General features: G+C 44.6%; 34 protein-coding genes. 15 read left to right on the forward strand and 19 right to left on the reverse strand.

Translation table 11 applies throughout. The features are described from left to right. The first annotated feature begins 205 nt into the window (after positions 1-205). Genes AACR75_RS05490 through AACR75_RS05500 form a run of 3 tightly spaced genes read left to right on the forward strand, consistent with a single transcriptional unit; the run spans position 206 to position 5,589 of the window. On the forward strand, positions 206-838 hold the full coding sequence (locus AACR75_RS05490; protein WP_026028849.1) for a DUF2760 domain-containing protein: 633 nt from the start codon (positions 206-208) through the stop codon (positions 836-838). Continuing rightward, positions 838-2,736 carry an Hsp70 family protein gene (locus AACR75_RS05495; RefSeq protein ID WP_047689088.1) on the forward strand — a complete coding sequence of 633 codons (1,899 nt, stop codon included), beginning with the start codon at positions 838-840 and terminating at the stop codon, positions 2,734-2,736. The genes AACR75_RS05490 and AACR75_RS05495 overlap by 1 nt, the downstream gene beginning before the upstream one ends. A 48-nt stretch (positions 2,737-2,784) precedes the next feature. Then, positions 2,785-5,589, forward strand: a complete 2,805-nt coding sequence (locus AACR75_RS05500; RefSeq protein WP_047689090.1) for an Hsp70 family protein — start codon at positions 2,785-2,787, stop codon at positions 5,587-5,589. Positions 5,590-5,657: 68 nt separating this feature from the next. Here the strand turns inward: AACR75_RS05500 and AACR75_RS05505 are convergent, their stop codons facing one another. Beyond that, positions 5,658-6,860 carry an iron-containing alcohol dehydrogenase gene (locus AACR75_RS05505; RefSeq protein ID WP_017042476.1) on the reverse strand — a complete coding sequence of 401 codons (1,203 nt, stop codon included), beginning with the start codon at positions 6,858-6,860 and terminating at the stop codon, positions 5,658-5,660. Between the two features lie 253 nt (positions 6,861-7,113). Between AACR75_RS05505 and AACR75_RS05510 the strand changes: the two genes are divergently transcribed. Next, positions 7,114-7,746 (forward strand): MSHA operon transcriptional regulator, encoded by a 633-nt coding sequence (locus AACR75_RS05510; protein WP_013856799.1) that lies wholly within the window; start codon positions 7,114-7,116, stop codon positions 7,744-7,746. Positions 7,747-7,855: 109 nt separating this feature from the next. Here AACR75_RS05510 and AACR75_RS05515 read toward each other — a convergent pair whose 3' ends face one another. Further along, entirely contained in the window at positions 7,856-8,194 is a 339-nt protein-coding gene (locus AACR75_RS05515; protein WP_026028717.1) for a YggL 50S ribosome-binding family protein, read from the reverse strand. A gap of 330 nt (positions 8,195-8,524) precedes the next feature. Between AACR75_RS05515 and AACR75_RS05520 the strand changes: the two genes are divergently transcribed. Continuing rightward, entirely contained in the window at positions 8,525-10,906 is a 2,382-nt protein-coding gene (locus AACR75_RS05520) for a glycoside hydrolase family 2 protein (RefSeq protein ID WP_047689092.1), read from the forward strand. Between the two features lie 131 nt (positions 10,907-11,037). Here AACR75_RS05520 and AACR75_RS05525 read toward each other — a convergent pair whose 3' ends face one another. The 3 genes from AACR75_RS05525 to AACR75_RS05535 all read right to left on the reverse strand — a co-directional run bounded on the left by AACR75_RS05525 (position 11,038) and on the right by AACR75_RS05535 (position 13,945). Next, on the reverse strand, positions 11,038-11,259 hold the full coding sequence (locus AACR75_RS05525; protein WP_010319365.1) for a hypothetical protein: 222 nt from the start codon (positions 11,257-11,259) through the stop codon (positions 11,038-11,040). Positions 11,260-11,396: 137 nt separating this feature from the next. After that, entirely contained in the window at positions 11,397-12,401 is a 1,005-nt protein-coding gene (locus AACR75_RS05530; protein ID WP_047689094.1) for a LacI family DNA-binding transcriptional regulator, read from the reverse strand. 107 nt (positions 12,402-12,508) lie between these two features. Beyond that, positions 12,509-13,945, reverse strand: a complete 1,437-nt coding sequence (locus tag AACR75_RS05535; RefSeq protein ID WP_026028850.1) for a 6-phospho-beta-glucosidase — start codon at positions 13,943-13,945, stop codon at positions 12,509-12,511. 274 nt (positions 13,946-14,219) lie between these two features. Here AACR75_RS05535 and AACR75_RS05540 point away from each other — a divergent pair, with 274 nt between their 5' ends. Further along, on the forward strand, positions 14,220-15,680 hold the full coding sequence (locus tag AACR75_RS05540) for a DEAD/DEAH box helicase (RefSeq protein ID WP_047689097.1): 1,461 nt from the start codon (positions 14,220-14,222) through the stop codon (positions 15,678-15,680). A 69-nt stretch (positions 15,681-15,749) separates the two neighbouring features. On the opposite strand, the gene AACR75_RS05545 is transcribed toward AACR75_RS05540, so the two are convergent. After that, a complete protein-coding gene (locus tag AACR75_RS05545) occupies positions 15,750-18,197 on the reverse strand; it encodes a molybdopterin guanine dinucleotide-containing S/N-oxide reductase (protein WP_047689099.1) in 2,448 nt (815 codons plus the stop codon). Between the two features lie 22 nt (positions 18,198-18,219). Next, entirely contained in the window at positions 18,220-19,314 is a 1,095-nt protein-coding gene (locus AACR75_RS05550) for a NapC/NirT family cytochrome c (protein WP_047689101.1), read from the reverse strand. Between the two features lie 566 nt (positions 19,315-19,880). On the opposite strand from AACR75_RS05550, the gene cspE reads away from it, so the two are divergent. Beyond that, on the forward strand, positions 19,881-20,093 hold the full coding sequence (gene cspE, locus AACR75_RS05555; RefSeq protein ID WP_010317961.1) for a transcription antiterminator/RNA stability regulator CspE: 213 nt from the start codon (positions 19,881-19,883) through the stop codon (positions 20,091-20,093). A 279-nt stretch (positions 20,094-20,372) separates the two neighbouring features. Next, the gene (locus tag AACR75_RS05560) at positions 20,373-20,582 is read left to right on the forward strand and encodes a hypothetical protein (protein WP_013856790.1); all 210 of its coding nucleotides are present in this window, start codon (positions 20,373-20,375) and stop codon (positions 20,580-20,582) included. A gap of 50 nt (positions 20,583-20,632) precedes the next feature. Here AACR75_RS05560 and AACR75_RS05565 read toward each other — a convergent pair whose 3' ends face one another. From AACR75_RS05565 to AACR75_RS05575, 3 genes are read right to left on the reverse strand one after another with little or no spacing between them, the layout of a single operon-like run. Further along, positions 20,633-21,106 (reverse strand): response regulator, encoded by a 474-nt coding sequence (locus tag AACR75_RS05565; protein ID WP_047689104.1) that lies wholly within the window; start codon positions 21,104-21,106, stop codon positions 20,633-20,635. Beyond that, positions 21,093-22,430: an ATP-binding protein gene (locus tag AACR75_RS05570; RefSeq protein ID WP_047689107.1), complete on the reverse strand. Its 1,338-nt coding sequence runs from the start codon at positions 22,428-22,430 to the stop codon at positions 21,093-21,095. Before AACR75_RS05570 ends, AACR75_RS05565 begins: the two co-directional genes overlap by 14 nt. An 8-nt stretch (positions 22,431-22,438) precedes the next feature. Next, a complete protein-coding gene (locus AACR75_RS05575; RefSeq protein ID WP_026028719.1) occupies positions 22,439-23,857 on the reverse strand; it encodes an SLC13 family permease in 1,419 nt (472 codons plus the stop codon). 426 nt (positions 23,858-24,283) lie between these two features. Here AACR75_RS05575 and AACR75_RS05580 point away from each other — a divergent pair, with 426 nt between their 5' ends. The 3 genes from AACR75_RS05580 (at position 24,284) to AACR75_RS05590 (ending at position 28,169) form a co-directional block, all read left to right on the forward strand. After that, on the forward strand, positions 24,284-25,894 hold the full coding sequence (locus AACR75_RS05580; RefSeq protein WP_047689109.1) for a methyl-accepting chemotaxis protein: 1,611 nt from the start codon (positions 24,284-24,286) through the stop codon (positions 25,892-25,894). A gap of 54 nt (positions 25,895-25,948) precedes the next feature. Next, a complete protein-coding gene (alr, locus tag AACR75_RS05585) occupies positions 25,949-27,172 on the forward strand; it encodes an alanine racemase (protein ID WP_017044758.1) in 1,224 nt (407 codons plus the stop codon). Positions 27,173-27,314: 142 nt separating this feature from the next. Continuing rightward, positions 27,315-28,169, forward strand: a complete 855-nt coding sequence (locus AACR75_RS05590) for an EamA family transporter (RefSeq protein WP_026028721.1) — start codon at positions 27,315-27,317, stop codon at positions 28,167-28,169. A gap of 10 nt (positions 28,170-28,179) precedes the next feature. Here AACR75_RS05590 and AACR75_RS05595 read toward each other — a convergent pair whose 3' ends face one another. The 8 genes from AACR75_RS05595 to AACR75_RS05630 all read right to left on the reverse strand — a co-directional run bounded on the left by AACR75_RS05595 (position 28,180) and on the right by AACR75_RS05630 (position 36,449). After that, positions 28,180-29,166: a GGDEF domain-containing protein gene (locus AACR75_RS05595; protein ID WP_047689111.1), complete on the reverse strand. Its 987-nt coding sequence runs from the start codon at positions 29,164-29,166 to the stop codon at positions 28,180-28,182. A 141-nt stretch (positions 29,167-29,307) separates the two neighbouring features. Continuing rightward, positions 29,308-29,781: a DUF2947 domain-containing protein gene (locus AACR75_RS05600; protein WP_010320690.1), complete on the reverse strand. Its 474-nt coding sequence runs from the start codon at positions 29,779-29,781 to the stop codon at positions 29,308-29,310. Positions 29,782-29,846: 65 nt separating this feature from the next. Continuing rightward, positions 29,847-30,428 (reverse strand): ribosomal protein S5-alanine N-acetyltransferase, encoded by a 582-nt coding sequence (rimJ, locus tag AACR75_RS05605; RefSeq protein ID WP_017043610.1) that lies wholly within the window; start codon positions 30,426-30,428, stop codon positions 29,847-29,849. Next, on the reverse strand, positions 30,425-31,969 hold the full coding sequence (gene tyrR / locus AACR75_RS05610) for a transcriptional regulator TyrR (protein ID WP_017043611.1): 1,545 nt from the start codon (positions 31,967-31,969) through the stop codon (positions 30,425-30,427). The genes rimJ and tyrR overlap by 4 nt, the downstream gene beginning before the upstream one ends. Positions 31,970-32,091: 122 nt before the next feature. Continuing rightward, the gene (locus AACR75_RS05615) at positions 32,092-33,117 is read right to left on the reverse strand and encodes a YcjF family protein (protein ID WP_047689114.1); all 1,026 of its coding nucleotides are present in this window, start codon (positions 33,115-33,117) and stop codon (positions 32,092-32,094) included. After that, complete coding sequence (locus AACR75_RS05620) at positions 33,114-34,493, reverse strand: YcjX family protein (protein WP_047689116.1); 1,380 nt, start codon at positions 34,491-34,493, stop codon at positions 33,114-33,116. The genes AACR75_RS05615 and AACR75_RS05620 overlap by 4 nt, the downstream gene beginning before the upstream one ends. 145 nt (positions 34,494-34,638) lie before the next feature. Further along, positions 34,639-34,824 (reverse strand): hypothetical protein, encoded by a 186-nt coding sequence (locus AACR75_RS05625; protein WP_010320694.1) that lies wholly within the window; start codon positions 34,822-34,824, stop codon positions 34,639-34,641. Between the two features lie 104 nt (positions 34,825-34,928). Further along, positions 34,929-36,449, reverse strand: coding sequence for a fumarate hydratase (locus AACR75_RS05630; protein WP_010320695.1), 1,521 nt, complete (start codon positions 36,447-36,449; stop codon positions 34,929-34,931). Positions 36,450-36,625: 176 nt separating this feature from the next. Between AACR75_RS05630 and pabB the strand changes: the two genes are divergently transcribed. The 4 genes from pabB to AACR75_RS05650 all read left to right on the forward strand — a co-directional run bounded on the left by pabB (position 36,626) and on the right by AACR75_RS05650 (position 41,728). Continuing rightward, on the forward strand, positions 36,626-38,017 hold the full coding sequence (gene pabB / locus AACR75_RS05635; protein ID WP_047689119.1) for an aminodeoxychorismate synthase component I: 1,392 nt from the start codon (positions 36,626-36,628) through the stop codon (positions 38,015-38,017). A 65-nt stretch (positions 38,018-38,082) separates the two neighbouring features. Continuing rightward, entirely contained in the window at positions 38,083-38,712 is a 630-nt protein-coding gene (locus AACR75_RS05640) for a CoA pyrophosphatase (RefSeq protein ID WP_047689121.1), read from the forward strand. A 299-nt stretch (positions 38,713-39,011) separates the two neighbouring features. After that, positions 39,012-40,265: an aromatic amino acid transport family protein gene (locus tag AACR75_RS05645; protein WP_017047579.1), complete on the forward strand. Its 1,254-nt coding sequence runs from the start codon at positions 39,012-39,014 to the stop codon at positions 40,263-40,265. A gap of 101 nt (positions 40,266-40,366) precedes the next feature. After that, complete coding sequence (locus AACR75_RS05650; protein ID WP_013856773.1) at positions 40,367-41,728, forward strand: L-serine ammonia-lyase; 1,362 nt, start codon at positions 40,367-40,369, stop codon at positions 41,726-41,728. A 104-nt stretch (positions 41,729-41,832) separates the two neighbouring features. Here the strand turns inward: AACR75_RS05650 and AACR75_RS05655 are convergent, their stop codons facing one another. Beyond that, the gene (locus AACR75_RS05655; protein ID WP_156117099.1) at positions 41,833-45,576 is read right to left on the reverse strand and encodes a M66 family metalloprotease; all 3,744 of its coding nucleotides are present in this window, start codon (positions 45,574-45,576) and stop codon (positions 41,833-41,835) included. Positions 45,577-46,059 lie beyond the last annotated feature (483 nt).

Genomic DNA, 46,059 nt, shown 5'->3' on the forward strand with positions numbered 1-46,059 from the left:
TTAATCTTAAAGTTGAACCAGAATAGAGAATTAATGATTGATACTGCTCAAAACGCAAGCAATCACTTTAGCTTAAACGTGATGATGCGGACTTTCTATCCTGTATTCGCCTTGAATATGGTAAGCTGCGCCCCTATTTTTAAGTCTATTCACCGTAGGCTCACGAGAATTCCCACGCCTACTTCATTGTGTAAAGAGAATTGTGATGAACTTCGATTTAAATATGATCCCTACCACCTTTGATATGCTGCATGCTGGGCTCAGTGCATCAAGCCTTTTGCTACTTCTCATTGTGGTATCACGCAAATCAAAAGTCGTTGAGAAAGTTGTTGAAAAACCTGTCGAGAAAATTGTCGAAGTCGAAAAGCCGGTTGAAACGATTGTTGAAGTCGAAAAAATCGTAGAAGTAGAAAAAGTGATTGAGCGCGTAGTTGAAGTCGAATCTAAATTAGCGACAGCGCCAACCGATTCCGCCCTACAACTTTTGTCGTTAATGCAGCAAGAAGCTCGTCTGATTGACTTCTTAAATGAAGATGTCACCGCTTTTTCAGATGAGGAAGTTGGAGCCGCGGCGCGCGTGATCCACGCAGGTGGCAAAAAAGTCCTACAAGATTACATTCAGCTCACGCCCATTCGCGGCGAAGATGAAGAAAGCCGAATTACCATTGAAGCCGGTTTCAACCCGCAAGAAGTTCGCTTAACGGGTAATGTAACGGGTTCAGCACCCTTTAATGGCACCTTAGTCCATAAAGGCTGGAAAGCAACAGCTATCACTTTGCCTAAATTGGCTGAACAGTATGATGCTTCAATCATCGCCCCTGCCGAGGTTGAATTGTAATGGAACAGACAGCGCCAAAATTTAGTATTGGTATTGACTTAGGCACAACACATTGCGTGCTCTCTTATGTTGATACTCAGGATGAAAACGCTCGCGTTTCAGTAATGAGCATCCCTCAACTTACCGCGCCCGGTACGGTTGAAAGCCGTCATCAATTAGGCTCGTTTTTATACCAGCCTCATGAACATGAGATGAGCCCTGCCGCACGCGTTTTGCCTTGGTCGGCCGAGCCAAAAGCTTTAGTCGGTGCCATTGCGCGCAACCTTGGCAGTAAGACACCGATTCGTTTAGTCGCCAGTGCCAAATCATGGCTATGTCATGGTGGCATCAATCGACGTGATGCATTTTTACCCGTGGGTAGCAGCGATGAAGTGGAAAAGATCTCGCCATTAAAAGCCACTGAGTACTATCTAGAGCATTTAAAAAGCGCTTGGGATCACGCTCACCCTGACTTCCCCTTAGCTACACAAGATGTCACGTTAACAGTACCCGCTTCATTTGATCCAGCCGCCCGAGATTTAACCGCTGAAGCAGCACGCAACGTTGGTTTTGAGCAATTAACGCTGCTTGAAGAGCCACAAGCGGCTTTATACAGTTGGATAGATAATAGCCACGATGCGTGGCGCGATGAAGTCAAAGTGGGTGACATTGTTCTGGTGGTTGATATTGGTGGGGGAACCACTGATTTATCCTTAGTGGAAGTGACTGAAGACGCTGGTAACTTAACGCTCAATCGGATTGCGGTTGGTGAGCACATCTTACTCGGCGGCGACAACATGGACCTTGCCCTTGCTTACCGTTTAAAAATGAAATTGGCGCAAGAAGGTAAAGAATTAGCACCTTGGCAAGTACAAGCGATGACGCACGCTTGCCGAGATGCCAAAGAGGCGCTTCTTAATGACAGTGCCCTACATTCCGTACCGATTGTGGTACCAAGTCGCGGTTCAAAACTGCTCGGTACAACGCTTAAAACCGAATTGACTCAACAAGAAGTGCAACAAACCTTGGTCGATGGTTTTTTCCCACAAGTGAATATCACTGATCATCCCGTACAAAAAGCACGTGGCGCATTAACGCAAATGGGCCTTCCCTACGCGCAAGACGCTGGAATTACCCGCCATATCGCCGCGTTCTTGGCAAAACAAGCCCATGCAATGGGTGGCGACATATCCGCTCTAGAAACATCCGCTCTGAATGATAACCCATTTGCTGGCATGCCCGGTATGGGCGAAGCTCCGGAGATGGATTTTATCAAACCGACCGCCATCTTACTAAACGGTGGCGTGTTAAAATCCGATTTATTAGCAAACCGTCTTCTCAGCACTATTAATGCTTGGTTGAGCACTGTGGGAGCACCACAGATGAAGCGCTTAACAGGCTTAGACCTTGATTTATCCGTCGCATGTGGCGCAGCGTATTACGGCGCAGTTCGTCGTGGACAAGGTGTGCGTATTCGCGGTGGTATTGCCTCGAGTTATTACGTCGGTATTGAAAGTGCTATGCCTGCCATTCCGGGGATCACACCGCCGATGGAAGCCTTGTGCGTCGCTCCATTTGGCATGGAAGAAGGAAGCAGTGTCCGCGTACCAAGCCAAGAGTTTGGATTGGTCATTGGTGAGCCTGTACATTTTCAATTCTTTGGTTCAACAATACGCCGCGATGACGAAGCTGGCATGCACTTAGATTATTGGGCTCCAGAAGAACTTGTAGAGCTGCCCGAGATCCACGTCACCTTACCTGTTTCTGAAGGACGTCGACAAGGCGAAGTCGTTCCGGTTCACTTAGCCTCAACGATCACAGAACTCGGGACACTTCACTTAGAAGCCATTGCGACCGACAACGGCCAAACATGGCACGTTGAGTTCGATGTGCGTGAAGATCCTCAAGTCACTCAATAATCCCCACACGGCATCTTCGGATGCCGTTTTTGAAATTCAGGAGCCTCCATGTCTTCCCCTCGCTTTCTCGTCGGTATCGATTTAGGCACCACCAATACTGTGGTGGCATTTTGTGAAATCACCGAATCGTTAGAAGACTCACCCGTACATCTTTTTGAGGTCGACCAATTGATTGGCCCCGGTGAAGTGGTTCGAAAACCACTCCTTCCGTCATTTCGTTATCACCCAGCCGACGGGCAGATCGCACCTGATGCCCTATCGCTCCCTTGGCAAATTAAACCGGTTATGGGCGATAGCAAAGAGGTAATTATTGGCCAATGGGCAAGAGATTTAGGTGCAAAAGTAGAAGGGCGACAAGTATCCAGCGCGAAAAGTTGGCTCTCCCACCAAGGGGTTGATCGCAAGCAAGCCATCTTACCGTGGGCAGGCGCTCACGATGTAGCGAAAGTTTCCCCTGTGATTGCCAGCGCCAGTTATCTCAATCACATCCGGCAAGCATGGAACTACCGTCATCCAAGTCATCGACTTGAAGATCAAAACGTCATTATCACCGTACCGGCATCATTTGATGAAACGGCTCGTAAGCTCACCATCGAAGCTGCAACACTGGCTGGCTTAAGCTCAATTGTACTACTTGAAGAGCCACAAGCCGTTTGCTATGACTGGTACGCACGTCACCGCCATTGTGCCTCACAGCAACTGCAATCACTCCCTTTGATCTTGGTTTGTGATGTGGGCGGAGGTACGACAGACCTCAGTTTAATTGAAGCAAAACACAGCGCAGACAACCAACTTTCTCTTGACCGAATTGGCGTGGGCGAGCACTTAATGCTCGGAGGTGACAACCTTGATTTAGCATTAGCTCATCTAGCTGAGCAACGCTTTGACGGTTCGAAAAAATTAACCGCCGCCAGTTTGAGCAAACTAATTCAGCAAACTCGCCAAGTAAAAGAGCAGCTCTTATCAAACCAAGCCCCAGAGCAGCTAAAAATTACGCTCCTTGGCAGTGGTTCAAAGCTATTAGGCGCAGCAAAAAGCATTTCCCTGACGAAACAAGAGGTGCATGACATTGCACTGGAAGGCTTTTTCCCACTTTGCTCGGTACAAGAACGTCCAACTAAACGCCGCAGTGCAGTGGTGGAATTCGGTTTGCCCTACGCAGCCGACCCTGCCGTGAGTAAACATATCGCTGAATTTTTAGCTGAACACCAAGCCGTTTCTCGCCTTGCGCTCAAGCAAGAGTCAAACGCAACGGCCATTCCAGTTGGATTACTACTTAATGGCGGCGTATTTAATAGTGAGCTTATCACAAAGCGCATCACTCAATTATTGACCGATTGGCGAGGTTCGCCGATCACCCTGCTTGATAATCCTCACCCTGATTGGGCAGTCGCACTCGGTGCTGTTGCCTATGGTAAAGCTCGCCAAGGTGCACAGCTTAAAATTGGCGGCGGATCGGCACGCTCTTATTTTTTACACCTGCCTGAAAAAAACAGTGCGGGACATGCTCTGTGTGTCTTGGCTAAAGGCACCGAAGAAGGACAAGAGATACGCTTAACCAGCCGTCGATTTTCACTGACGTTAGGTGAACCAGTACGCTTCAACATCCTGACCTCAACCCACGATATGTTTGCTGATCGCCGCGTTCAAAATGGTCTGTTATTGGCTGTTGAACATGAGCTTTTTACACCACTGCCTCCTTATATAACGGCGTTAAAAGGAAATGATGATGCTCTATTGCATGCTAACCAAAAGCAACGGGTGGAAGTTCAACTGGCTTGTCAATTAACTGAAGTCGGCACGCTCAAGATTGAATGTGTCAGTGTTGAGGACGAAAAAAACCAATGGCAACTTGAGTTTGAAGTTCGCAAGCACAGTGAGTCAGACAGTGAAATCCAACGTCATCCTCGCTTGTCAGAGGCGATTTCGCTCATCACACACCTTTATAGTGGCAATAAAAAAGCCTCTGATAACCAAGCCATAAAAACGCTTGGCAAAGATTTAGATAAGCTTTTAGGGCCACGTGATGAATGGGATTTCACCACGCTACGACCGCTCTTTGATGCATTTTCTCAAGGCCGTAAACGTCGACGTCGCTCAGAGCAACACGAGAAAAACTGGTTGCGTCTGGCTGGGTTTGCCCTGCGACCAGGATTTGGCGACCCAACTGATCCTTGGCGTATGGAACAGATGTGGAATCTGTATCAACAAGGTATTCAATTCCAAAATCATCAAGGCTGGAGCGATTGGTGGGTATTTTGGCGGCGTATTGCTGGCGGACTGAGGCAGGAGCAACAAGAAACGATTCTAGCGGATATCGCTAAGTATCTTCACCCTAGCGCAATCAAAAATCCAAAATCAGCTCAAGAAGCGCACGACAAAGGGTACGAAGCCATGGTGCGGCTTGCCGCTTCGCTGGAACATCTAGAAGTGGAAGATAAAGTATTACTTGCCACGTGGTTTTTGAACAAAGCGATTAATCAAACTCAATGTGAACAAGCACACTGGTGGGCCGTTGGGCGGTTAGCCTCTCGGACGCTACTGTATGGTAGTCAACATTCAGTCATCCCAAGAGCGCAAGTGGAACAATGGTTACCGAAGTTGCTTGATCAAAACTGGCAAAAAGAACCGATGATTGCCTTTGCCGCGGTAATGATGTGTCGCAAGACAGGAGATCGTCTTTTTGATATTAGCAATGATGTTCGTCAGCTCGTTTTAGCCAAGATAAAGCAGAGTAAGGTTCCAGAAACTTGGTTTACTTTGGTTAATGAAGTGCATGACCTGTCTGACACAGAATCCAAACGTGTCTTCGGTGATACTCTGCCAAGTGGGTTGATACTGCTTAAAAAATGAATCGACCTAATTTGACCACTCTCGTTGCTATGATGACGAGAGCGGTCAAAGATAACGCTGAATGTAGATTACAATTTCCTAAAAATCGCTTCGCAATCCGTTTGCTGCATGTATTTTGGCGCAGGATAATTCCAAAACGCTTCACGAAAAGCTTGTTTGGCCAATTCTGGAATATGCTCTGGCATGACCCCCTGTAACTGTTTAGGGATATGCAGTGTGTGATTGAGCTCTTTCACATACCCAATGAAGGCGTCCGCTTTCATTGAATCGGTCAAATGTGGATCGGTTATTTTGAGTACGTCAGCCAGTTTAGCCAGCTTATCTTTCGCCGCCTCTTTGGAGTATTCCAATACATGTGGCAACACAACCGCATTCGCTAAGCCATGCGGGAAATGGTATTTCGCCCCAACAGCATGGGCGATGGCATGTGTATACCCTAAACTGGCTTTGGTAAAAGCAAGTCCAGCGTAATAAGAGGCCAGTGCCATGTTTTGTCTCGCCGTCAAATTTTGGCCAAAGAACGCCGCTTTTTCCAAGTTATCGTGGATCAGTTTAACCGCAGCGATAGCATAGCGATCAGTCTCTGGCGTAGCATTACGCGATATAAAGGCTTCCACTGCATGCGTGAGTGCATCCAACCCCGTTTGCGCAGTAATATGAGTAGGCAAGGCCATCATCAGCATCGGATCTAACGCTGCAATAAGTGGCACAAGTTTCGGGTCAGTAATCGGTGTTTTTTGCTGAGTTTGAGGGTCAGAAACCACCGCAATGACGGTCACTTCAGAGCCCGTACCTGCCGTTGTTGGGATCACAAACAGCGGCGCAGGTGTTTTCCATACTTTTAACAGCCCCACTAAACGTTTGATCGACTTGCGGTTAGTAGCACAAGCGGCGATCACTTTTGCACAATCGATTGAAGAGCCGCCACCAATAGCGACAACGCCTTGGCACTTCTCCAATCGATACTGATGGAGGCCGGCTTCAACTTGATCATAAGTAGGATCAGGCAATACATGGTTAAACACCACACAACTGACACCAACGCGCTCAAACTCAAAGGTTAGTTTTTTTACATAACCAAGCTTTTCAATGCCTTGGTCTGTTACGACAAGCACGCGTTCAATACCCATCAAAGAAACCGAATAACAGAGTTGCTTGAGCGATTCTTTACCAATAAACAAGGTTGGCTTGGAGATGGGCAGAATCGCTGCGGCCAATTTGAGCACTTTCATGTATAGCTTATGCTGCCACTGCTGGTACTTGATCTCCATGATTGGTCTCGAGTTGTGAAGTTCTATTAACTAGACTAGGCAATACAACGAGTTATCTCTACCTAGAAAGTCAAATTTTGCAAGATAAGGCAAATAATCGCTGATCATTATTAGATTTAACGCCAACTTAAGCTCGCATTTTAATGCAAACCTTGTAAAATCCACCTCGCTCACTTTTTATACTTATAATTGAAATCATTAGCTGAGTACTCTGCACATAATTTTATGTGTCATAAAATAATCGACACGTCGTTTGGCTTTCGTCTTTGAGGTGCATTCCCTGCACTCAAATGGCATTCAAAAATTGTATTTTATTCAACCAATTACTGTAGAAGTCATGAACGAAGATAAGTTTACCAATGTCTATCGCTTGCCTGGTTCATTGCAAATTCGCATAGCCACATGGCAGCAAACCTTTAAAGGCACTTCTGATTTAGTGCTTCATCAAGTATTAACCGCTAGAAATAATCAGTATAAACAGGCTGACTTTTGGCCTAAGGGCTGGTGTGTGAATCTGTTTGATGAGAGCGATATTTCCATTACGCAGCACGGTACCTACATTCAAACCAGTATGCGAACGATGATTGATCGCAAAATCTCGTATAAGCGCGTTTATCTCTCTCGACTACCTTTAGAAAAAGCCGAGCCCGCCTTGCTTCGCTTTAAGAAAGAGTGGATCCGCAACTACAATAATGTCGCCCAAGAGTATAACAAGAGGAAAAAGAAAGAGTTTATGGCCTTTGCCAGAGAAGAGGTCGAAACACTTTATCCTGCCATTCCTAAAGAACCTTTTGATAAAGCGCTATGGAACCGTTTAGTGGTTTCGATTGTTGGTCACGCCAATAAATTCAACAATCCTTACTTTGTTAAACATGCTGATTTTTAACGTAATAAAATTTAGCGTAATAAAAAAGCCTGAGTGGTTTCACTCCGGCTTTTTTGTCAGACATCGCAAATGAAAAGCACTGGCTGAATAACGTAGAATAGAAGAGCAATTAAGCGTAATTGGCATCCACTAATTCACCAGCAACAACTTTGCTAACTTCAGCACGATTTTCTAACCATTTTACAACCAACGCTTTATCTTCTTCTGTTGCTGAACGGTAGCGATCGGCTGCGCACACAAAGCCGTCAAAGATCTCTAATCCACCACCACCGAAACAAAGACCGATGTTATCAACGTAATCAATAAACTCATCAACGAAGAGATCGTATTGTTCAAAGTCTTTGATAGACGTTGTACAGCTAACTTCAAAACCGAGGATCGCAAATTCACCTAAAAACAGTTTCTTACGGATACGGCGGTTTTTATTTTCTAGCTTGTCGATTTTCATCATATTTTCTCTCTCTGTTTGAATGCGGCATTTATACACCTTTCAGCACCATTTCCAAAATGATTCTTTATATAAACCGCCACAAGCGGACACTTTCACAACAAATTGTTTCAAGATGTGCCAAGACAAAACAAGTTAAAACAAGCCGCTCGTCAAGCTTAGTGACGTCAAATTAAAGTCAAGAGAATCATAATTATTGACTGCTTCGCAACTTAATCTAAAAACTTCGCACAACTTTTGAGCCTGCCACCCATGCACATTTTTATTTCATAGTGCATGGTTAAATCAGCTCATTTAGCCCTTGTAAATCGTATTTTTTGAGGTGGATTTATGTTTGATTTAAACGGTGAATGGCGATTGAGCTCACCCGAGTATCCCGATATCCAAATCGCGATGACACTGCCCGGTGACCAGTATCATGCATTACTGCAAGCGGGTTTGATCCCTCATCCCTATTATGCATCCAATGAGTCTCAGGTTCAGTGGGCTGGTTTATGTCATTGGGTATTAACAAAAGCGATCACTTTAAATGCGGCAGACCTTCAGTGCCCAAACCACTTACTGGAGCTGAATAAGGTCGATACGTTTGCTGATCTATGGATCAACGGACAGAAGGTTTTACAGTGCCATAATGCTTTTCAAACCTATACCGTTAATATTCGCCCTTATCTGCAAATTGGTGTAAATCATTTTGAATGGCGATTTGAACCTGCCGCTTCGGTAGCCAAGCAAAGAGCCGATGAGCTGCCCTTTCCCATTCCGTGGGCGCAAGGGAATAATCAACTTCCTCACATGAACACAGTGCGAAAACCTCAATGCCACAGTGGTTGGGATTGGGGTATATGCCTTGCTGTTTGTGGTATTTTTGCACCAATGCAATTAAAAACGGTACAAGAATATTCACTGCTGGGTGTGGATATTGAACAAGTTTGGCATGCTTTAACACACGTTACGCTGCACGTGAGAATACGGCATAGCGAATCGCTCTCCACACCCATCACACTTACTTTTGGCGATCAAACTATTACGATCGATAGTGAGGCTTTTTGCAACCAAAGCAGTGTGGATATTGATGTTCACCATCCGCATCTCTGGTGGCCAAACGGTTACGGTGACCCTTATTTATACACACTGTCTATTACCATGGCACAGCAGCAGATCAACCGCCAAGTTGGCTTAAGACGTCTCACGTTGCGCACTGAGCAAGATTCCATCGGCAGTGAAATGACCTTTATCGTGAATGAGGTCTCGATATCAGTGAAGGGCGCGAATTGGATACCAATGGACGCCATGCCAAGCAAAGTCAATTTTTCCCGTTATCAACAGCTGTTACGAGCCGCACAAGAAGCTCACATGAATATGATTCGTGTGTGGGGAGGAGGTGATTATGAACACGATCATTTCTATCAACTTTGCGACCAACTCGGATTATTAGTCTGGCAAGATCTGATGTTTTCCTGCGCACAATACCCTTCAACACCGAGTTTCTTAGAAGAGGTAAAGCAAGAAGTCACACAACAAATACAACGTTTGAAGCACCATGCTTGCCTTGCCATTTGGTGTGGTGATAATGAGGTGATTGGTTCATTAACTTGGTATCCAGAATCTCGAGAAAACCGTGAAAAATACCTAGTCAATTACGACCGACTCAATCGTTTTTTAGAAATCCTCGTCAATGAACAAGATCCAAGTCGCCGTTTTTGGGCAAGCTCACCTTGCAATGGTGAATTAGATTTTGGTGACGCTTGGCATGATGATAATAAAGGTGACATGCATTTTTGGGATGTGTGGCATTCAGGTAAATCTTTTGACGCTTACCATTCAATATCCCCACGATTTTGTTCAGAATTCGGTTATCAGTCTTGGCCTTCATTTAGTGAAGTGAAGCAGATTATCCCAGAAAGCGACTGGAATATCAGTGCGCCTCATTTTGAACATCACCAAAAGAATGCTCGTGGTAATAGCATCATCACCGAAATGTTTACTCGCTATTTCCGTTTCCCGAATGGCTTCCAGCAGATGCTTTATTTGAGCCAAGTTCAGCAAGCCATGGCAATTAAAACGGCTGTCGAAGCGTGGCGGGCAACCTCACCGATTTGCCGTGGCATATTATATTGGCAACTCAATGACAACTGGCCCGTCGCGTCTTGGTCAAGCATTGAGTATTCTGGACGCTGGAAGCAATTACATTATCACGCCAAACGGTTTTATAACCCGCTTTTGGCCTGTTTTTCTGAAGATGAGAAACACCTATCACTGAGAGCCATTAATGATGCGCCCGGTGAGCAATACCTTGTGGGTGACATATATTGGTTTGGATGGGAAGGAGAATTGCGAAAGCATTGGTCAATCAATGAACGACTGCCCCAAGAGAGTAACCAAATCGTGTGGCAACACACAATAAAGGATTTCACACCAGAAAAAGGCGCGATCTACTTTGTCAGTACGGATGGCCAGCGGGATAATTTTTGGCTGCCGGATGTACCAAAACGTTTGCCCTTAAAATCGGCTCGCATATTGTGTGAATATCGTGCGGGCAGTCTCTGTTTGACCACTGACCGACCTGCACTTTACGTTCACCTAGAACATGACAACGTACTACAATTTTCTGACTCCAGCTTCTTTTTGCTCCCCAACCAAATGCGGACAATCGCCTTTAGATCAGACGATAAATCTCACTTAAACTGTACTATTTATCAACTGGCTGAATGAACTGAGCCGAATAAAGACAAACGCTCAGCCTTAAGGAAGGAAACGAAAAAGAGCTGCGCATCAAGCAGCTCTTTGCAAGCTAAACCATTTTTACTAATGCATGTTCAACATTGGCTCATGTCAAACACTGACTAATGTTGAACACCAGATGGATTTTCACCAAATTCAGTCTGTTGATAAATATCTGCAAGGGTTTTTGCACGTTTTGCTGCCTTGCGTCGTTTCGTTGGTTCAAAGTATTGCTCGACCTGCTTCAATGTCTCTTCATGGTCTTGCGCGGATTGGACAAAGTCTGGGTTGGCTAACGCTTCTTGGCGAAGGCGGTTAACTCGTTCTAGCGTTTCCCACAACATATTTCACCTCCAACTTCACTGTGCATACATACAGCTTAGTAAAGAGTGACATAATGTCAAGCAATTAACTGTGGATTTATACAGTTAATTAAAATAAATGCTCATTATTTCAATGAGTCATTAATCTGCGAGGCCTCTTAAGGTGCGCACGTTGATTCTCGAAGCACCAGCTTACCTAGATAGCGATGTATCTTGGCATCATCCGAGCCCTTCCCTTCAGCCAATTGTAGGGCCAAGGCTACTGCATCCTTCGTCAGTTGCTCAATAGGAAGCGATATTGTTGAGAGATTGGGCACCGAATACGCAGCCGCAGGCTCATCATCAATCCCCATTACAGAGACCTGATTGGGTACCAAAATGGCATGTTCGTAAAGTGCGCGCATTGCTCCTAGTGCCATATCATCGTTACAAGCAAAAATAGCGCTGAACTCACTCTGTTGTTCTAATAACCGTTGAACCGCGGCATAACCCGCCAGCATAGAATTATCACCTTCAACAACGAGCGTGTGATTGAGCTCAATACCAGCCTGCTGCAAGCCTGACTGATAAGCAGCAAATCGCTGTTGTCCTGTATCACTGTCCAAAGGGCTAGTGATGCAAGCAATGCGGCGATGGCCAAGTTCAAGCAAGTGATTAATCGCTAAAGAAGCGGCTTGATGCTGCTCAAAACCAAAACTATGTAAACCGGCTTCTTCCAAGGTTCGATTGAGTACTATCAGTGGCACTGAAACATCAGATTGCAATGATGCCAGCTCATGATTCGACAAATGGCGGCTGTAAAGCATGATGGCGTCACAACGCTGAGTGAGCAATGAGCGCACTGCTGCTAATTCGCCTGCCGCGTTATCGTGACTGTCCATGACAAGTAAGGTCTTACGTGCTTGCTCGGCACCTTGTGCTGCTTGATGCAATAAGCTGCCAAAATAACTCCCTTGAAACTGAGGAAGTATCAGCCCAATCGCATTTGCACTGTTTGTGGCTAATGCTTGCGCCAACACATTAGGTTGATAACCCAAGGTGGACATGGCTTGTAAAACGGCTTCTCGCGTACTTGCTTTTACTTGGCCAGTTTGATTGAGTACGCGCGATACGGTGGCTTTAGACACGCCCGCTGCTTTACAAACGTCATTGATTGTCGCCATGGTGACTCCTAATAAAAACCCCCGACTCTTGGAAGCCGAGGGAGTTTACCTAATTTCCTAAGCTGGATGAACGCTCTCAATCAACAATTATTATTGTCATTCCACGTTTATAATTGTTCGCCATTGGTTTTGATCACGGACTGATACCAGTAAAAGCTTTTCTTTTTACTGCGAGCCATTGAACCAGAACCATCATCGTGTTTGTCTACATAAATGAAACCGTAACGTTTTTTATATTCACCAGTGGTGAACGACACACAATCGATACAGCCCCAAGGGGTGTAGCCCATGACATCAACGCCGTCTATAGCAATGGCCTTCTTCACTTCTCGTATATGTGCTTGTAAATACTCAATCCGATAATCGTCTTGCACTTGGCCTTGCTCATCGACTTCATCGATTGCCCCAAAACCATTTTCGACAATAAAAATCGGTTTCTGGTAGCGTTCATACAACTCAGAAAGCGCGTAGCGAAGCCCTACCGGGTCAATTTGCCATCCCCAATCAGACGCTGTGAGATAAGGGTTTAAGCGACTTTGTTTAAATAAACTGGTTGTTTCACCTTCAGCGTTGCGATCATCAGAGACAATATTCGTCATGTAATAGCTGATCGCAAGGTAGTCGGCACAACCCTTACGCAGTATCGCTTCATCACCATCGAGCATATCAACGGTTATCGATTTTCGCTCCCATTCACGCCAAATATAGCTTGGGTAATAGCCACGAACTTGCACATCGCTGAACAAGTACTTCTCTCTCATCATTTCTTGAGAGCGGATCATATCTTCTGGACGACACGACGCGGGATAAAGCGGCATCATATGAATCATGCTACCCATTTGAAATTGAGGGTTGATCTTATGACCGAGATCGACCACTAAAGCACTGGCAATAAATTGGTGATGCATGACTTGGTACATCACCTGCTCTGGGTTGTCATGTTCAGTGAAGATCACCCCTGAGTTACAGTAGCCAAACAGTGGGAATTCCCAATTTCGCTGGTTATTGATCTCATTGAAGGTAATCCAGTATTTCACTTTCTGTTTATAACGCTCCATCACCACTTGGCTAAAGTTAACGAAGAAATCCACAAGCTTGCGATTTGCCCATCCCCCGTATTGTTGTACAAGGTGGAATGGCATCTCAAAATGCGAAAGCGTAATAACTGGCTCAATGCCGTATTTCAGCAATTCATCAAAAAGATCATCATAAAATTGTAGCCCTGCTTCATTGGGCGAGACTTCGTCACCTTGTGGAAAAATACGAGTCCAAGCAATTGAGGTTCTAAAACATTTAAAACCCATCTCAGCAAAAAGTGCAATGTCACCTTTGTAATGACTATAAAAATCAACGGCTTCATGATTAGGATAGAAATAATTTGCATCCACACCGGAGGTCATCACCCTAGGTACTTCATGCGCTCCTTTTGAGAGCACATCGACAATGCTGACTCCTTTTCCACCTTGGTTCCATCCACCTTCAACTTGATGTGCTGCTACAGCCCCACCCCATAAAAAATCTTTTGGAAAACCATTCGTTGCCATCGTCATCTACCTCGTCTTCATTTGCTGACTCAATGTACCCTTATGTCGATCTAATATGCTATTTCACGCCATGTGGACACGTTGTATAGAAATACATCATCGCTTTGCTACTTTGCGTGACATCATAAACGATTATCGTAAAAATGTAACCGGTTTCGGAAACCGGTTACATTGAAATTAATAATTCTAATGTTCTCGGAAGAAAATACGCACTATTTGTTACTGACAAGTGGCAAACAGAGACATTCCGTAGCACTTTTGCTGTGACTACTGTATGCTTGCGCCTTTCCGCAACGTGATGCGGATCACTTCCTTATTTACATATCGAGACATTTTAATGAGTTTTGCCTCTCTGGGTTTATCCCATGCCATCCTGAAAGCCGTTGCTTCTCAAGGTTACGAAACACCATCGCCAATTCAGGCGCAAGCTATTCCAGCCGTTCTTGAAGGCAAAGATGTGATGGCAGCGGCCCAGACAGGTACCGGGAAAACAGCAGGATTTACCCTGCCCATTTTGGATCTATTAGTTAAAGGCCCAAAAGTAGGCCCCAACCAAGTGCGTGCATTAATTCTGACGCCGACACGTGAATTAGCCGCGCAAGTTGCCGACAACGTGGCAACTTACGGACAAAACCTTCCACTACGCTCTGAAGTTATTTTCGGCGGTGTGAAAATTAACCCACAGATGATGAAAATGCGTCGTGGAGTAGATATTTTGGTCGCGACACCGGGTCGACTGTTGGATTTATACAACCAAAATGCGATTAAATTTAACCAATTAGAAATTTTGGTCTTAGACGAAGCGGATCGCATGTTAGACATGGGCTTCATTCGTGACATTAAAAAGATCCTTGCACTGCTGCCAGCAAAACGTCAAAACCTACTCTTTTCGGCCACTTTCTCTGATGAAATTCGCCAACTTGCGAAAGGGTTAGTTAACAACCCAGTCGAGATTTCGGTTACGCCACGCAATAGTACCGCCAAAACTGTCAAACAGTGGGTACATCCTGTAGATAAAGCGAAAAAACCAGCACTATTGATTCAACTAATCAAAGAAAATAATTGGCAACAAGCGTTGGTATTTACACGAACTAAACACGGCGCTAATCGCTTAACCGCACAACTTGAAGGCAGTGGCATCAGCGCCGCCGCTATTCATGGCAATAAAAGTCAAGGCGCACGTACTAAGGCATTGGCCAATTTTAAAAGTGGTGAGATCCGCATTTTAGTAGCAACAGATATTGCCGCTCGCGGCATTGATATTGACCAATTACCACAAGTGGTAAACTTTGAATTGCCTAACGTCCCTGAAGATTATGTTCACCGAATTGGCCGTACAGGCCGCGCAGGCGCCGAAGGCAATGCGATCTCTTTGGTCTGCGCCGATGAAGCAAAAGACATGTTTGCCATTGAGCGCCTTACCCAAAATTTACTAGAACGAATTGAGGTTGAAGGCTTTGCGCCAGTGAACAAATTACCGGCATCTCCTTCGCTACAACCGATTAAAGCAAAAAAGCCGAAAAAGAACAAACCAGAACATAATGACGGACAGCGCTCTGGTGATGTAGCAAAAGGTCACAGCATAAGCGCGAATACCAAAACTAATGACAGAAAGCCGAAAGCGGCCAATTCCTCTCGTTCAAACAGCAACAAACCAAGTGCAAACCAACCCACGAGAAGCGGATCGGCTGGACAAAATAGACCTCGTAGAACAAACAAAATCGCGGCGAGCTGATATTACTCACTGATTACGACTCTCTGATTAAAAAGTAAAGGCCACTCTCATCTAGTGGCCTTTTTGTTTTTACGCGCCTTTGGGCGGTGTGAATGCGGTTAGAGGAAGTGGCTCTCCTACATATTTCTCTATTTTCACAATTGAAGAGTTACCAGCACAGCCATTGGCTAACCTTGAAGTAGGTATGTCAGCGGTCAGTACGTTGCATCCTCCGTTTTTACATAAACCATGAGGTTTATCAAAATCGGGCCATGCCCCTTCATGAATACAGACCGAACCTTGCTTAATTCCATCCGTGATCAGCGCGCCAACTAAGACTTGGCCACGTTGATTATAAGCACGGACAAGATCGCCATCTTTGATCCCTCGAACTTTTGCATCTTCTGGATGAATCCAGATCGGTTCACGGTTTGCTATCGCATATTGCTCGCGTAGTGCCGCATAGTTTAACTGGCTATGGAGACGATGAGCCGCATGCGATGTCATCAATTGCAGTTCATCGGCTTGAGCATTCCCTACCCACTCCATTGGCGGCATCCACATAGGATGTGGCGGGCAATCGCTATATTTGAAGCCTTCGATGGTTTTGGAGAAGATCTCAATCTTGCCACTTGGTGTACCAAGAGGGTTCAGGATAGGATCCTCTCTGAAAGAGGAATAACGCACAAACTTCGCGTTCGCTTCGTTCCATTTCATCTCAATGAGCTGATTTTGTTTCCAAAAATAGCTGAAGTTAGGCATTGCAATCCGATTCTGGCGACCGATAGCTTGAGCTCCTTTATAGAAACCAGCCAACCATTCCATTTCGGATTTATTTTCCGTATACACTGCACGTCCGCCCGGTTTTAACAGCTCCGCCATATCAGCAAATACATCAAAATCATTTCGCGCTTCAAATTGAGGCTCAATTGCCTGTTTCATCGGCACTAAATGTTGATTGCTATAATCCCCTGTCATGGTGAGATCATTACGCTCAAATGACGTCGTGATGGGCAGTACAATATCAGCGTGTTTTGCGGCCGCAGTCCAATAAGGCTCAGAGATAACGATGAGTTCCGGCTTTTGCCACGCTTTAATCAAACGGTTGGTATCTTGGTGATGAGTAAAGTTTGCACCACCCGCCCACCAGATCATTTTGATGTTAGGAAATGTTTTCTCATGCCCGTTGTGTTGATATTGACCGGATGGGTTTTCCAACGCTTCAACAATACGAGCCACAGGAAAACTATTTACTGCTCCAGAAACGGCCCAATCATTACCCGCAGATGAACCACCATCAATAGCCGCTGATATAGCAGGTAAAACACCCGCAGTTCGCGTTGGGTTACCGCCATTGGAATAGTGATATGAAAAACCAAACCCACCACCGGGTAAACCGATCTGCCCTAGCATTGCAGCCAGAGTGACAAGCATCCAGTGTTTTTGTTCACCATATTGCTGACGTTGGATTCCCCAACCAGCCATGATCATAGTTCTATTTTTGCTAAAAATATCAGCCAATAGCTCTAGTTGTTTGGCAGGAACGCCACAAATTGCCTCAGCCCATTGTGCTGTCTTTGGCGTGCCATCAGAATGACCTAGCAGATAAGCTTCAAACTTGTCGTAACCAGCGGTGTATTTATTCAAAAATTCGAGGTTATGTTGGCCCTTTCCAACTAATGAGTGGGCGATCCCCAACATCATCGCAACGTCAGTACCAGGATGCGGTGCAATCCACTGAGCGTTTTCACCAAAAAATTCGATGGTTTCCGAACGCATAGGATCGATAGCGATAATGGTTTTTTTAGAATGTTTGAGTTGATTAAAAAACTCAAGCCCCGCGCCGTCGGTACTGCTCCATGCTATTTTCAGTGTATTAATAGGGTTAAGCCCCCAAAGCACCACAACATCACTACTTTCAAGTACAACAGGGTAAGTTGTTTGTTGTTCATACACTTCTATTGAGCCTACAACGTAAGGCATGATGACTTGCGCAGCACCCGTAGAATAATCACCTAAATGACCCGAATAGCCTCCCGCCATACTCATATAGCGTTGCAGTAGGGTTTGGGCTTTATGTAAAATCCCACTGGATCGCCAGCCGTAAGAGCCCGCAAAAATTGACTCGGCTCCATAAGCAGTGCGAATACGGGCATGCTGTTGGTGGATTAATTGCAGCGCTTTTTCCCAACTAACGCGGACGAACTCATCGTCTCCTCGTTTACCATCTGGCATATGGGGATTGGCTAGAAAACCTTTACGCACCATCGGGTATTTGACCCGCGCTTGAGTATGTACTTGATCTGGCGCTGAGGTTTGTAGACTATTGGGTACGGTTTGCGGCAATGCATTCTTGGAGGAAATAATTTTCCCATCCTTAACTTCAACCAGCATAGCGCCCCAACGCCCAGCAGTCAGTACACCAGCTCCTCGCGGTGCGGAAGCGAGAACTGGCATGGGTTTAACCGAAAAAATAGCGACCGCACCTGCAGTTGCACCAGCGCTTTTTAGAAAACTTCGACGTGTGAGAGTAGTCATCACTGAATCCTTATTTCATTTTTTATTGGGCAACAACATCTTTCGCATTGTATTGGAAATATTTCGTGAGGATTTCTAGATCCTCTGCGGAAATAGAGGTACGGTCCCCCATACTTTTTGCCACAGAAGGCCACGCGTTAACCGTAAAATGGTTACTCGGAATTTTGGCATGACATGTTGAACAGTAAACATTGTCCAATTGCTCAGCGTATGCCCAAAGCGAATCCATTTTACCCAATACTGGCGTGTCGATGTCCCCGGCAAGTGTTACTTGACGCCACTGATTTCCGTAGGCATCTTCGTTATACTCTTTTACGCTCAATGCTTTTTGCCCTGCTTCAGTTAACATAGCAATCACAGCACGCTTACCTTCACCCATATACAAGACTTGTTCTGCACCTTGCATCTGATAACCACTCAATTCAACGGTGCGCTTGCCATCGTTTTCATTCAATACTTTCAACGGTGTCGCTGGATTGATCGTTCCGAAATCAGAAATGGGCGTAGATTGCATCGCATAAACAATAGGAGTGCCCACAGGGGTTAACTTGGCCTCTTCGACTAAATGGGCTAATGCTTGGCTGTCCATTTTGACTTCAGGAAGCATGTGCGCCACACCTTTATGGCAATCAATACAGGTTTGATTATTGTCGATACCGTACTGATGCATTTTTTGTGCTTGCGCCGTTTGGTCGTAAATCTCCATCGCATCTTCACTGTGACATGAACGACAGGTCGCAGAATCGTTCGCTTTTAATTGTGCCCAGACAGTTTCAGCCATCTCGGCTCGATGCGCTTCATACTTTTCAGGTGTGCTGATCTTCTTGGTAATGAACTCATGATAGATATCTTTGGACGCCCTGATTTTAGTGACTAAATAATCCATAGTATCAGTGGGTATATGGCAATCAGCACATTCTGCACGGATGCCTTTGGCATTGCTGAAGTGTACCGAGCCTTGATACTCCTGAAAGGGTGCTTGCATAGTATGACAAGAGAGACAAAATTCCGTACTCGACGTTTTTTCTAAGATGACATGAGTTCCTCCAAGGCTTAACCAACCGAGCAGCACCCCAATAGCAAGAACTCCCACTATCATTCTTTTTTTAATATTCATTATTCCTCACAAATCTCAACGGATGTGGTTTTGACAGAACACGTTGCATTTATGTGATGCGCATCGTATTCCATAAGGAAATTATACCCCCAAAGAGGGATGTCAACTTGACAGTAGTCAATTTAGACAAGGAACAGGCGTGACCTATGTCACCTTTCCTATAAATTGATAAAATAGAAAATAAATAACCACACAGATGATAAAAATTAAAAATACATAAAACACAACCGATTGATATTAAAAATAAAAGACAAAAACCCCAAAGATAGGCAGAGCCTTATCACTGATAATGTTGACTAAAAATGGTTTGAAAAGTAACAAAAATCACGAATAACCTGCTCAGATTTCTAATGCTCAATTATTTTAAAATAAATGCTTTACTTTGATTGAGGACCATGCGATTATGTGTCCGCTCTGTTGAACAGGGTTATTAATGTAACAAGTAAGCCAAAGTTCCCTTTCAGATTCAATTCAAAGTGTCCTCTAGTTTCATCGTCTCATTTAAATAATTCGTCTCAAAGCAACACCTGTATTTTAAAATTTTTTATTTTTATAAGGGACATAACATGTCTAACACTACTACTGGCACTGTAAAATGGTTCAACGAAACTAAAGGTTTTGGTTTCATTTCTCAAAGCAACGGCGGTCCAGATGTATTCGTACACTTCCGCGCTATCGCTTCTGAAGGTTTCAAAACTTTAGCAGAAGGCCAAAAAGTATCTTTTGTTGTAGAACAAGGTGCTAAAGGTCCTCAAGCTGCTAACGTACGTGCTGAATAATTTCGCATGAATGTGTGAGCGTTGGCACCACGCCAGCGCTCTTATTTTTACCTAGATTATAAATTATAGTTATCAACGTTATCGCTCAAACTTCTGCTCCGTTCCCTCTGCTTATCCCGTTCGAACATTCAGCCATTTTTGCATAAACCGTTTTGACAATCCTATTTCTATCTATGTAATATTTTCATTTTTACAAAGGAGATCTACTATGTCTCGTACAACTGGTAGAAAGCGTTTTTGGTTTGCTAAATCTAAAGCAACACAAAAATTACGCTCACTATGAATATTCATTTTAATATTAAACATTGCTCTTGGAATGCGACTATTCATCAACTTAATAGTGACATATTGACACGTCATATATTAAGTCAGATAAATTGCAATTTAGACACTCTTCATCTCAATTTTATTTATGATGAAGAATCTTCTCAAGGACAAATATTGAATGCTGATGACAAGCTTATTGGCCATTTTAATATCATCGATTAATACCCAAACACTTTAATAGCCGCCGTTAAAGTTATTTGGGCATTATTCACTTATCTCAGTTTTGCTAGCACTATTTTCTGATCTAGTTCGTTGTGATAGTCTTTATAATCTAAACCTACTTCAAAGATGAATTCTGTTACTAAAGTGCGAACACAATCTACCAGCTCTTTTGCATTCCACGGTTTCTCAAAATACCTATTTATACCTGCAGTGTTAATCGCATTGATCGTATCTGTGTGTGTTGCTTGCCCTGTTAACAGAATTTTCTTTGTTTTCTTAAATCTGGAATCTGCTGCGACCTCGGTTAATAATTCGACTCCTGTCTTTCCTGGCATCACATGATCTGACATCAGCAGCGCAATATGCTCACCTTGTTCGTCAAACTCATCCATTAGATCCAATACTTCATAAGCCGATTCACAATCTTCAATATTCAACCAAGAAGTGAGTGGTTGAAGATCTTGCAGTATCGCACTTAATACTTCCCTTTGATCATCGACACAAATGATATTAAGCTTCTCCATAATCGCTCTCCGTGGGTAATTTAATTCTAAATATTGTTCTTTCATTGTCACTTTTGAGTACGACATTTCCACCATACCCAGAAACAATGCGTTTCACTATTGATAATCCTAGTCCCAAACCAAACGACAACCCTCCTTTTTTGGTGGTGAAGCTTGGTTGGAATATTTTCCGTCTAGTGGCTTCGTTAATTTCAGGACCGTTATTAGCAATGGTTACCAATATACGTTGTTTACTTAATTTGGTTTGTATCTCTATCATTGGCTCTGCTATGTTAGCCATCGCATCACAGGCATTTTTGATGATGTTTACCCAAATTTGTACCAGCTCTGTCTGAGATCCTTTAAATAAGGGTAACGCAGCAGGCCTAATACGAACACTGACACGTCGTAAATCACTCTGTAATAGCGCCAATGCTCGATTGATCGTATCGTTAATATCGAACTCTTCATCTTGATTTATTTCAGTTCGGCCCAGTTGTTTTACTGATTTAACAATGCCAACAGTATGTTTAGAGGCCAAACGTAAATCATGCAAGTCACGGCCCATTTGCCAATAACGGATAGCTAAATGTGGATTTTTCAGCCAGTGCGAAGATAAGTAGTCTTCTGGAACCGCTTTTGCTAAATCTCTTGCCACATTTTTAGGCAGGGCGTATTGCTTTTCGAAAAGAGCACCTCGTCTTCTAGCTTCGTTTGACGATACTTTCTGACCATACATCAAGCCAAAATCGAAAAAGAGGCTCGCTTCAGGATGAACCTCTTCGAGTAGCTCCATAAACAGTACTTCTAATCGCTCAGATTTGCTACTCACTACCCCGATGGCATTGTTCAATTCATGGGCAATGCCCGCCGCTAACTGGCCCAAGGTCGTCATTTGCTCAGCCGAATATAACCTTTCTAATGCTTTTTCTTTTGCCACTGATTCTTGAGTTGCGCGTCGTTGACGGCGGGATAATTCATTCACAATAACGGGGGTAAACTGGGCGGTTAAAGGTCCATATTGATCTTCTTCTAAAACAGCCGTAGTTCGGTCGATCCAGGCAAGCTCTACCGTAGATTCAGCCACCACTGTTGAAGAAGCTATCCATTCACCAGAAAAAAAACTGTGCACGCCAATAAAAGCACCAGCACCGGCTGAAAAAACTTTTATCGGTTTATCGCCTTTTTCGTTGTAATAGCCACTCAATTCTCCCGACCATACGAAATAGAGTCGATCATTATAACCTTCTTGCTCAATGACAATACTTCCCGAAGGCAGTTTCACCATCCGTTCAGGATGGCGAAAATAACGATCAATGAGTGCAACAAGTCTTTTATCCGACATAATGCTACCTAACCGATATGACCAACCGCATGAAGTAACCAAACCATAACAAAACTGAGCAGCACCCCTATCACACCGAGGACAACCCCTACTTTAGCCATTTGGTTACTTTGAACGTGCCCGGTAGCATGCGCCAACGCATTAGGTGGTGTACTGATAGGTAATGACATACCAAGTGATGCAGCAAAGGTAACCACGAGAATCAACGTGATTTCTCCACCTAATGGAGTAAGCGAAGTCATTGAAGCACCAAGCGCGGCCATAATCGGCATTAATAAGTTCGCGGTAGCGGTATGTGACATAAAATTGGCCATAATGAGACACAAAAATGCCGCACCAAATAAAACAACGTAAGGTGAATACTGTGCAAAAGGAATGCTGTTCACCACTAGTTGCGCTAACCCCGTTTTGTCTAATGCAAGTCCTAGCGCAATACCACCAGACACTAACCACAGCACATCCCAAGAAATTTTCTTTAGATCTTCTTTGTTGATGATGCCAGTAAGAGAAAAAACAGCCACGGGTATCAGTGCAACAGTATAAGAGTTCATACCATGGGTTGAGCCCATCAACCAAAGAAGAATGGTCAGAGCAAATGTGACATACACAATAATGGCTTTTGGTGTTTTTAAAAATTTACCTTTAATGGTCAATTCAATTTTTTGTTGCTCTGCTTTAAACATGGCGCTAATCAATACCCATGCGAGTGCCATCATTATGATCACAAACGGCACCCCAAAGGCCATCCATTCACCAAAGGTAATTAAATTTTCACCGACCAGATATTTCAATGCGATCGCATTGGGAGGAGTACCTATTGGCGTACCTATACCGCCAATATTAGCGGCGACCGGAATACACAAAGCAAAAGCAATTCGCCCTGGATCTTTTGGGCCAAACACTGCGATGACAGGCGTTAAGATGGAAAGCATCATCGCTGTTGTTGCGGTATTGGACATAAACATCGAGAAGATGCCAGTAATTAACATTAAGCCTAACATGACATACTTGGGGTTCTGGCCAAATGGTTTGAGCAGCACTCGGGCAAGGTTGACATCCAAGCGATACTTAGTGGCGGCCATGGCTAAGAAAAAGCCACCCAAAAACAACATAATAATTGGGCTGGCAAACGTCGCCATGATATCAGTATGTTTTAGCAAGCCACCAAAATGAGCTTCTCCCTCAGCAAGCCTCATAAACCAGATACCTTTATCCGATACCATTAGGAGCTCTAGCACGATCACGACTACCGATGTGGCATAGATTGGGATCGGTTCAAATACCCAACAAAGAGCGGCGAGCAAAAAGATGGCAATCACTCGCTGCTGTATTACAGTCATCCCTTCAAAAGGGAAAGCGGTCATAGGCAACAATAAAATAAGTAATGGAACTAAAATAGGGATGATAAATTTTAAGTAAGGACGCACCATATAAACTCTTCCTGAGTACTCATAGAAACGATAATTAGAGGTGTACTTGAATCTCGAACAACGTTGCCATTATGTTACAGTTACTCAGCAAAAAGTTTGGTGTTAGATCAATGAACAACGATTACCACTAAGGCAAATACTCAGAATGAGGGGTCGCTTGCAAATCCTCTCACCACTCTTAGGTGTTAAACCAATAATCAACCACCCTCACATCATTAAAATTAATCAATCGTTTTATCTTTGCACAATCAAACATCTGCTACTTTAATAGTATAGGTATCGTCAATTTATAGATAACATGATAATATCCGCGACCAATTAGGATGTAGATCACATTGTCGGTAAATGGATGTTGTTCGCTCAAGCGACTTTTGACAAAAACAATCAAAGGTAACTCATTCATGTTTTTTAAAAAATCTATCCATCAGACAGAAAATTGCAGGCTCATTTAGCCTCATCGCTTTAATCAACATCCTCTTCGCTTGGTTTTTATATAGCGAACTCCAAGAAGTCAAAAGTCAGTTGGTGAATTTTGCCGACGATACACTGCCTGCACTACAACACGTAGATTCTATGGGAGATAAACTTTCCTATTGGCGTCGTACGCAGTTTGCTTCCTTGCTCACCGATGATATAAACGAAGTGAAACAACGCCTAGTGACTAGCCGTCAATTACAACAAGAGGTTGATGCAGGTTTAAAACAGTATGGAAAAAGTGTTTGGCCAGGAGAAGAGGAGCAAACATTCAAGAGTTTGATGGCTAATTGGGATAGTTACACAACGATCATGACTCAGTTTAATCAGGCTTTAGCGAACAATGACAAAAATAGTGCGCATAAACTGCTAAACCAATCTCTCGATAATTTTCGTCATATTGAAGCCGACATAAAAACGCTGATTGGCATCTTGCAAAAAGCAATGGATGGCAACAAAAGCTATATTCTTAAAGCAGTTGACACACTGAACACTTCATCAAGTATCAGTAATGTTTCCATTATCGTCGTCATGGTCATTATCACCCTCTTCTTGACTCGCATAATTTGTGGACCTTTACGATTAGTTGTTGACCAAGCAAACGCGATTGCAGAAGGTAACTTAGCAAAACAGATCGATCGTAATGCTATTGGCAATGACGAATTAGGTGAACTTGCCGATGCCTCACAAAAGATGCAGAACAATTTACGTCAACTGATCGAAGAGATCATCTCCGCTGTAACACAACTGAGTAGTGCTGTGGAAGAGATGAGTCAAATCTCCAATATCTCAGCTCAAGGTATGAAAGAGCAGCAATATCAGATCACACAAGTCGCAACAGCGATGACGCAAATGAAAGCCGCAGTGGCCGATGTAGCACGCAACACGGAAGACTCAGCATCACAAGCAAGTAGTGCCAACACTAAAGCCAAAGAGGGTGCGACAGACAATGCCGCGATGGTGAGCTCCATTCAACAAGTGGCTACAATTATTGGTCAGGCTGGCGAAACCGTTGCAAATTTAGAACAACAATCCACACAAATTAACGTGGTACTTGACGTTATTCGTAACATCGCTGAGCAAACAAACCTATTGGCACTGAACGCTGCGATTGAAGCAGCCCGCGCTGGTGAATCTGGCCGAGGCTTTGCTGTTGTTGCCGATGAAGTGCGCACCCTTGCGGGAAGAACTCAAGCTTCAACTGGCGAAATCACAACCATTATTGAAAAATTACAAACCATGGCAGGCGAAGCAAAAGAAGCAACCGAACGTTCGCGCGTCAGCATTGACTCTTGCGTCGTTCAAGGAACCCACTCGCAGCAATTGATGGTTTCAATTGAAAACTCAGTAGCTCAAATTGCGGATATGGGAACACAAATCGCCAGTGCTTGTAGTGAACAAGATTCCGTTGCCGATGAACTAAGCCGCAACATTGAAAATATCCATACGGCTTCACAAGAAGTCGCGCAGGGTTCAGAACAAACGGCGCAAGCTTGCCACGAACTCAGTCAATTATCGGTCACATTGCAAGACGCAATGGGGCGTTTCAAACTTAACTAAAATAGAGTCAGCCCCTAACGGGGCTTTCTTGTTTTTACTTACCTAGGAGATAGAATGAATTTCAAAGCCTCTTTTCTTACACTGTCAATTGCCATGGCTTTACCCTCTTTTTCAGCGACTTCTGCACCTTTGAGCCTTAACGTCAGTGAGCCTTCTATACAAGAAATTCAGCAATCCAATACTTGGCTTGAGATCGATCTTGGCCAATTCAAACAAAATATTGAGCAGTTTAAGAGCCACATCAACAGCCAAACTAAAATTTGCGCCGTGATGAAGGCTGATGCTTACGGCAACGGTATTCGCGGTTTAATGCCAACTATTCTCGCGCAAGGGATCCCTTGTATCGCAATTACCAGTAATGCAGAGGCTAGAGCCGTACGTGAGAGCGGGTTTAAAGGCCAGTTGATGCGTGTTCGCTCTGCGAGCATTGATGAAATCGCACAAAGTGTCGAGTTAGATATCGAAGAGCTCATCGGTAGTAAAATACAAGCTGAGCAACTCGCTCAGCTAAGCCAGCAAAAAGGTAAAACGATAAGAGTACATTTGGCATTAAATGATGGCGGTATGGGACGCAATGGTATCGATATGTCAACCGATGCAGGAAAACAAGAATCGATTGCGATTGCTACTCAAAGTGGCATACAAATTGTTGGGATAATGACGCATTTCCCCAATTACAACCCAGACGAAATCCGCAGCAAGTTGGCCAGTTTTAATACCAATTCAGCTTGGTTGATTCAGCAAGCAAACCTAAAACGCGATGAACTGATTTTGCATGTTGCCAACTCCTACACTGCTCTCAATGTACCGGAAGCACAACTTGATATGGTACGTCCTGGCGGCGTCCTATATGGCGACTTACCAACTAACCCGGAATATCCGTCAATCGTCTCATTCAAAACACGTATTGCGTCATTGCATCATCTTCCTAAAGGAAGCACCGTTGGCTATGACAGTACATACCGCGTAACCAAAGAGAGTGTTTTGGCGAACCTGCCTGTTGGCTATTCAGATGGTTACCCAAGAAAAATGGGCAATCGCAGTGACGTATTGATTAACGGTCAACGAGCAAAGGTGGTTGGAGTAACCTCAATGAACACCACATTGGTTGACGTAACCGATGTGAAAGGCGTCCTTCCTAATCAGGAAGTCACCTTGTTTGGCGCGCAAAAACAAGGCCGAATCACTGTCAGTGAGCTGGAAGAAAATGCAGAGCTCATATTCCCTGAACTGTATACGATTTGGGGAACGGCAAACCCTCGTTTCTACATCCACTAAGCCAAGCCCACTTATTTATCTTTTGGTCCGTGAGTGTTTTGCACTCACGGTATCCCCTTTTAATTCACCGCTCGTTGTTCCTATTAACCCCTTTATTTTTCAGGCATAATCGGCCCGTTCCTTTTATTTCATATGGATGCGCATGCGACCGATTAAATCCCCTATATTCTTGGCTGTGTTAACTCTACTTTTGGCCATGACCACCATTCAATCTGGCGCGTCACTAGCCAAGCAGTTATTTCCTATTGTTGGCCCAGGTGGAACAATTGCACTGCGCGTTGGTCTCTCTGCATTAATACTGTTAATGATTTTTCGCCCATGGCAGTTACGACTTTCTCTTTCACAATGGCGCTCAATGATCATTTACGGAGCAAGCCTAGGTGGAATGCAACTGATGTTCTATTTTGCTATTGAACGAATTCCTCTTGGTATTGGGGTTGCGTTGGAGTTTTCTGGGCCATTACTCATTGCATTTCTCTCATCTAAACGCAAAAAAGATCTGATTTGGGTTGCGCTTGCTATTCTGGGAATTGTTTTTTTATTGCCCGATCTAACGGGTGTCGATGCACTTGATCCGATTGGCGTTGCACTGGCTTTAGCGGCCGGCGGATGCTGGGCAGCCTACATATGGTTTGGTCAAAGGGCGGGGAGTGTCGGTTCTGGAGGTGCAACCGTTGCGATAGGGATGACAATTGCGGCCCTGTTTGCGTTTCCAATCGGCGTTGTATTATCAGAGGCGTCTATTTTTACGTGGTCAATACTGCCTATGGCGTTATCTGTCGCGATTCTTTCAAGCGCGGTACCTTATTGCCTAGAAATGTCGGCTTTAAAGCGTTTGTCTACACAACACTTTAGTGTGTTAATGAGCTTAGAGCCCGCCATCGCCGCATTAGCTGGATTAATTATTCTTCAAGAACAATTAAGCTTAACGCAATGGATCGCCATTACGATGATCATCACGGCCTCAATGGGTAGCACGCTATCGGCGAAGAAATAAGGTGAACCGTTCAAAATAGTTCGGCACTACTGTCCCCCTCTTCGTTTTCAATGAATACACCGCTCCGCAACAAGTCTTCATAACATTGTACTTGATTGCGGCCGTGGTTTTTGGCGAAGTAGAGTGCTTTGTCTGCTCTATCTAGAATCGTTGAGAGATATTCTCTTAGCGAGATAGAGCAGATACCAATGCTAAGCGTGATATGTTGAACCTGAGGAAAACGAAACTGCTCGATGTGCTGTCTAAACCTCTCGGTTCTGTTTAGCACGACCTCATACTCACAGGCAGGAAAAATAATGACGAACTCTTCTCCACCAAACCGAAACAGTTGTTCTTGATTAAGAAAAAAATTCTGCATTTGCTGAGCCACCAAGAGCAAAACTTCATCGCCAATCAGATGGCCAAAATTATCATTGATCCGTTTAAAATGGTCGAGATCAATGATGGCAACCCAAGGCATCACTGAACCTACTGTCGTCGTTTCAGGAAGCACATCAAAGCTAAGGCGCAACCTATCCTCTAACGTCCTTCGATTCAACAACCCTGTCAGTTTGTCACGCTCATTTTCATGCAATAATAAAACGTAATTTTGGTAAATTTTAACAAAGCCTTCAATGAGCATTCGATATTGTTTGGGCGGAACTTTTAGAATCAGAGACAACCTAGCAGAAAAACTATCGTTGATCGCAATAGGGTAAATGCAATGGTATCCGTTTGTACCTAAATCTTCTATTTTGGGCTCGATATCAGAATGGTTATGTTCATAGCTTGGAACCGTCTCGCCCTCATATTCCCAGTTAATTTCAAATTTTCCAGGTATACGGCTACAGATAGTAGCTTTTGCAATGACATAGGAATGAGGTCCAATGTAATGTTCTAAGCAGGCCGATTTCAGAGGCAACATCTCGACTAGAGCGCTGATGACACAATAACCCAATGACACCGCATTTTTCTGCCCCGTAATTTCAACAACAGATTGGAGAATTTTATCGTCCATGCGCCCTCCCGAACATCTCTTATGATCAGTATAGGAAAGAATGGGTAGCGCGATGTTACAAAGTTTGTATCAATTAAATAACTTTCGAGTACTGTAGAACGAATAAAAAGCAGCCTAGGCTGCTTTTTATTCGTTTATTCGTTACTTTCTATTACCCAATTTGACTTTGCCATTTGAACCAAACCATAACGCTTGAGCGCGGCGACGCCCCAATAAGATTGGTCCATCATCGTAAAATAAGAAATTTTTCCAGTATTTTTTAAATACCGACCATTGGGTTTCGATAATATTGTACTTTTCATAACAAAAATAAACGGTCACGTCATTTTGCCAATCAATATGGGCCAAAATATCAACGGGTAATGATTCATCGTCACTTTCCCATTCTTTCATCCAACTGATTTCATTGATCCAACTGCCTGCTTTACGAGGCCAATCTTGAGAACTTAACCTCTCTGAATCTGGGCTTTGAGCACTGATATTTTCCAGCCAAAACTGAGCCGCTCTGGCTTGAGACATGGGTTTAATATGCACCAGATCTTGCTCAGGAACTGGCATTGATTGGTGAGTGAAAATCCATTTTCTTTGGTATTGATCCAAAGGCAAATACGACATTGAATTTCCTTAATGTTTTAGCTGACTTGTGAATATAGCCGCTTTACTTTTAAAACGATAACCCATTAGCTTGGGCGCCAATCAGCATTAACCAATGCTGTTAGGTTGTGATCTTCCCATTGGCCATCAATGAGCAAATAATTTTTAGCGTGACCTTCGGCCTGAAAGCCCATTTTCATCAACACCGCTTCACTGCGTTTGTTGATTGGCATATAACCAGCCATGATACGGTGTAGGTTTTGTACCTTAAACATGTAGTGGCACGCCATTTTTAATGCACGGCCCATGATGCCTTTACCTTGTGCATTCTTCGCTAACGAATAGCCGAGATTACAAGCATAAAATGGAAAGCGTGAGAGGTTACTGAACGAAATGGTGCCAAGCATGTCACCACTGTTAATATCGATGATGAGCAAATAATAGCCTAATTGCATTTTATGCAGCTCACCAAGTTTAATCAGCCGCTGTGCCCACCCGTGAGCCTCAAAAAACGCCGCTTCTCGCTTAGGTTCCCAAGGCCGTAAATGTTCACGATTACTCGTAAAATAGGCGGCGATCATCTCCGCATCTTCAAGTTTTGCGGTTCGCACTAAAATATCATTGTCCACTTCATACACTTGGGACAAGGTGCTGCATGACTGCATCAATTTTTCCTAATTCCGTAGTCGCGTAGCTTATTGGCGATAGAGGTGTGTGATACGTTTAAACGCTTAGCCAACTTACGGCTTGAAGGGAAAGACTGATATAAACGTTCCAAAATTTGAGATTCATACTCTTTCATGATGTCATCTAATGAGCCATCAAGATTGACATGGGTATTGCCAGTATGAACGGTTTCAAGCTGTGGCAGATGGAAGAGATCCACTGTTAACTGATTATCAGACATCTCCGTTAGCGCCCTGAGCACCATGTTGTCCAACTGTCGTACGTTGCCTGGCCATTGGTAATGAGAGAGCTGATCCGCCAAATCTTCCGCTAGTAGTGGTTTGGCCATACCCATTTTCTTAATGTGTTTCGCCACGAACAGTTCAAGCAATGGTTGAATGTCGTTAGGCCGCTCACGCAAAGTAGGAATACGGAGAGTTAACACATTCAGACGATAAAAAAGATCTTCACGAAATGCGCCTGATTCGGCTAAATCTGCCAACTTGTGACGCGTCGAAGCAATCACACGAACATTAACATGAACTTCATGCTCCTCACCAACGCGGCGGAATGTACCATCTTGCAAGAAGCGCAGTAGTTTAATTTGTAAATGAGGGCTCATCTCCCCGATTTCATCAAGAAAAACGGTGCCGCCATTCGCCTGTTCAAAAATACCTTTATGGCCTTGTTGATGATTAAATGACCCTGGCGCATGACCAAACAACTCCGTTTCCGCAACATCATCCGGCATTGAAGCACAACTCAGAACTAAGAAAGGAAAGGAGGCACGGTGAGAGCGATTATGACAAGCCTTGGCCAACATCTCTTTACCCGTTCCGGTTTCGCCTTCTATAAGCAAAGGTTGATCAAGCATTGACAGCTTCTTAGCTTGGCTAATGAGCGCTTTATGGCGGTTAGACACTCCGACAAAATGTTCAAAACCAAGGTTATTGTGTAAAGGCAAAGCATCATCGACGACGCCGCTAGGGCTTTTAGAACGAATCATCATCATGGTACTTGCCAAGGTGGATTCTTTCGACTCACCCGTAATATAAACAGGCATCATCTCCATCAGATAATCGAGACCATCGTGCACGATCTCCTCACGTTGTCGTGCTTTGTTGCCTTCAAGCCAGCGTGATAGGTTAAAGAAAGGTAATAATGCAGAAATGGGCTGCCCTATCACCTCTTTCTCTGTTTTATTAAACAGCGATAGTGCTGAATAGTTTGCCATATCAACAAACCCTTTCAGATCAATCGCCAGCACCGCATCAGGCACGTTGTTGAGTAATGAAATTAACTCGGTGTTATGCCGCTCCATGGGCATGAATTGAATTTTCCGAACATCTTTTACGCCAGAAATTCGGCGAATTTCAGCCATCAATTCACTGAATGTTTCAAAATCAATGTCAGGGCAGTTGAGGTAAATAATGCCGATGACATCGATTTCAATCCCACGCAAATCAATGTTTCTCGATGCAAGAATATCGAGCAGTTCTCGGGTTAGGCCGAGTCTATCTTCACAAGAGACTTCAAGACGCACTTAAAAATCCTAATAAAAAGTGTCAGGAAAAGTTGACAGTAGTTTCTATCAAGCCTTGTATGGCGTCAAGTTATCTCATGTTTTGAGGTTCACATTCGGGCATATTATTTGATAAATGTTGCTTATTTCACCGTAAGCGCGGCAATTCTTGCGACGATCTGTTTGCGAATCGCCCCTAATTTTACTTTTCTGTCTGGCTGCCATGTCATCGGCCTGAGCAGTGCCATGGCTTTCAAACCAAGACGAGCGGTCAATATTCCCACCCCTAAACCTTGCCCTGCCCGCGCGGATACTTTTCCGGCTAAATCCATAGAAAGGAGATCCATACTGGCGTCGATGGCGAGTTCGCTGGCACCTGCCGCTGCCATATTAACCAATACTGACTTAAATAAAGAGAGACGAGACCAGTAACCCAATGGCACTCCATACAGTTTTGCCAGTTGATCAATCATAGTAAAATTACGCCATGCCACTAACAACATATCTGCGATGGCTAAAGGGCTAATTGCCACTAGTGCTGCCGCTTCTGTTGAATATTGTGAGACGATTTTGGTTGCTTGTTTATCTTGTTCACTCATCACCATAGCATCGTACATATCGAGTATTTCAGCATCGCTGTGTGAAGCATTAACGCTGTTTAACCAACGATCATAGGCTGGGCTTTCGGTTTTTATGCCACTTTGTTTAGCTAGAGCTTGGCAGAACGCGAGCCCATGACCAACGCTGTCGGTTTGCATAAGCTGTTCGCTTTGCTCTTGAATACTAAAATGATGGCGAAGTGCTCGTAACTTCCACAGCTCTTTGATTAAGGTACTTAAGCCTAACGATGCCAAACCAGCAATAAATCCCGCCCAGCCCAATGCTAACCAGTCCGCTGATTGAATCGCCGTGATAACTGAATCGATAGCTTGCCAACCGATTAAACCTGCAAAGCTTATAACTAATGCCGCAGCTCGCCATTTCCGACCTTGTGGTGGACGAATGATTTGCTCCAACTCTTTTTCCGCAGCACTCTCTTCATTGCTGATCGGCATTGGAATGAAGGCTTCATTATTTTGAAACTGCTGTTGAGCCGTAAGCTCTGGCGTACTCTTCTGTTGTGGTTCTAATTTTTGATTAAAGATTTGCTTGGTTTTTAAATCACTCATTTCAGCTTATCTCCAATTAAATATTCCAACGCTTTATCTAAACGGATATGAGGGCAAGGTTCATCACAGCTAAATGCTCTTGGTTTAAAACTGGTGAATTCAAACCCTTGATGGTGCCAATACTCTTTGTTAGGTAACTTTTTCGGCACATCGCCGGGAAAGATGGTCAAAGTTTCGCCATCGAGAGTCACGCCTTGTAAGGCTGGAATGGTGCGCTCACCGCTATCAATAAAACCCGCTTGTGTGGCCTGTATCGATGCCATACTGATGCAACTCATCTCAATATTCTCATAGGCGGCGCTTTGCCAAGCAGGATGAACCATCTGCTGCAGTAACGACACCAGATGCGGGTGTTGTTCAGGGGTGACATGATCTGCTTTGGTTGCGGCAAACAGCACTTTGTCTATCTTGGGTGCAAACAGACGCTTGAGTAAACCATTACGACCATAACGAAAGCTATGCATAATCTGTTCAAGCGCACGACGCATATCCAAAAAGGAGTCGTAGCCGTCATTGAGTGGAGATAAGCAATCGACTAACACAATCTGCCGATCAAACGTGGCAAAATAATTTTTGTAAAAAGCTTTCACAACCTTGTTTTGGTATTCTTCATAGCGTGCTTTTAACATGCTGTAATTACTATTGGGAGCTGGCTTGTCTTCACCGTACGGATTACGGCATGGGAAAAATTGCAGAACAGGCGCACCTTCTAGCTCTCCCGGCAACACAAAACGCCCCGGCTGCACCCAATGCAAACCGGCATTTTTACACGCGTGCAAATACTCCGTAAACAGCATCGACAGTGAAGCAAGCTTTTGCTCATTGGCGTCTTGTGCTACATCAAGTTTAGCTAACCCCTCAAGCCACGGCTCGGCTAATGAGGAACGTAGTTCACTTAGCGCTGAAAACTGCTGTTCTGACCACTGTTCATAGGTCATTTCGAGCAGAGGCAGATCCAACAGCCATTCACCCGGATAGTCGATAATATCGAGATAAAGTGTGGCCGTGTGACCAAATAATTTTTTACTGCGCTTTTTAGGTTTGTATTTGATCGCTAGGCGAATTTCGCTGACGTCACGAGTGGGCACAGGCCAATGTGGCGGTTCGCTGTGTAACTGTGACATCGCTTCATCGTAAGCAAAGCGTGGAACCATTAAGTTAGTTTGAGGGACACGTTTTGCACCCACAATGCGTCGGTCACGCGTTGCGGAAAATAGCGGTAAATTATCATGGGTAGAGGTGTGCAGTAATTGGTTCACTAAGGAGGTAATAAAAGCCGTTTTCCCCGCTCGCGATAACCCCGTGACAGCAATTCGAACGTGCGAATCTAATCCACGGTTAATTAAATCAGTCATTTCTCGACGAATGTGCTTCATTCACTCACTCCACTTCATTTGATGACGCTATTTTATGTGTATTCATCTTAATCAGAGATGAACAAAAAGCCCCTGACGAGAATCAGAGGCTTAGGCTTTTTTGGCCAAAAAATTCGCTGTTCTGTGTTGAGCCGCTCACATCGGCTCAATCATCTTCTATTAATTTATAAATCACAAACAATGCAGCCTCAAGCATCACCCATAACACGCAGGTGATTGTGACGTACTTATCATCGAAGATGCTGATGCCATGTAGAATAAGGTCATAGCCGAGGAAAACCCCAACCACAATAGCGATAATAATTTGTAATATTTTAATAAAACGAGGCATCTACCCTCCTAGTTTTGCAAATGAGCATTTCAATCATCTACTTATTTTATAGACGATAACTGCAGCCTAAGCTGCAGTTATCGTGAGAACGCGATGAGATAAGATTAAGCTTTCTTTTGAGCTTCGGCAATCTTCACTTTCCATGTGTCTGGGCCTATTTGGTGAGCATTCGCGCCACGCGAGTCCACCGCAACCGTGACTGGCATGTCTTCAACTTCGAATTCATAAATGGCTTCCATACCTAAATCTTCGAATGCCACCACGCGTGCTTTCTTAATCGCTTTCGCCACTAAGTAAGCCGCGCCACCCACCGCCATCAAGTAGACCGCTTTGTGGTTTTTGATTGACTCCACCGTCGCAGGTCCACGCTCTGCTTTGCCTATCATCCCCATAATGCCCGTTTCATCAAGCATCATGTCGGTAAATTTGTCCATACGTGTCGATGTGGTCGGGCCTGCTGGACCAACAACTTCATCACCCACCGCATCAACGGGGCCAACGTAATAGATAAATTTACCTTTAAGATCGACGCCTTTAGGCAGCCCTTCGCCATTTTGCAACATTGCTTGGAGTCGTTTATGTGCGGCATCGCGGCCCGTTAAAATCTTACCGGAAAGAAGCAGTGTTTCACCGGTTTTCCACTCTTGAACCTCTTCTTTAGTGACCGCATCAAGGTTGACGCGGCGCGCGCTTGCTCCTGCGTCCCACACAATTTGTGGCCAATCTTCTAGCTTTGGTGGTGTAAGTTCAGCAGGGCCCGTGCCGTCTAGCGTAAAGTGAACATGGCGGGTCGCCGCGCAGTTAGGGATCATACAAACAGGTTTAGACGCGGCGTGAGTCGGCGCTGTTTTGATTTTTACATCCACAACGGTGGTTAAGCCACCAAGCCCTTGCGCACCAATGCCTAAACGGTTCACGCGGTTAAAAATATCTAACCGCAGTTCTTCTTCCGCATTTTGTGGACCACGATCAATCAGTTCTTGAATATCGATATGCTCCATCAGTGATTCTTTAGCAAGCACAGCCGCCTTTTCCGCGGTGCCGCCAATACCAATGCCGAGCATACCCGGAGGACACCAACCCGCCCCCATCAAGGGTACGGTTTTTTCTACCCATTCAGCAATGTCATCGGAAGGATTGAGCATTACCATCTTGGTTTTGTTCTCACTGCCGCCGCCTTTGGCTGCGATTTGGATGTCGACTTTATTTCCTGGCACCATATTGATATGAACGACAGCAGGCGTATTGTCTTTAGTATTAATACGCTTACCAGCAGGATCCATTAATATAGAAGCGCGCAATGGGTTATCTGGATTGGTGTACGCTTGACGAACTCCTTCATCAATCATTTCTTGCACCGTGAGATCAGACTCCCACTGCACATTCATACCAATGTTAACAAAACAGGTTACGATGCCGGTATCTTGGCAAATGGGTCGATGCCCTTCTGCTGACATGCGCGAGTTAATGAGAATTTGTGCGATCGCATCTTTCGCAGCTTGGCTCTCTTCTCGATGATAAGCCTTTTCTAGCGCTTGAATGAAGTCCAGAGGGTGGTAGTAAGAGATATATTGAAGAGCGTCAGCGACACTGCTGATCACATCCTGCTTGCGAATTACCGTCATTGCGTGCCTCGTTATTGTTATGCTTCCCTTGACTGTTGCGTGTTCCTCATTCAATAAGCGGTAAGCTTCTCAGCAAAAAATCAACTTATTGATGTGATTCAATCAAGTAGCAGCTTTTAATTTGCATTTTATGATACTCTTGCTTTACTCAACACGCCATGCAGTGATCGGTCTCTTTGTCACAAATTACGCAAATGAACAACAACGAATTCAATCATATCCAAGTTAACGCACTGACTTACCATGTCGAACTCGCTCACCAATTGTTTTCTAAAATCGAAGACTGCCCGTGGGCTATGCTGTTGCGCTCCGCCTCTAAGACGCATATCGATAGCCGTTTTGATATTTTAGTCGCTGAACCACTGGTCACCTTAGTGACACAAGGGGATAAAACGACGGTATGCGAACCGCAGTCTCGTTATGATTCTCAGGTAGACCCATTCCAACTGCTCAAACAGTTGCAGCAGCAGTATTTGCCCGATGTTCAAAGCGATATAGACCTTCCTTTCGTGGGCGGTGCACTCGGTTATTTTGCCTATGACTTAGGGCGGCAGATAGAACGAATTCCAACGCTTGCTGAGCACGATCTATCCACACCTGATATGGCGATTGGTCTCTATCAATGGGCTGTGGTCGTTGATCATTTGCACCAAGCCGCCTATGTGGTAGGCAATCATATTGATGAGGCATGGCAATGGCTCAACACCCAGAATCCCAAAAACAACGGCCATTTTGCATTACGCTCTGATTGGCAATCCAACATGAGTAAAGAGAGCTACCAACGGAAATTTGAGCAAATCCAGCACTATTTGCTCAGTGGTGATTGTTATCAAATCAACCTTGCACAGCGTTTTCAAGCGCATTATGAAGGCAGTGAATGGCAAGCTTATCAAAAACTGGAAGCGTTTAATTGCGCACCATTTTCGGCTTTTATTCGCTTAGAGAAGTCAGCGATTTTGAGTGTCTCTCCCGAACGTTTTATGCAGGTCAAACACAACATTATCGAAACTAAGCCGATAAAAGGCACCCGACCAAGAAGCGATAACCCCAGCATTGACGCCGCTAACGCGGCAGACCTTGCTTGCGCAGAAAAAGATCAAGCAGAAAACTTGATGATCGTTGACCTATTACGAAACGATGTTGGCCGTGTGGCAAAACCGGGGTCTGTACATGTGCCTAAGCTGTTCGATATTGAAAGTTTTCCTGCCGTGCATCACCTTGTGAGTACCATTCGCGCAGAACTTGATTCTGCCTATTGCGCGGCCGATCTATTAAGAGCCAGCTTCCCCGGAGGCTCAATTACTGGCGCACCAAAAGTACGTGCAATGGAAATTATTGAGGAGTTAGAGCCTCACCGCCGTAGCGCTTACTGTGGCAGCATCGCCTATATTAGCCGCCACGGGACAATGGACAGCAGTATTACTATCCGAACTTTGGTGGCAGAGAAGCAACAACTGCACGTTTGGGCTGGTGGCGGTATTGTTGCCGATAGTCAGTGTGAGCTTGAATATCAGGAGACACTGGATAAACTGAGCCGCATCTTACCTGTGCTCGAACAACCTCGTTAACCTTTCCAAGGTTTATTGAACTAGGCTAAAAAGAGGTAGACGCAAAATCCGAATAGGTAACGAAAATGAAGAGAAACAGCGTACAGACTGCGACCCCCTTGACAAAAGATCGGCTTATCCAGCGCTTTCAGTTGCAACAACCTGTGCCTTATCATGAAGAATCTATCCGTCGTGTGGCACACCTTGCTCCTCAAACCCTACGTAAGGCTTCAGTGTTAATTGGTTTTGTTGAGCGGAAGAATGGTTTAAATGTGGTATTAACCAAAAGAGCTGCGCACCTTAAACATCATCCGGGACAAATCAGTTTTCCTGGCGGGAAATATGAGGAAGTCGATGGCTCACTGCAGATCACTGCGCTTCGTGAAGTAAGAGAAGAAATTGGAATTCTAGCAAACGACATCACTATTTTTGGGCAACTGCCTGAATTGGTTACCGTCAGTAGATTTGTAGTGACGCCCTTTCTTGCTTTTATCAACCCCAATTACAAGGCCATTATTGATACCAATGAAGTGGACGAAATATTTGAAGTTCCCGCCCACCATCTGTTTGATCGAAACAAACTCTATAGCGAATTATTTCAAGTAAAAAATCAACGACATCGCGTTTTCGCCATCCCTTATCAACATCATTTTATTTGGGGGATGACAGCGCAGATCATTCATGTTTTGCAAAAACAAGTTATTCAACCTCATTAATATTCAAACTATTCAACCATAAGTTTAAATAACACGGATGATTATTTTTCCTTATCCCGCCCAAAAGCAAACGTTTGGCATGAATAAATGTTAATCGAAGCATTATATTGATAACTTTTACTAATCCAAATCATTAACATTACTCACATGTAGCACGCCATTTTCGTGATCAAAAATGGGTTTTTGACATATCATTCAATAAGCCAGAACGTTACATGATTTAGATCTAGTTTTCGAATGAGAAAATTATGCAAAATGCGCTCGACTTATTTCCTGTTCCCAAAAATGAGTAATACAATATGAACACAACAACTTCGTCGGCATCTGCCGTACAATCCTCTAGCAAGTGGACTTATAAAGATTTCACTTGGTGTCTTTCACTTTTTGGTACAGCCGTTGGTGCCGGTGTACTTTTCCTTCCAATTAAAGCTGGTGCGGGTGGTTTTTGGCCATTAGTAATGTTAGCCCTAATTGCGGCGCCAATGACTTGGTTCGCACATAAAGGCTTAGCTCGCTTTGTTCTTTCTTCAAAAAATGTTGATTCTGATATTACTGACACAGTAGAAGAGCATTTTGGTAAAACTGGCGCAAACCTTATTACGTTCGCATACTTTTTCGCCATCTACCCTATCGTTCTTATCTACGGCGTTGGTATCACAAACACCGTTGATTCCTTCCTTGTTAACCAAGTTGGCATGGAATCGATTCCTCGTTGGTTACTTTCTGGTGCGCTGATTGTGGCAATGACGGCTGGCGTAGTATTTGGTAAAGAGCTGATGCTAAAAGCAACGTCTGCCATGGTGTATCCATTGGTTTTCATTTTATTAGCACTTTCTTTCTACCTTATTCCAGAGTGGAACACCTCTATGATTGAAGTCGCACCTGATTGGTCTGCGATGCCAACCATCGTTTGGCTTGCAATTCCTATCATCGTGTTTTCATTCAACCACAGCCCAATCATTAGCCAGTTCTCTAAAGAGCAACGCCTACAACATGGTGACAACGCGGTTAAGAAAACCGATATGATCACTGGTGGCTCGGCCATGATGCTGATGGGTTTTGTGATGTTCTTCGTGTTCTCTGTTGTGCTGTCTCTGTCGCCAGAGCAACTCGCGTTAGCAAAAGAGCAAAACATTTCTGTGCTTTCCTACCTAGCAAACATCCATGAATCACCAATCATCTCTTACATGGGTCCTCTTGTTGCCTTTGCAGCGATTACCTCTAGCTACTTTGGTCACTTTTTAGGGGCACATGAAGGCCTAGTTGGTTTGATTAAATCTCGCTCAAATAGCTCAGTAAGCAAGATTGAAAAAATGTCACTGATCTTCATCGTGTTGACAACTTGGATCGTAACGATTGTAAACCCAAGCATCCTAGGCATGATTGAAACCATGGGCGCACCGATGATTGCTGGCATCTTGTTCCTGCTGCCTGTATTTGCAATGCACAAGATCCCTGCAATGGCGAAGTTCAAGACTTCAGCACCAGTACAGATTTTCACAACTATCTGTGGTCTTGCTGCTATTACTTCTGTAATCTACGGCGCTCTTTAATCTGGTGGTTATATCAACCGTCATGAATACTGCATACAGAACATAACTATAATAATGAGCCTCCCTCTTAGCTAGGGGGGCTTACTTTTGAGGTAATCGATATGATTAGTGTATTTGATATCTATAAAATCGGTGTTGGTCCTTCAAGCTCACACACAGTGGGACCAATGAAAGCGGGTAAAGAGTTTATTGATGATTTACGTTCAATGGGAAAATTGCGCGACATCACTAAAATCACCGTGGACGTTTATGGTTCATTATCACTGACAGGGAAAGGTCACCACACAGATATCGCTATCATCATGGGTCTTGCTGGTAATACCCCTGAGAAAGTTGATATCGATGCTATTCCAGGCTTTATCGCACGCGTTGAAGAAACCGAGCGTCTTCCCGTTGGTATGCACTGTCATACCGTATCGTTTCCTAAAGAAGGTGGAATGAATTTCCACAAAACGAATTTATCCTTGCACGAAAACGGCATGCAGATCCACGCGTGGATCGATGATGAAGTCGTTTACTCAAAAACCTACTACTCTATCGGCGGTGGTTTTATCGTTGATGAAGAAAACTTTGGTAAAGAAAAAGAGAACCCAATTAAAGTTCCTTATGTCTTCACTAGCGCTGACGAGATGATGAACCAATGTAAAGAGAGTGGTCTTTCCATCAGTACGCTGGTTATGGCTAACGAAAAAGCACTGCATTCTGATGAAGAAGTTCGTACTTACTTTGCCAATATTTGGAAAACCATGCGCGAATGTATGGACCGTGGTATGAATACTGAAGGTATCTTACCAGGGCCTCTTCGTGTTCCACGCCGAGCGGCAGCGCTTCGTCAACAGTTAATGACCTCAGAAAAAACCACCAACGACCCAATGGCGGTCGTTGACTGGGTAAACATGTACGCTTTTGCAGTGAACGAAGAAAATGCCGCGGGTGGGCGTGTGGTGACAGCACCTACTAATGGCGCATGCGGTATTATTCCTGCAGTGTTAGCCTATTACGATAAATTCATTCAGACCGTTACTGAAAAAGACTATATCCGTTACTTTGCCGCCTCTGGCGCTATCGGTGGGCTTTACAAACGTAACGCTTCTATTTCTGGTGCGGAAGTGGGTTGTCAAGGTGAAGTAGGTGTTGCCTGTTCGATGGCAGCCGCGGGCCTTGCAGAACTGATGGGTGGAAGCCCTGAACAAGTTTGCATGGCCGCTGAAATTGCGATGGAACATAACTTGGGCTTAACCTGTGACCCTGTCGCGGGACAAGTACAAGTGCCTTGTATCGAGCGCAATGGTATTGCTGCAGTGAAAGCGATCAACGCAACGCGTATGGCGCTACGCCGCTCATCGGCACCTCGTGTTTCGCTTGATAAAGTGATCGAAACCATGCTTGAGACAGGTAAAGATATGAACGCCAAATATCGTGAAACGTCCCAAGGTGGTTTAGCGATTAAAGTCGTTTGCTAACGAGCACCTATCTATTTAAAAACCTCGTTCATTAAAACTTAACGCCACTCGCTTAACAGCGAGTGGCGCATTTTACGACTTTACCTCACGATCCAGTGAGGAACTTAAAACTGACCGAGATATTCCCAGCTACTGTTGGTTGGATTGGGATCGGTTGGGTAAGGGAAATAACCGTACTTATTCACTTTCAAGCGGTAGTAATGATAGCCGCTACGGAAAGCGTATTGATAAATATCGTTCACTTGACCACGCTGGCCATCACTGCCCCACACGCCCATCGCATCTTGTTGATACCACTCCAGTAGCGTACGTTCAAAGCTTGCCAAATCACGATTTAATTCCGCAAGATAAGCTTGAATGGTGCTGTCGCTGCCAAGGTAAACCCAATCTAGGTTTGACTCTCCGAGCATCGGGAAAGCTTCCCCCTCTCCTGGGCGTTTTTGGATAAAGTAATGGTTTTCACCATCGATTTGCCCAACAAACACCGCATTTTGCGCCTTATCCCAAGTGGTTGAGGTACGCTCATCCCATGTCAATAAGCGAGATACACCAAAGTAGCTTTGTACACGCGCTTCAATGCTCACACCAACCGCTCTATTGAGCTTGATTGGGTTGAAAGCAAAGTTCACATAGCGATCTGCCGAACCTAGGTATTTCCAACCTTGATTACTGGTTTGATCGGCCGGGAATGCGCCAGCATCTACCATACGCATTACAAAGTAATCACGCATACCCGTTTCTGGGTTCGGGTAGACATACAATGCTCCCGCTCGGCGATCCGCTTTCGTCACGCCATTGTTTAGAACGCCACGCCCATAGTGTTCGGCCACAAAAGCATCAAACTCAGCGGTCGTTGCAAAATCCGTGTTCAGCAGAGTTTCATTCTGTGCGAAGGTTGGTGTCATATCGACCACTTGGCTGTAACCGTACTCTTGGCCAATGATGATTGGGCCTTTGAGCTTATCCAGCGGCGGGTTCTGATCTGACGTCATTCGAGTCAGTTCTGTTTCACCACCTCGATCCGAACAATGCAAACTCACTTGAGTTGGTACTCCATTCTCCATCGATAAGTTAACGTGGAACTTGTTACTTTCATTGCCAGCGTGGCGAGAGGCACTCAATCGAACTTGTTCGCGGATCCCATCTGCAAATTCAACATCCAACTGACACTGACCCTGAACCTGAACCTGGTAAGTAGGACGCAACACTTCATCGCCACGAATGGCATAGCGCCACGTTTGGCCATTTTTATGCATCATACCTGCGATCTGTTCACATTGGTTACCGACGACAAATCCAGCTCCATCGTGATCATTTCCAGACTTATTGAGTGTACATAGGCTCACTTCACAGACATCGGCCGTCGGTGTGTAAGTCACCATTCCGCGACCATACTTGGAAAGCAATTCATACTCGCCTTGTGCAGAAGTCATGTTCACGTTGATGTTCCATGTTACATCGCGTCCAACAGAACAACGGTCGGTACTGGGTTCAACTCCACCGACAAACTGCGATCTATCGCCATTGGCCGCTTGAAAAGTAAACTTACACAAACGTTGCTGCTCACCATCTATACGTAATGTTTGCCAAATATCGCTATCGAGCTGTGCCTGAGTCAGGTTCGCCACCGCTTGCCAACCTTCCAACTGATAATCCCCTTGCTCTGGCTGTGGCAGCTCAAACACGTTGCCATAATTCGAGTAAATCAGAGGATAGATTTGGCTAGGGTTCTCATTCTGCGGATCGTAAATCCCCAATAAAGTAACTACGGGTACGCCTACTTGCTGCGGTTTCAGTGTATCGGTTTCTACCGCTTTATAACGTTGGGTACTCTGATCCCACTGCACATAACCGCTTGGGCTGTTGCTATCAAGGTTAAAACCGTTGTTCATCCAACGCTGTGCTTTGCGCGACTGAGCCGGATGCTCCAAGGTAAAGCGGCTGATGGTGCCAACGTACTCTTGTTCACCGCCATTTTGCGCATCACGCAGGAAACGGAACGCATCTTTAAACGGCGGTACAATATCGTCACCTTGCTGTTGGGTGTAAACGTCGCCTTTCCAGTGCAAGTTACCAATAAAACGTTGCTGGAACGCATCCCAACCCCAGCCTGATTCCATATCGTGAATCGACGCCATATATGGGTAGTGGCCAAGCCCATAGTTATGGCCCAGTTCATGGGACCATTCATTGCCAGTAGTATTTTGCAGGGTTACTTTACCGCCACCGCCACTGCCGCCATGAACCACAACTTGAGCTAAATCTATACCTTCTTTGGTATACACCCCAACGTTGGTGTGTGCGGTAATGTGGTTGTAGCGGCGGTTGTATTGCTGCGAATAACCCGCACTACTCACAATGCCGACGTTGGCGTTGTTGACACCTGTAGAGACCAACGCTTTACCGATCGCTTCACGCATATCGCCGCTGTGCCAACCACCCGTGCTCGCGCTCTTATCGGTGTACACCACACCATTTGGCATAGTGACAATAGGGAAATAGGCAGGAGTGTAGTCAGCCATCACCAATTTAGACGCGGGTATTTTTTGGAAATAATCCGCGGCCAAAGTTGGAAGATTTTGAATCATCGTATTGCGGTTACGCGGTTGAGTCAGCATGCCCATGTCGATATTTTGAATCACCAACTCAGGCGCACCACCAACCTGGATGTCTCCTTGGCTGAGCACACCTTCACGGCCTAAGTTGTCGGTCAAGCGCAGTGAGAGCTCCGGCTTCATCCAGTTCCATTGCAGCGGCAGTGACCAAGCGTGATGAGAGAACACCACCTTCATACGGCCATTCTCTGGCTGATCCGATGCGGCCAGAGCACTGGGCGGCAGCATCAAGGTGGTGTGCACTAATTCGCCATCGAGGAACACTTCGGCGCGGACTTGGTTAATCTCTTCCCCTTGTTGCGGGGTAAACAGCAGCATCGCTTCACGGTTCATGATCACGTCCAAATGACCTTGACCAGTTAACTCATTGCTATTCGGCGCGACTGATGTATGGGTTTGCGTGATGCCCAACCCACCCTCTAAAGTGCCTTGCAAATGGTTCGGGGTTGGGATTTCATCGGCAAAACCGACTCGAGCATCTTGAGTAGTAAAGCGCACAACCTTGGGCTCAGCACAATCCACTGGATTACACGAGTTCAACACCATCTCATATGATGTGCCTGGCTTAAGGTCACCGATAAAAAAGCCCGCAGAAACCGAATCATAGCGGCGAACATCCTTCGCATCACTCAAATTGGTTAAGGTGAGCTGAGTCTTATCGGCTTCATTTTGCCCAAGCCAGTCAAATGACACACCGACATCAGACAGGCTCGAGACGGTTAACGAGGTAATCTCTGGCTTCACTAACGCACCACAATCAGAGGTTTCGGTACGATAGATGACATCACGTTGCCAGATGTAGCTACCATCGGCGCGCTTAGACCCGTGTGCCGCAGGAATGTATTCCACAAAGCAGCCTTGCTCGTCCGATTCGTAAACACCAAATTCGCGGCTCATCAGATAAAAACCGCCGTCGTACACCATGAATTCCCAACTCTGATCGACAAAATCGATCACATTGCGATAAGGCGTATCATCGCCACTTTGATAAGGTATAAAGGGGAATTGCAGATCATTTTTATAACTAAGCCGATAATCGAAGCCTTTATAGTGGATCCAACGCTCACCGTTGCGTTCAAACACCCCTTCTCCACGTTCGGCGGTCGCTTTAATCGATTCTAACCGCTCGACGATTTTTTCCCCGATCTGGATCAAGGTGAGCTCATTTTGCGCCCAAACGGGTGCGCTTCCTAGTAGCCCTGCTACCAGAAGCGTTAATGGTTTCTTATTCATCATTGGATTGCTCATTTTAGTTTATAGTGACGTGCCTGAATTTCAGCAGCAGCAACCCACGAAATCTGCGCTGGTTAAGCAACAATCGATTCCGGATATAGACAACTGGGTTACCGATTCATTATTAGTTACCTAATTTCATTTCGATAGAATCACTATGTCCGTAACGAGATAAGGGTTCCAACCCAATGAGGTTGACGTCTTGAAAGTGAGAATTTACGCGAAAAAGTGTGCAACAAAAATGCATATAAAAAATAAATAATTTCATTAAAATCAATCAGAAAAAATGATACTTAAGAATGTAACACGTACACCGAAAGAGAATGATTACGATTGTTCATGAGCATTGAGAGGATTAAGCGATCAACTTTTTGGCGATTTTATCGCACAGATATTGACTAAACGGCAGCGTGTCAGTCACGGTAAAAAAAGAGATTGTACATATGCAGACTGTGTAGGTTTTTATGTACACCTTTTTTTTTT

Origin of the sequence: Vibrio sp. ZOR0018, assembly GCF_963865925.1 — a bacterium.
Classification (GTDB): domain Bacteria; phylum Pseudomonadota; class Gammaproteobacteria; order Enterobacterales; family Vibrionaceae; genus Vibrio; species Vibrio anguillarum.

Bases quoted from the DNA above. Each gene is read 5' to 3' on its own strand.
- AACR75_RS05490 (WP_026028849.1), top strand. From the start codon at position 206: ATGAACTTCGATTTAAATATGATCCCTACCACCTTTGATATGCTGCAT.
- AACR75_RS05495 (WP_047689088.1), top strand. From the start codon at position 838: ATGGAACAGACAGCGCCAAAATTTAGTATTGGTATTGACTTAGGCACA.
- AACR75_RS05500 (WP_047689090.1), top strand. From the start codon at position 2,785: ATGTCTTCCCCTCGCTTTCTCGTCGGTATCGATTTAGGCACCACCAAT.
- AACR75_RS05505 (WP_017042476.1), bottom strand. From the start codon at position 6,860: ATGGAGATCAAGTACCAGCAGTGGCAGCATAAGCTATACATGAAAGTG.
- AACR75_RS05515 (WP_026028717.1), bottom strand. From the start codon at position 8,194: ATGAAAATCGACAAGCTAGAAAATAAAAACCGCCGTATCCGTAAGAAA.
- AACR75_RS05520 (WP_047689092.1), top strand. From the start codon at position 8,525: ATGTTTGATTTAAACGGTGAATGGCGATTGAGCTCACCCGAGTATCCC.
- AACR75_RS05525 (WP_010319365.1), bottom strand. From the start codon at position 11,259: ATGTTGTGGGAAACGCTAGAACGAGTTAACCGCCTTCGCCAAGAAGCG.
- AACR75_RS05530 (WP_047689094.1), bottom strand. From the start codon at position 12,401: ATGGCGACAATCAATGACGTTTGTAAAGCAGCGGGCGTGTCTAAAGCC.
- AACR75_RS05535 (WP_026028850.1), bottom strand. From the start codon at position 13,945: ATGGCAACGAATGGTTTTCCAAAAGATTTTTTATGGGGTGGGGCTGTA.
- AACR75_RS05540 (WP_047689097.1), top strand. From the start codon at position 14,220: ATGCTTGCGCCTTTCCGCAACGTGATGCGGATCACTTCCTTATTTACA.
- AACR75_RS05545 (WP_047689099.1), bottom strand. From the start codon at position 18,197: ATGACTACTCTCACACGTCGAAGTTTTCTAAAAAGCGCTGGTGCAACT.
- AACR75_RS05550 (WP_047689101.1), bottom strand. From the start codon at position 19,314: ATGAATATTAAAAAAAGAATGATAGTGGGAGTTCTTGCTATTGGGGTG.
- cspE (WP_010317961.1), top strand. From the start codon at position 19,881: ATGTCTAACACTACTACTGGCACTGTAAAATGGTTCAACGAAACTAAA.
- AACR75_RS05560 (WP_013856790.1), top strand. From the start codon at position 20,373: ATGAATATTCATTTTAATATTAAACATTGCTCTTGGAATGCGACTATT.
- AACR75_RS05565 (WP_047689104.1), bottom strand. From the start codon at position 21,106: ATGGAGAAGCTTAATATCATTTGTGTCGATGATCAAAGGGAAGTATTA.
- AACR75_RS05570 (WP_047689107.1), bottom strand. From the start codon at position 22,430: ATGTCGGATAAAAGACTTGTTGCACTCATTGATCGTTATTTTCGCCAT.
- alr (WP_017044758.1), top strand. From the start codon at position 25,949: ATGAATTTCAAAGCCTCTTTTCTTACACTGTCAATTGCCATGGCTTTA.
- AACR75_RS05590 (WP_026028721.1), top strand. From the start codon at position 27,315: ATGCGACCGATTAAATCCCCTATATTCTTGGCTGTGTTAACTCTACTT.
- AACR75_RS05595 (WP_047689111.1), bottom strand. From the start codon at position 29,166: ATGGACGATAAAATTCTCCAATCTGTTGTTGAAATTACGGGGCAGAAA.
- AACR75_RS05600 (WP_010320690.1), bottom strand. From the start codon at position 29,781: ATGTCGTATTTGCCTTTGGATCAATACCAAAGAAAATGGATTTTCACT.
- AACR75_RS05615 (WP_047689114.1), bottom strand. From the start codon at position 33,117: ATGAGTGATTTAAAAACCAAGCAAATCTTTAATCAAAAATTAGAACCA.
- AACR75_RS05620 (WP_047689116.1), bottom strand. From the start codon at position 34,493: ATGAAGCACATTCGTCGAGAAATGACTGATTTAATTAACCGTGGATTA.
- AACR75_RS05625 (WP_010320694.1), bottom strand. From the start codon at position 34,824: ATGCCTCGTTTTATTAAAATATTACAAATTATTATCGCTATTGTGGTT.
- AACR75_RS05630 (WP_010320695.1), bottom strand. From the start codon at position 36,449: ATGACGGTAATTCGCAAGCAGGATGTGATCAGCAGTGTCGCTGACGCT.
- AACR75_RS05640 (WP_047689121.1), top strand. From the start codon at position 38,083: ATGAAGAGAAACAGCGTACAGACTGCGACCCCCTTGACAAAAGATCGG.
- AACR75_RS05645 (WP_017047579.1), top strand. From the start codon at position 39,012: ATGAACACAACAACTTCGTCGGCATCTGCCGTACAATCCTCTAGCAAG.
- AACR75_RS05650 (WP_013856773.1), top strand. From the start codon at position 40,367: ATGATTAGTGTATTTGATATCTATAAAATCGGTGTTGGTCCTTCAAGC.
- AACR75_RS05655 (WP_156117099.1), bottom strand. From the start codon at position 45,576: ATGAATAAGAAACCATTAACGCTTCTGGTAGCAGGGCTACTAGGAAGC.